36 protein-coding genes, 1 tRNA gene and 1 pseudogene (1 of these 38 running past the window's edge) are annotated in these 57,671 nt (G+C 35.9%); 22 read left to right on the plus strand and 16 right to left on the minus strand.

Annotated elements, in window-relative coordinates:
* The 7 genes from WBG07_RS04545 to WBG07_RS04575 all read left to right on the plus strand — a co-directional run.
* Positions 1-1,048 (plus strand): thioesterase domain-containing protein (locus WBG07_RS04545; protein ID WP_340199330.1); only part of this gene is annotated, 1,048 nt, incomplete at its 5' end.
* Between the two features lie 39 nt (positions 1,049-1,087).
* Complete coding sequence (locus WBG07_RS04550) at positions 1,088-4,165, plus strand: cyclic peptide export ABC transporter (protein WP_340199331.1); 3,078 nt, start codon at positions 1,088-1,090, stop codon at positions 4,163-4,165.
* Between the two features lie 28 nt (positions 4,166-4,193).
* Positions 4,194-5,975, plus strand: coding sequence for a serine hydrolase domain-containing protein (locus WBG07_RS04555; protein ID WP_340199332.1), 1,782 nt, complete (start codon positions 4,194-4,196; stop codon positions 5,973-5,975).
* 237 nt (positions 5,976-6,212) lie between these two features.
* Entirely contained in the window at positions 6,213-7,187 is a 975-nt protein-coding gene (locus WBG07_RS04560; RefSeq protein WP_340199333.1) for a pyridoxal-phosphate dependent enzyme, read from the plus strand.
* Positions 7,144-8,103, plus strand: coding sequence for a 2,3-diaminopropionate biosynthesis protein SbnB (locus tag WBG07_RS04565; RefSeq protein ID WP_340199334.1), 960 nt, complete (start codon positions 7,144-7,146; stop codon positions 8,101-8,103). The genes WBG07_RS04560 and WBG07_RS04565 overlap by 44 nt, the downstream gene beginning before the upstream one ends.
* 74 nt (positions 8,104-8,177) lie before the next feature.
* Positions 8,178-9,119, plus strand: a complete 942-nt coding sequence (locus tag WBG07_RS04570; protein ID WP_340199335.1) for a TauD/TfdA family dioxygenase — start codon at positions 8,178-8,180, stop codon at positions 9,117-9,119.
* A 63-nt stretch (positions 9,120-9,182) separates the two neighbouring features.
* Positions 9,183-9,950: an aspartate/glutamate racemase family protein gene (locus tag WBG07_RS04575; RefSeq protein ID WP_340199336.1), complete on the plus strand. Its 768-nt coding sequence runs from the start codon at positions 9,183-9,185 to the stop codon at positions 9,948-9,950.
* A gap of 47 nt (positions 9,951-9,997) precedes the next feature.
* On the opposite strand, the gene WBG07_RS04580 is transcribed toward WBG07_RS04575, so the two are convergent.
* Both WBG07_RS04580 and WBG07_RS04585 read right to left on the minus strand, forming a co-directional pair.
* Positions 9,998-11,371, minus strand: a complete 1,374-nt coding sequence (locus WBG07_RS04580) for a sensor histidine kinase (protein ID WP_340199337.1) — start codon at positions 11,369-11,371, stop codon at positions 9,998-10,000.
* Positions 11,361-12,749, minus strand: a complete 1,389-nt coding sequence (locus WBG07_RS04585) for a sigma-54-dependent transcriptional regulator (RefSeq protein ID WP_340199338.1) — start codon at positions 12,747-12,749, stop codon at positions 11,361-11,363. The genes WBG07_RS04580 and WBG07_RS04585 overlap by 11 nt, the downstream gene beginning before the upstream one ends.
* Positions 12,750-12,971: 222 nt before the next feature.
* Here WBG07_RS04585 and WBG07_RS04590 point away from each other — a divergent pair, with 222 nt between their 5' ends.
* The 4 genes and pseudogenes from WBG07_RS04590 to WBG07_RS04605 form a co-directional block, all read left to right on the plus strand.
* Positions 12,972-14,252, plus strand: a complete 1,281-nt coding sequence (locus WBG07_RS04590) for an efflux RND transporter periplasmic adaptor subunit (RefSeq protein ID WP_340199339.1) — start codon at positions 12,972-12,974, stop codon at positions 14,250-14,252.
* A 23-nt stretch (positions 14,253-14,275) separates the two neighbouring features.
* Positions 14,276-14,983, plus strand: a complete 708-nt coding sequence (locus WBG07_RS04595) for an ABC transporter ATP-binding protein (RefSeq protein WP_340199340.1) — start codon at positions 14,276-14,278, stop codon at positions 14,981-14,983.
* Positions 14,984-15,000: 17 nt separating this feature from the next.
* Positions 15,001-16,329 carry a TolC family protein gene (locus WBG07_RS04600; protein ID WP_340199341.1) on the plus strand — a complete coding sequence of 443 codons (1,329 nt, stop codon included), beginning with the start codon at positions 15,001-15,003 and terminating at the stop codon, positions 16,327-16,329.
* Between the two features lie 1,100 nt (positions 16,330-17,429).
* Positions 17,430-18,005 (plus strand): annotated as a pseudogene (locus WBG07_RS04605) (carbonic anhydrase); the annotation flags it as partial.
* Positions 18,006-18,165: 160 nt separating this feature from the next.
* Here WBG07_RS04605 and WBG07_RS04610 read toward each other — a convergent pair.
* Positions 18,166-19,002: a hypothetical protein gene (locus WBG07_RS04610; RefSeq protein ID WP_340199342.1), complete on the minus strand. Its 837-nt coding sequence runs from the start codon at positions 19,000-19,002 to the stop codon at positions 18,166-18,168.
* Positions 19,003-19,378: 376 nt separating this feature from the next.
* On the opposite strand from WBG07_RS04610, the gene WBG07_RS04615 reads away from it, so the two are divergent.
* The 4 genes from WBG07_RS04615 (at position 19,379) to WBG07_RS04630 (ending at position 28,994) form a co-directional block, all read left to right on the plus strand.
* Positions 19,379-20,479, plus strand: coding sequence for a T9SS type A sorting domain-containing protein (locus WBG07_RS04615; protein WP_340199343.1), 1,101 nt, complete (start codon positions 19,379-19,381; stop codon positions 20,477-20,479).
* A gap of 296 nt (positions 20,480-20,775) precedes the next feature.
* Positions 20,776-21,888 (plus strand): T9SS type A sorting domain-containing protein, encoded by a 1,113-nt coding sequence (locus WBG07_RS04620; protein ID WP_340199344.1) that lies wholly within the window; start codon positions 20,776-20,778, stop codon positions 21,886-21,888.
* Positions 21,889-21,900: 12 nt separating this feature from the next.
* A complete protein-coding gene (locus tag WBG07_RS04625) occupies positions 21,901-28,359 on the plus strand; it encodes an FG-GAP-like repeat-containing protein (protein WP_340199345.1) in 6,459 nt (2,152 codons plus the stop codon).
* Positions 28,360-28,361: 2 nt separating this feature from the next.
* The gene (locus tag WBG07_RS04630; RefSeq protein WP_340199346.1) at positions 28,362-28,994 is read left to right on the plus strand and encodes a hypothetical protein; all 633 of its coding nucleotides are present in this window, start codon (positions 28,362-28,364) and stop codon (positions 28,992-28,994) included.
* A gap of 41 nt (positions 28,995-29,035) precedes the next feature.
* Here the strand turns inward: WBG07_RS04630 and WBG07_RS04635 are convergent, their stop codons facing one another.
* From WBG07_RS04635 to WBG07_RS04650, 4 genes are all read right to left on the minus strand, one after another.
* Complete coding sequence (locus WBG07_RS04635; RefSeq protein ID WP_340199347.1) at positions 29,036-29,269, minus strand: hypothetical protein; 234 nt, start codon at positions 29,267-29,269, stop codon at positions 29,036-29,038.
* An 81-nt stretch (positions 29,270-29,350) separates the two neighbouring features.
* Complete coding sequence (locus WBG07_RS04640) at positions 29,351-30,484, minus strand: helix-turn-helix domain-containing protein (RefSeq protein WP_340199349.1); 1,134 nt, start codon at positions 30,482-30,484, stop codon at positions 29,351-29,353.
* A 307-nt stretch (positions 30,485-30,791) separates the two neighbouring features.
* The gene (locus WBG07_RS04645; RefSeq protein WP_340199350.1) at positions 30,792-32,018 is read right to left on the minus strand and encodes a DUF3999 family protein; all 1,227 of its coding nucleotides are present in this window, start codon (positions 32,016-32,018) and stop codon (positions 30,792-30,794) included.
* On the minus strand, positions 32,002-34,368 hold the full coding sequence (locus WBG07_RS04650; RefSeq protein WP_340199351.1) for a DUF2339 domain-containing protein: 2,367 nt from the start codon (positions 34,366-34,368) through the stop codon (positions 32,002-32,004). Before WBG07_RS04650 ends, WBG07_RS04645 begins: the two co-directional genes overlap by 17 nt.
* Before the next feature lie 386 nt (positions 34,369-34,754).
* Between WBG07_RS04650 and WBG07_RS04655 the strand changes: the two genes are divergently transcribed.
* Positions 34,755-35,051, plus strand: a complete 297-nt coding sequence (locus WBG07_RS04655) for a GIY-YIG nuclease family protein (protein ID WP_340199352.1) — start codon at positions 34,755-34,757, stop codon at positions 35,049-35,051.
* Positions 35,052-35,487: 436 nt separating this feature from the next.
* Here the strand turns inward: WBG07_RS04655 and WBG07_RS04660 are convergent, their stop codons facing one another.
* The 3 genes from WBG07_RS04660 to WBG07_RS04670 all read right to left on the minus strand — a co-directional run bounded on the left by WBG07_RS04660 (position 35,488) and on the right by WBG07_RS04670 (position 39,617).
* Complete coding sequence (locus WBG07_RS04660; RefSeq protein WP_340199353.1) at positions 35,488-38,022, minus strand: TonB-dependent receptor; 2,535 nt, start codon at positions 38,020-38,022, stop codon at positions 35,488-35,490.
* Positions 38,012-38,917 (minus strand): FecR family protein, encoded by a 906-nt coding sequence (locus WBG07_RS04665; protein WP_340199354.1) that lies wholly within the window; start codon positions 38,915-38,917, stop codon positions 38,012-38,014. The genes WBG07_RS04660 and WBG07_RS04665 overlap by 11 nt, the downstream gene beginning before the upstream one ends.
* A 175-nt stretch (positions 38,918-39,092) precedes the next feature.
* Positions 39,093-39,617, minus strand: a complete 525-nt coding sequence (locus WBG07_RS04670) for an RNA polymerase sigma factor (protein ID WP_340199355.1) — start codon at positions 39,615-39,617, stop codon at positions 39,093-39,095.
* Positions 39,618-39,732: 115 nt separating this feature from the next.
* On the opposite strand from WBG07_RS04670, the gene WBG07_RS04675 reads away from it, so the two are divergent.
* Together WBG07_RS04675 and WBG07_RS04680 are read left to right on the plus strand one after the other, a co-directional pair.
* A complete protein-coding gene (locus WBG07_RS04675) occupies positions 39,733-41,154 on the plus strand; it encodes a hypothetical protein (RefSeq protein WP_340199356.1) in 1,422 nt (473 codons plus the stop codon).
* A 10-nt stretch (positions 41,155-41,164) separates the two neighbouring features.
* Positions 41,165-41,614, plus strand: a complete 450-nt coding sequence (locus WBG07_RS04680; protein WP_340199357.1) for a hypothetical protein — start codon at positions 41,165-41,167, stop codon at positions 41,612-41,614.
* Positions 41,615-41,758: 144 nt separating this feature from the next.
* Here WBG07_RS04680 and WBG07_RS04685 read toward each other — a convergent pair whose 3' ends face one another.
* Complete coding sequence (locus WBG07_RS04685; RefSeq protein ID WP_340199358.1) at positions 41,759-42,853, minus strand: slipin family protein; 1,095 nt, start codon at positions 42,851-42,853, stop codon at positions 41,759-41,761.
* Positions 42,854-43,429: 576 nt separating this feature from the next.
* A tRNA-OTHER gene (locus WBG07_RS04690) sits at positions 43,430-43,485 on the minus strand.
* 799 nt (positions 43,486-44,284) lie between these two features.
* Between WBG07_RS04690 and WBG07_RS04695 the strand changes: the two genes are divergently transcribed.
* Both WBG07_RS04695 and WBG07_RS04700 read left to right on the plus strand, forming a co-directional pair.
* Positions 44,285-46,153, plus strand: coding sequence for a hypothetical protein (locus WBG07_RS04695; RefSeq protein WP_340199359.1), 1,869 nt, complete (start codon positions 44,285-44,287; stop codon positions 46,151-46,153).
* A gap of 145 nt (positions 46,154-46,298) precedes the next feature.
* Positions 46,299-48,371 carry a hypothetical protein gene (locus tag WBG07_RS04700; protein WP_340199360.1) on the plus strand — a complete coding sequence of 691 codons (2,073 nt, stop codon included), beginning with the start codon at positions 46,299-46,301 and terminating at the stop codon, positions 48,369-48,371.
* A gap of 87 nt (positions 48,372-48,458) precedes the next feature.
* On the opposite strand, the gene WBG07_RS04705 is transcribed toward WBG07_RS04700, so the two are convergent.
* Positions 48,459-48,647 carry a hypothetical protein gene (locus tag WBG07_RS04705; protein ID WP_340199361.1) on the minus strand — a complete coding sequence of 63 codons (189 nt, stop codon included), beginning with the start codon at positions 48,645-48,647 and terminating at the stop codon, positions 48,459-48,461.
* 312 nt (positions 48,648-48,959) lie between these two features.
* Here WBG07_RS04705 and WBG07_RS04710 point away from each other — a divergent pair, with 312 nt between their 5' ends.
* Entirely contained in the window at positions 48,960-50,489 is a 1,530-nt protein-coding gene (locus WBG07_RS04710; protein WP_340199362.1) for a hypothetical protein, read from the plus strand.
* Between the two features lie 304 nt (positions 50,490-50,793).
* Complete coding sequence (locus WBG07_RS04715; protein WP_340199363.1) at positions 50,794-53,076, plus strand: hypothetical protein; 2,283 nt, start codon at positions 50,794-50,796, stop codon at positions 53,074-53,076.
* A 208-nt stretch (positions 53,077-53,284) separates the two neighbouring features.
* Here WBG07_RS04715 and WBG07_RS04720 read toward each other — a convergent pair whose 3' ends face one another.
* The 3 genes from WBG07_RS04720 to gndA all read right to left on the minus strand — a co-directional run.
* Positions 53,285-55,408, minus strand: a complete 2,124-nt coding sequence (locus WBG07_RS04720; protein WP_340199364.1) for a glycoside hydrolase family 97 protein — start codon at positions 55,406-55,408, stop codon at positions 53,285-53,287.
* Between the two features lie 47 nt (positions 55,409-55,455).
* On the minus strand, positions 55,456-56,526 hold the full coding sequence (locus WBG07_RS04725) for an L-dopachrome tautomerase-related protein (protein ID WP_340199365.1): 1,071 nt from the start codon (positions 56,524-56,526) through the stop codon (positions 55,456-55,458).
* 263 nt (positions 56,527-56,789) lie between these two features.
* Positions 56,790-57,671: the 3' portion of an NADP-dependent phosphogluconate dehydrogenase gene (gndA, locus tag WBG07_RS04730; protein ID WP_340199366.1), read on the minus strand. Its footprint extends 528 nt past the window's final position; only the last 882 of its 1,410 coding nucleotides appear in the window; its start codon lies beyond the right edge, outside the window; it ends in the stop codon at positions 56,790-56,792.

Raw genomic sequence — 57,671 nt, forward strand, 5'->3', positions numbered from 1 at the left:
TCTCAATTTAGCCCCTGAGTTAATAAGTGCTACCAGCAGTTTCTTTGAATTAGGAGGACATTCAATACTCGCCTCAAAGCTCATGCATAGAATTAAGGGGGTATTTGATGTGACCATTCCATTAGCAAACATTTTTAAAGGCCCAACTCTTAAAAATTTAGCGAGTAAAATTGAAGAATCAGTACATTCTGGTTCTAAATATAAAGACAATGTTATTTGGCTTCAGGAGGGAAATTCAAATCATGAAACAATCTTTTTTGTACATGACGGATCAGGGAAGGTTGAAGGCTATGTTGCGCTTGTTAAAGAAATGCATCAATACAATTGTATTGGTTTAAAATTCGAAGAAGAAAAGTATGATCCGGAAACACTCAAAATTGAAGAAATTGCTCAGGATTATGTAGAAAAAATAAAAGCGATTCAATCTAAAGGGCCTTATTATATTGCCGGATGGAGTATAGGTGGAGTTATCACATTTGAGATCGCAAAACAATTAGAAGCCATAGGCGAACAGGTAGATACATTCTTTATAGACACCTACTTTAATGAAGAGGCTGATGAAGTATCAGAATCAATTTCTGTAGATGGAGAGATTGCGTTAATAAAAACACTTTTTGAAAGCAGTTTTATGGATTCTTACAATTTCATAGATGTGCGTTCACTTTGGGATCATTATTTACAAACACCTGAATTCGCTCAAATTCCACACCAAAAATTAGTTGACATGATACCTCCGGAACTAAAGGTGATGATACCGGAAATTCAAAATCATACCAAAAAAGAATTAATAAAAATAACCAACACATTACGGATGTTAAGAATGGCGGCAGACAATTATCAAATGAACTGCTTTCTAAAGGGATCATCTATTTTTATTAAGGCCTCTGCTTCCAATACCCAAACTATAATTCTGCAAAAACACATTGATAAATTAGAAATACAAATAGTTCAGGGAGATCATTTTTCCATAATGAAGCAACCTACGGTTAAACAACTTTCTGAGTTTATTATGGATAGATTTAAATATACCTTAATTCCTAACGAGTAACTTCTAATGAAAATTAACGAAACTAAAATACTTTCACACATGGCATCTAATTTTACAAAAAATATCTTTTATCTGGGTGTCCTGTTTTTTCTTGGGATGGTTAGTGTCTGGTCACAAAAGCTAGAAGTTACTTCAATTCCTGATGAAAAGATAGATCATTTAGTACATCAGTTTCAGGAAGAAGGCAGTATTCCTGGAATAAGCCTGGTAGTAATTAATAATGGCAAAGTAAACTTCAAAAACTACGGTGTAGCGAATGTTGATACTGGAGTAAAAGTTAATAGCGAACATCCTTTCCAGTTAGGTGATAATAGTTTTGCGTTCACTTCATTGGCTGTATTAGCATTAGCTGAAAAGAATCTAATTTCTTTAGAAGCCCCCGTTTCTGATTATCTAGCTGGGTTTCAAATGGATTTTGATGGAGTACCTTATGAAATCACCATCCGGCAATTGCTGCAGCACACTAGTGGAATAAAACCCAAGATTCATTTTCAGGTGCTTGCTGGTATAGATAGCGATAAAGATGCTCAAATGGATGATCTTATTAAAAGCACCAGATTAATCTCAGTTCCAGGGGAGCACTATTCTTATGCCCCTGCAAACTATATGCTTCTTCATACTATTTTACAAGAAGTAACCAAAAAGTCTGCTGAAACCGTTATAGAGGAACAGGTTCTTTTACCCCTTGGCCTCGAAAAAATCGTGACTAGCAGTAAAAGTAAAAAATCGGAAATAACAGGGCATAAGATCAATTTTTATGCTCCGAAAGCTTTCAAGAGTACTAATTTAAAAGAGGATCAAAATTTTGTTCAGTTTGCTGCGGATGCTGAAACGGTTGCTAAATGGATACAATACAATTTAAATAGTGGCACATCAGAAATTAGTAATCTTATAGAACAGACTCATACGCGTAATGAAGATGTTCCACTTCATGGTGACATGATCTCTTATGCGATAGGATGGCAGATTTCCTTAAAGGGAAACAAAAATATTTTTGAAAAAGGAAGTACACCTAACTACTCTTCTTTTATCGCTTTTAATAAAACGAATAATAGTGGAGTCGCAGTTCTGGCTAATATTAATTCACCTCATACTGCTGTCATAGGTAAGTCTGTAATGCAACTAATAGCTGGGGGGCAACTTACAGATAACATTCAGGTCAATAAAAAGGATAAGCTCTATGCCTTTTTATCAATTATTTTGTTTGTGTACAGCGCAATTGTACTTATTTATCTCTGTTGGGTGATGTTACGATATTATCAAAAGAAGCGCTTTTACGCAGGAGTAACATCAAAAAGGATAAAGCGATGGACAGTTATGTTCTTTGTATTAATGCCTTTTGTTTTTGGATTGTATCTGCTTCCGGATTATTTGGGTTATGGAAACTGGGAAATCTTACTGAACTGGTACCCCGGAAGCTTAGAATGGTTTTGTTATGCATTGCTAACAGCCTTAGGTCTTAGTTATATAACCTATATAATAAGCAGTTATTTTCCTGAAAAGAACAGATATTTTAGCAAAGCACCTCAAATTATTTTAATGAGTATTATATCTGGTCTTTCTGATGTAGTTATTATTTCAATGATTACTTCTTCCTTTAATCCGGAATTAGATCTAAAATATCAGATCTTTTATTATCTGTTGGTTTTAGGCGTTTATCTTATCGGAAGACGTCAGGTACAGTATCATCTTATCAATATTTCGCTGGGTCTTGTATACGATTTGAGAATCAAACTAACAGAAAAGATTTTTGGAACCTCCTATCAAAATTTTGAGAGCATAGATAAAGGTAGAGTATACGCTACCTTAGATCAAGACGTGAGCGTAATAGGTAATGCAGCAGGTACTTTTACAGGTCTGGTAATATCTTCTATAGCAATTGCAGGCACGTTTGTTTATTTGGCAACTCTGGAAGTATGGACTACAGTTGTCTTATTTGTGGTTATTATGATACTTACCCTTATTTATTATTACGTAAGCAAAAAAACAGACATTTATTACGAAGAGGCTAGAGATGAAAGAGGACTTTTTATGAGGCTTCTTGATGGAATGATACATGGTTTCAAGGAAATAGATCTTCACAAAAAAAGCAAAGAAAAGTATAAAACTGATATTGAGACGAGTGCCAGAAGACTTAGGGATAAAATTATTCTTGCAGACATCAATTTTTTAAACGCACAGCTATTTGGTGAATCTATGCTTCTTCTTTTACTGGGGATTATTGTATATGGATTACCCTTATTTTATGGTGGGATGAATTTCTATCTGACTGCTAGTTTTGTAATTGTTTTGCTTTACATTCTTTCCCCGCTTCAAAGTCTTCTTAACTCTGGCCCTGAACTTATGCGGTTCAAGGTAGCCTGGAAAAGAATTACAGCCTTTATTGCCGACATACCAGTAGATGAGGCAGATAAAGAACTCATACATTCCTACACAAATGACATTTATTCTTTTGAGGCGAAAGGCATTACTTTCTCATATCCAAAAGTAGACGACACACAAGAAATTTTCGGGATAGGCCCAATAGATCTGGAGGCACATGGTGGAGAAATAATATTTATCATTGGAGCCAATGGCAGTGGTAAATCTACACTCGCTAAACTATTAATAGGGCTGTATGCACCTGAGGAAGGTGCTATTTTTATTAATAAAGATAGACAGAAGGCCGAAACTCTTGGAGAACACTTTTCTGTAGTTTTTAATCCACCATATTTATTTAAAAAGCTTTACAACATAGATGAAAAACAATATGATCAAGATAAGATAACAGAGCTCATAGAGATTTTAGGACTCGAGGGAAAAGTAACTATTCGTAATAACGAATATAGTACTACTGAGTTATCGTCTGGTCAAAGAAAACGCTTAGGATTATTACAGTGTTATCTTGAAGATGCCCCTTTATTTCTCTTTGATGAATGGGCAGCAGACCAAGATCCACATTACCGAAACTTCTTTTATAAGCAATTACTTCCAGAGATGAAGCGCAAGGGTAAAATTGTTATAGCGATCACCCACGATGATAATTATTTTCATGTGGCAGATCGTGTTTTTGAAATGAAGAATGGAAAACTTCTTCAAAGAAACTTTGAGGAAGCAACACCTAATATGTTTTTATAAAATACCAAATTTAATAGCTCAATAAAAAATGAAAAAGAAAATCAGACTTCGAAAACAGGAAAAAGAAAGAAGATTTAAAAGTAAATTGACTTCTTCCATAGTGTATCTAGTCCTTCTGGCAGTTCCCTTTATAGCATTTTCGCAACAGTATGACTTTACCAAGCAGGAAGATGTGAAAGAATTTGATCACGAAATTGAGCTTATACTTCAGGAGACGGGTATTCATGGAGTATCTCTGGCAGTTATAGAAGATGCAGAGGTTGTATATACCAATTTTTATGGTTATATGAATATGAGTAATATGTCTATGGTGACAAAGCATACGCTTTTTGAAGCCTGTTCTTTGTCTAAGATGTATTTTATTTTTGCCGCCATGCAACTTGTAGAGCAGAAGGTACTCGACTTAGATAAGCCATTGTATAAAATTCTTGAAAAGAAAGAATTGGCTCATGATGAACGCTATAAGCTCATCACTCCAAGGATGCTACTTAATCATACTTCGGGAATTGAAAATTGGATAGAATTTAATGATCCTTCTGTTCTTGAGATTGTTGCCAATCCTGGAACTGAGTTTGTATATTCTGGGGCAGGCTACAACTATCTGGCAGATGCCATAACCGTAATTCTTGGTGAGAGCTATGAAGAATACATGAGGCGCTTGGTATTAAAGCCCTTGAAAATAGAAGAAAAAACCTCTTTTTTCCTAAATAAAGAGAGAGCTAACGTTATTTATTCAAAAGGTCATGACTTCACAGGAAAAGAAACACCAACCGCATCAGACCATATTTCTCCGGCATCAAGTATGTTTACAGATGCTGCTTCTTATGTAAAACTCTTAACTGCGCTGTTTGATGAAAAATATCTTTCTAAAGAAAGTATTGACTATTTATTAAATCAACACATGTTATTTGCAGATTACAGTGACTTTAAAGCCTATTTAACCAATGGCTTCTTTGTTTTTGAGAATGGGGATGAAAGAGTACTTAATTTTAACGGGAGTAATTCCGGTTTTAAATCTCAGTTTGCTTATTCAATTGAAAATAAAAGAGGATATGTATATCTAACAAATAGCGATTATGGAGATTTATTTGGCAGAAGATTAAATAATTTGACTTCTAATTTTAAGTATTATAACATTGTGTATTTCTCTGATTCTTATAGCATAGAGTTGTTATCTTTTTTCAGATCTCTTTTTCAATTGAAAGGAGAAAAGCAACTGTATAATGAGTTAATTGAAAACTATTATAATTTTGATTGGACCCAGAAAAAAGAATCTAGAAATCCCTTATTTATAGTTTCTGAAGGTTTTTTGATGGCCATTGCATTTTTAATTTTCGTAATAAGTATTATTCGCTTGTTTGTTAGAAACAGACTTAAAAAGGTTTTAAAACATGCACTTGATACATGCGCAACCTTGCTGCGATGGAGTGGATTGATTTATCTTCTTGTTAGTCTAATATATATGATAAAAGCAGTTCACTTTTTTGATGAGATTCAAAAGTTTAGCCCTTTATTTTTATCGTTCACTTTTTTGATACTATTAACTCAAACGTTCTGGATCAAAAAGGTAAGAAACAGTTTTTTCTTGAGAATAGTAGTGTGTATTTTTTTATTACCAATCGTTTATATGTACACTGGAATACCCCTGGTATTTGTAGAAAAAACAATGATTAATTATGAAGCCAATAATCTACTTACACAATTTTCACAACCCCATTTAATCACCATTCTAATTGTATTATTGCTAGCAATCATTTTCTTCTGGTTGAAGTATGGATTGAAAAAAAAGCAATTTAAACTAGCACTCTGACTTAAGACATCTGCATAATATGGTTTTGAGCTAGAACTGAAAGCTACCCCTATTAATTTTGGAGTTAATTAAATTCTTAAAATAGAATCAACCCAGAACTTAAACTGCTTAACTGTTAATTCTTAAAGATATCTTCAAATAGGTTTCTACTGCTATTAGAAACTTTTTACAAGAGTTTTTGAAATATCAAAATGCTCATAGGGCACTCTATCTAATATTATTAATTTATAAGAACTTATGAAATTGATTGAAAAAATCAATAGGCTAGAGAAGCTTATTGGAAACACACCGAATTATCAACTGGATTTTCAAAAGGTAAATCTCTATGCCAAATTAGAGTTTAACAGTTTTATGGGTAGTATTAAAGATCGCCCTGCTGTTTATGCCTTTAAAAAGGCAATTGAAAGTGGAGAAATAAACGAAAGCACCACCATAGTTGAGTCCTCTTCAGGAAACTTTGCGACGGGTCTTGCCGGGGTTTGTAAATGCCTTGGTTTGAAATTTATTGCCGTAGTAGATCCATTTATAACTGAGGAAAAGGAAAAAAACCTTTCGTTTTTAGCTCATAAAATCATCAAAGTTGCCGAAAAGGATTATACAGGGGGCTATTTGCTTTCAAGAATAGAAACCGTTAAAAGATTGGTAGCAAAGAATGAAAATTACTTTTCTATTAATCAGTATTCAAATCCAAATAACTATGGTAGTTATTATAACACGTTGGCTATTGAGATCATAAGAGATTTTGATCGCTTAGACTACTTATTTGTCGCAGTGAGTACCGGTGGAACTGTTACCGGGCTGTCTTTGCGTCTCAAAGAGCAATTTCCAAATCTAAAAGTAATTGCAGTAGATATTGAAGGATCACTGGCCATGGGTGGTATCCCAAAACCAAGAAGTATATCTGGTATGGGATCCAGTAAAGAAAGTGAGTTTATAAAACTAGGGAGTATTGACCACCAATTGATTCTTTCACAACAAGAGATTATTAACGGTTGTAATGAACTTTTCTATGAGCAAATGATTTTTGCTGGAGGCTCTTCTGGAGCAGTTTATACAGCGGCAAAAATGATGTTGGAGTACGAACTTGATCCTAATTCTAAGGCCTTAATTATCTGTCCAGATCGCGGACACGCTTACATAAATAAAGTTTATAAAAATCAAGAAAAAAATGAAATATCTAGACCAAAAAAGTATTCAGAAATTGGGAGCTAACTGGGAACAGTTAACCAAAACAGCAGAAGACGCAGTTGTTTGTCTTTCAGAGGGGCAAACAGTGCAACCAATTAAACCTTATCTCAGGTTTAAAAACTTAACCAATCGTATTATCTCGATGCCCGCTTATCTAGGGAATAATTTTGATATAGCAGGGATCAAGTGGATTGCCAGTTTTCCCGATAATATTCATAAAGGAATTCCAAGAGCAAATAGTGTAACAATTTTAAATTCTGCAGATACCGGAGAGCCTATTTCAATCATAAATACTTCTTTAGTTAGTGTTATCAGAACGGTTGCAGTTAGCAGGTTGCTTTTAAAGCGTTATAACAACCATAAAAAATTAGTAAATCCAAAAATCGGAATTACTGGTTTTGGGCCTATCGGACAATACCATTTACAAATGGTTCAGGATTTTTTTAAAGATACCAATGCAGAAATTTTCATTTATGATCTTAAACCTATTCATCCTGAGCTTTTAAAAGATGCGTCTAATGTAACGGTAACAGACAGTTGGGAAAAGGCTTTTGAGGGAGCAGATGTGTTTATAACCTGTACGGTTTCAGATAAAAGATATATTAATGCTGTTCCCAAAGAGAATTCTCTCCATCTAAATGTATCATTAAGAGACTACTCACCTGAAATGCTTAAGTATTTCAAGAAGGGTATTGTGGTAGACAAATGGGAAGAAATCTGTAGAGAAAATACAGATATAGAAGCCATGCACAAAGAATGTGGATTGCAAAAGGAAGATACGTATTCAATTATAGACGTGGTTGTTAATGATTGTTTAGAGAAATTGGTCAACAAAACATCGGTTATGTTTAACCCTATGGGAATGTCCATTTTCGATATGGCGGTTGCCAAGGTGTTTTATACCAATTCCGTAGCTCAAAAAGTAGGAGTAGATCTTTAGAATTTCACTTCAAATAAAGAGTGTAAACTCTCTTAATTCGTTAATTATATAAGCAAATTTTAAAAACTTTAAGAATGATTACTAAAAATAGCATGCTGCCTCATATCATGGAAACAGATATGATGACAAAAGATCAGTTTGTTGCCTATTATAAAAGCAACCATAATGAAATTGAAAAACAATTAGAAGCTATTGGAGCTATTAAATTTCAAGGTGTTAGTATAAATAATCAGGAAGATTTTCAGTGGATTATAGATTCAATATCTGAAAAGTTTCTAAGCTATATTGATGGTAATAGTCCCAGAACCAAGCTTTCTGGGAATGTTTATACATCTACAGAATATGATAAGACACAAATTATCACAATGCATAATGAGCTGTCTTATTCTCATCAATGGCCAGGAAAGTTGTTTTTTTCCTGTTTAAAGGTAGCTGAAACTGGTGGCGAAACTTTGTTGGCAGATAGTAGAGAACTTTTAAATGTGATAGATAAGTCTATTGTGGAAGAAGTGGAGAAAAAAGGAGTTACTTATATAAGAAATCTTCACGGAGGCATGGGCATGGGACCTTCTTGGCAAAATACTTTTGAAACCGAAGAAAAGGCACAAGTTGAAGCGTACTGTAAAAAATTACAGATTGAATTTGAATGGAAAGCAGATGATAGCATCAGATTAATCCACAAAAGGGACGGTATTATTAAACACAGAAATACGGGTGTCAAGGTATGGTTTAATCAAATAGACCAGTTTCACCCTTCTCATCTTGGTGAAGAGTACTACGAAACCATTAAATTATTATTTGAAAATCCAAATGATTTCCCAATGTATGTTGAATACGGGGATGGGAGCCAAATAGAAGAGGCGGTAGTTAAAAATATTATCAACTCAATTGAAAGTGTTACGGTGGCTCCCAAGTGGGACAAAAATGAAATTCTTCTAGTAGATAACGAATTGGTAAGTCATGGACGAAACCCATATACCGGAGATCGTAGGGTGCTTGTATCTATGTCGCTCTAGTTGCAATGAAACTTTTGTAACACTTTGGGTATTTATTATCAATACTTTTAAAAACATTTTATCATGATCGAAAACGAGAAAATCATTGGAATTGTTGGAGGGATGGGACCAAGAGCGGGTCTGGCACTTCATGAATCTATTGTTAAGCATTCAGAAGCTAAAACCGATCAAGACCATATCTCTATTGCTCACCTCTCTTATTCTAAGGTGATAGAAGATCGCACAAAATTCTTAGAAGGATTTACTTTGGAGAATCCTGCGAATAAAATCGTAGAGATCATTCAATTATTATATAGATCAGGCGCAGGGATAATTGGAATACCATGCAACACAACCCATGTTCCTCGAATTTTTGATGTTATTACTAAAGAACTCAAAAACAAAGGCATAGAAGTTAGCTTAAAGCATATGGTACACGAAACTGTAAAACATACTAAATATATGTATCCCAATGCAAAAAAAATAGCAGTCATGTCTACTAACGGTACCTATAAATCTAATGTGTATACTACACCATTAGAAAACCAGAGATTTGAGGTATTTATACCTGAAAAGCATTTTCAGGATAAAGTAATTCATCGAATGATATATGACCCTGTCTTTGGATTAAAAGCTAATTTTGAGGTAACCCCTCCAGTATATGAGTTGCTTAACCAAGCCTTACAGTATTTTCTGGAGAACAAGGTGGAAGTAATTATTTTGGGTTGTACCGAGTTTTCGTTAATACCAAGGGAACGAATGACTCTAATACCAATAGTAGATTCTCTAGATGTATTGGCCCAATCACTTGTGACGGGTGTTAGATCTGAAATTAATGCGTTAGCTATTTAAAACGCAAACTGCCATTTTATACATGGATTTCTTTGTGAGTATTAGAATTACTCTTTATGGAATACCATCTTTAATGTGGTCATATCATCTTCAGATTGCCCAACAATTAAAGAACCATTATGCATTTCCATAATTTGTCTTGAGATACTTAATCCAATTCCAGATCCAGAAGACTTGGTTGTAAAAAACGGTATAAATATTTTTTCTAATGCCTGTTCTGAGATGCCTTTGCCATTATCTTTTACACTAATAAATACGTTTAAATTTTGATCGAGTCCGCTGTAAATTTTTATTTGAGGTGTATCTATATCGGTAACCGCATCAGTGGCATTTTTTAAAAGATTAATGAGCACCATTTCAAGAAGAGATGCGTCTCCTTTAACAGTAAGTCTTTCAGGTTCGTTTAGCGATTGTTCAAAATGAATCTGTTTTTGTTGGAAGTCAATTTTCATTAAGGCTCCTACCTTATTAATAATCTCAGGGATATACAAGTCTTCCATTTTTGGCTTTGGAAGGCTTGTATAGCTTTTATAGGCACTTACAAAATCAGTTAAAGAGTAGGTACGTTCATTAATAACAATAAGACCTTCTCGTATATCGTTTAAGCCGCTTTCACTAATGGTGTAATGCTCATTTTTAAATTCAAAGTCCTCATCAATGATATTCAAAAGTGTTTTGCTTATTGAAGTGATGGGAGTAATACTGTTCATAATTTCATGACGCAGAACAGAAGTCAATTTTTGCCAAGTCTCCATTTCTTTGGTTCTTAGCTCTCGATAAATGTTTTGAAGGGCAATAATTTTAATAGTTTTGTTAGAAAGCTTTAAGATGGTAGCAAATGCAGCAATATGTTTTTGTGCACTCAAGAAAAGGGTTCTGTTTTTTTTAGGAGAAATATTTTTAAAGAAATTATAAAGTTTGGCGTCAGTCTTTTGTAAGTCTTTCAGGTCTTTTACAGAATATTGATTCAAGAGAATCTTAGCATGATTGTTAAGAAATTCTATTTTATCATTTTCAATATTGAAAGCAATTAATCCCACATTAACATGCTTTATTATCGTATTAAGATATTGAAGATGTTCTTGCTTCTCAAAACGTTCTCTTTGAAAAGCTTCTAAGACAGAATTAAAACTGGAATTAAGATTATCAAAACTGTCATTTAATTCTGAATTGACTTTAAATTTAAGTGAAAAGTCAGAATGTGTAATAGACTCTAAAAAAAGGACTAATTTACGATTTGTATTAGTAATATATTCAAAAATATTTTTAATGAGATATATAATCAAAGCTGCTAACACCAGACAAATAAGCCAGTTATAAGGAGGAGTAACTACAATAAATATATAGACTTCCGCAAACAAGCATGCTAACAGTATTATGAACTTTTTAAGAACGGTTGTTTCAAATTTGTTAAAGGTCATATTTCTTGAGTCTTCTGTAAAGCGATTGTCTTGTAAGGCCTAATTCATCAGCTGTTTTTGCTATATTCCCGTCATTTTTGGTAAGCGATTTTTTAATAAGATTCTTCTCAGTATCTTGCAAGTTCATTTGAGAATTCTGGGTGGAGGAGTTTGCTTGACCCGATATAGTTTTTAGATCAAAATCAACGGGCTGTAGAATTTCACTATCACAAATAATGATAGCACGTTCTATAACATGCTGCAGTTCTCTAACGTTACCCGGCCAATGATAACTTTGAAGTAGGTTGATAGCTTCTTTGCTTATTCCTTTTATGTTCATCAGGTATTCTTTAGCATATTTTTTTAGAAAATGATAAGCCAATAATGAAATGTCATCTATGCGCTCACGGAGCGGTGGTAATTTAATTTCAATGGTATTAATTCTATAGAGTAAATCTTGTCTAAATGTTTGATCAGCAATCATCTCATCAATATTCATATTTGTTGCACAAATAAGTCTGATGTTAACAGGAATCTCTTTATTAGAGCCCACTGGGGTTATTCTACGATTTTGGAGTGCTTGTAAGAGTTTAGCTTGTAATGGTAGCGAAAGGTTTCCAATTTCATCTAAAAAGAGCGTACCATTATCAGCGGCTTCAAATCTACCCATTCTGTCTTCCTTTGCATCTGTAAAAGCCCCCTTTTTATGCCCAAAAAGTTCGCTTTCAAAAAGAGTTTCTGATATAGCCCCTAGATCTACACTAACAAAATTTTGGTCTTTTTGCTTTGAATTTCTGTGAATAGCCCTTGCAATCAATTCTTTACCTGTACCATTTTCGCCAAGAATCAAAACATTTGCATCTGTAACAGCAACCCGATCTATAAGTTTAAAAATTTTTAGAATAGCAGTACTATGTCCTATTATTTCCTTGTACCTGTTGTTAATTTGGCTATTAAGCTCTTGTTTTTGTTGTTGTAATTGCGCAATTTTTAATTTGTTATTGCGCATTTGAATAGATGAGTGGAGGGTGGCCAGTAGTTCGTCATTATCCCATGGCTTAATTATAAAGTTACTTGCACCTTCTTTGATAGCTTTAATAGCAGTTTTTACATTACCATAGGCAGTCATTAAAACAATAACCGCAGAAGGGTCTATTTCTAATATTTTCTTTAACCAAAAAAAACCCTCAACTCCACTGCTGGTGTCTTTGGTGAAATTCATGTCTAGTAAGATCAGATCATAACTCTTATCAGCAAGCATGATAGGAATAGAATCAGGAGAAATTAGAGTATCTATTTCTTTAAAATGCCTTTTTAAAAAGAGTTTGGCAGCCTGCAGGATACTCGCATGATCATCAACAATTAAGATAGTACCACTTTTTTCTTTACTATTGGGCATATATCAAGATTTTGTGAAGTTGATTAATACTAATTCTTAAATGATACTTTACCTTTTAAGAATATGCTAAAGTTACTATTATTTTAGTACACTGTCCGCAGATTGTCCGAAAATGTCCGATTTTGAAAATATAATCAATTAAAAATGTCCGATTAAGGACAATAATAAAACATAAAACACTATAAATCAATAACTTAATTTTTTGGCATACCAGTTGTATATATGAAGACAATAAAAGAAGAAAGTATCATGGATAGAAAAATTGTAAAAAAGAAATGGTATAAGACTGGCAAAGGAAAAATGATGCTTGCCAGTATAGGTGTTCTATTAATAGCTGTGGTGGTTTTCTACCAAGTTAGTTTTGGAAACCGAATGAAAATAGAAAAAGATAAGCTTACAATTGCAACCGTGGTGAAAGGGGATTTCCAAGAGTATATTCTTGAAACAGGAGAAGTGATCCCAAATCGCACTTATTTTCTGGATGCTGTTGAAGGAGGAAATATTGTTCAAGTTTTTAAAGAAAGCGGAACAATTGTAAAAAAAGGAGAACCAATACTCCAGTTAGAAAATGCAAACCTCAGATTGAGTGTTCTAAGTCAGGAAAATTCATTAAACGAGCAAATAAACAGAGTAAGAACTACCAGACTACAACTAGATCAAAATTATCTTTCTCAGAAAAAAGAATTAGCTGAGATAGAAAATTCTTTACAAGTACTTGCACCAAAGTTTCGAAGAGATAGTATTTTGTATAGTAAAGACATTATTGCAAAACAGGAGATTGAACAAACCAAAGCTGATTTTCTATTCAACCAGAAAAGAAAAAAGTTTACTAATGAATCATTTAAAAATGACTCTACCTCGAGAATTGTGCAATTACGGCAGTTGAGAACTTCAGAAATCCGAATGATTCAAAGTTTAGACGGAGTTAGGCAGATTCTTGACAATCTTATTATCAAAGCACCAATAGATGGTTTGCTTTCAACCGAACAATTTGGTGAAGGTGAAAATATTGAAAAAGGGCAGCGTATTGGTCAAGTTGATGTAATAGGTTCATACAAAGTAAGAGTTTCTATTGATGAATTATATCTCTCAAGAATTAAAAAAAATCTTAGGGCCACGGCTACTTTAGATAATAAAAAGTATTTACTAACTATTAGTTATATCTATCCAACTGTAAAAGATGGCGAATTTGATATAGACCTCAAATTTGATTCAAATGACATACCAGAAGATATTTTGAGTGGTCAATCAATTCGATTAAAGATTGAATTGGGAAATCCTTCAAAAGAATTATTGGTTCCTGTAGGGGGTTTTTATAATGACACTGGTGGTAACTGGGTATTTATTCTCAATGAATATGGAAACAAGGCTGTTAAACGAGATATTGTTCTCGGTAAAAAGAATGTAGAAAACTATCAAATATTAGAAGGTTTGTCTGAAGGAGATCAGGTGATTATTTCCTCTTATGACGAATTTATGGATAGTGATGAATTAAGATGGTAATAAACGATAAATAAGAAAAAATCATGATAAAGATTAAAAATTTAACCAAGGTATATGCGGGTGATGAAGTAGAAACCACCGCAGTAAATAATATAAGTTTAGAAATAGGAAATGGTGAGTTCCTAGCAATTATGGGGCCTTCAGGATGTGGGAAATCTACACTTCTAAACATTTTAGGTTTGCTTGACGGGGTAGACCAAGGCAACTACTGGTTTGATGGTATAGATGTCTCTAACTTTAGTGAAAAACAACGGTCTGATTTGCGAAAAGGAAATATAGGATTTGTTTTTCAAAGCTTTAACCTTATAGATGAAAATACCGTATATGAAAACGTAGAATTACCCCTTCTGTATATGAAAATCCCAAAAGCAGAACGCAAACAACGGGTTGAAGAAGTTTTAGATAAAATGAATATTCTACACCGTAGAAACCATTTTCCTAAACAACTATCGGGAGGACAGCAACAAAGAGTAGCCGTTGCAAGAGCATTGGTAATTAATCCTAAACTTATTTTAGCAGATGAGCCCACCGGTAACCTTGACTCTAAGAACGGTATTGAGGTGATGGATTTGCTAACAGAACTCAATGAATCAGGTGTAACTATAGTGATGGTAACCCATTCAGACAGAGACGCAAATTATGCCCATCGCTTAATTAATCTTATGGATGGAAGACTGGTTTCGGATGGGATGAGCGAAAAGGTAGCAGAATCATCAGCAGTTACATCATAACTAAAAAGTAAAGATTAATGAAAAAGAAAGGTTGGAATAAGAACGTATGGTGTATCCTGTTTTCTTTTTTCACGGTAGTTATATTTGGGCAGACACGTGAACTTTCACTAGAAGAATCAATTGCAATTGCACTAGAAGGCAATATTGATATAAAGAAAGGTAAAAACAATCTCAAGGAAGCAGCGCATAATACATTTACCTCTTATGCAGAACTCTTTCCAAAGGTAGAAATTTTTTCAAATGCCTTTGGCAGTAAGGGTAATACTTTTGACGAATTGACAGGTCAGCTGCGAACTACTTCAGGAGACTTTGTGAATGTAAGCCTAACGGCTACATGGGATATTTTGCAGGTATTAAGAAAATATTCCACTGTAAAATACGCTAAAAACAATAAAACGAATGTGAGTTTAGGATTAGAGAACACGAAGGATGAAACCGTTCTTAAAGTTGTACAGGCATATTTAGAGACTTTACAGAGCATAGATCAGGGTGTTATTCTACAAGAATTTATCAATACCCAGTCTGAAAATCTCGAGCAGGTTAATGAAATGGTTAAACTTGGTAGAATGGCTGGACAGGACTACCTTTTTCAGCGGGCAGAACTCAGCAGTCTTTCTTCGGCTTTAGTGGAAAATGAGAACATCATCAATCAGCGTAAAAACAGATTGCGATTATTGTTAGGCATAGACATGTCTATTCCGCTTGAACTAAAAAAAGTGATTTTACCCGAAGATCAATTGCGTCTGTATAGCAAAGCCTCTATTGATTCTCTATATGAAGAAGCAATTGATAAAAGAAATGACGTAAACTCCAGGAAGTATGAAGTAGCATCTTTGAAAAGTCAGCTACATTTAAAAAGAGCGGACTACTATCCTAACATTAATTTATTTTACAGATATGGTAGTGGTTATTCTTCCTTTCAGGAGCTGAGCTTTCAGGATCAGTTTTTCACCAATAACAAGTTTGAGGCTTATGGGGTTGAAGTTGTGATCCCAGTTCTCAATGGTAATAAATTTAGAAATGAGACCTATAAGTCTAAGATAGCATATGAAAATTCTAAACTTGACCTTAAACAATATAAGAACACCGTATATTCCCAAATATCAGATGGTCAGTACACTGTTGCAAAAGGAATTGAAGAAGTAGTACATCGTAAAGATCGATTAGTATTCACGAAACAAAATTACGATATGTCTAGAGAAAAGTATTTTCTTCAGGCTTCTTCTTCACAAGAACTAAGTATAGCCTATAGAGACTTTATTGAAGCAGAATTATTACTGAGTCAAGCTAGTTATGAGCTGCATTACAGTATTTATGAAATGAACTATTACATTGGCAATTTATAAAAAGCCATATAATTTTGACATTCTAGCCTATTTTTATCAAGTAATAGAAGCATTTGATTCATAAAACTGCGCAAAGATTATAGGGCTAAAAAAATCTAATGAGTTAAAATCTTTTTGGGATAACTCATTTTTCATCAAAAGTTTTACTATAATTTCTAAAAAGAAACTACCCAAATCATAAATCAAAATGTACTTCTAGAGAATAGCATAAACCCTATATCTAAATATCTAACTCAAGTTTATAAGTACTGCTCACGTAATTCATTTACATTTTGTTTTGGTTTAAAGCTTTTAATAAAGTGGTTCTATTCGTCTAATTCCAGAACCCAAATGAGGTCTCTTTTTTCTTCAATTTCTAGCAACCCTAATGCTAGACTAATTACTTCACTCGCTGAAATGTACCTGCACTATTTTACTTCACCATTTATAAATTGCTCAAAATAATTTCCAAGTAAAATGGATGTTTTTTCTATTTTAACTAAGGCTTATTTGAACCTAATGAGCCTTATTAACGTCAGTTCGACGTAAACAAGAATTAAAATCGATTTCGATTTTGTCTTTTTCCGCAGTATAACAAGGATTTCCGTTAAGAATTTTCGAAGCCTTGGAGAAAATTTAGGAAAGCTTTGTGGTTTTGTCGACTTTCTGGACAAAAATACCTTGGGAAAAGTGTCTTTTCTTTTGGTTCGTTTTCTTTGGACAAGCAAAGAAAATGAACGTAATGATCTAAAAATAAGATGGTTAGATTAAAATAGTGTAAAAAAATTTAAATTATATTTTATAGAGGTTATATCGAACACGTTAATTATAATCTATTAATTAATAAGCATTCATAAAAAAACAATAGCATTACTATTTAAACATAATAGTTTAATTATGAATACTATTAGTTAGAAATGTAAGCTTGTAATCTATTTTTGTTTTAGAATTTAAAGACAATAATTATAAGAAAAAGATTTTAGGCAATAATAGGTTTTATGACCTTTTCAATCATGATAAATGCCCAACAGTTCGAAGCGGGAACCGTGGTAATAGATAAGAGTCAAATTCTTATTGAAGCTGTACTTACCCAAGAGGAATAGGAAGTCCTAAGTCCTCTTGATGTATTGAATAGCCTTGCTGCGGGTAATGAAAGATTCGTAAGAAGTAATCTAACCGCAAGGCATCATTCTATGCAGATCAGGAAAAGTGCAGAAGCGCAACATCCTAAAGCAATCATACTTTCGTGTGTAGATAGTAGAGTTCCTGTGGAGGATGTTTTCGATAAGGGAATAGGTGATATTTTCGTGGCCAGAGTAGCTGGGAACTTTGTAAATAATGATATTCTTGATAGCATGGAATTTGCGACCAAGGTTGCAGGTGCAAAATTAATATTAGTGCTGGGTCACGAAAATTGTGGAGCAATACACGCTGCAATTGATGGAGCGGAAATAGGACATATAACAAAAATGCTAAAAAATATTAAACCTGCTATTAAACGTTCTACGGTGACAACAGGCCCTAGAAGTTCGCAGAATAGACTCTTGGTGCATGAGGTAAGCGAAAACAATGTGCGTATTGCCGTAGAAAAAATCACTAAGAAAAGTACATTACTAAGAAAAATGAAGGAAGACGGGGCAATTGATGTTAAAGGTGCAATATATGATATGGATACCGAGGTAGTGAATTTTCTTTAAACCGGGAGTTTTTATAAACCCTTTTTCAACATGAAAAAGGGCTTTGTTTTTGTAGGTACTCAAAAAAGTGATTGGCAACTACTATTAGCTAACGTTGTATTTATAAATCCTCTGCTTACAATTCAAATAAAGTTGAAAATAAACGGTTTAAACAAATTTTTTATTGCATGTTAGGTCCGCCATCTTGACCGCCACCGCCACCTCCACTAGAGCCGCCGCCAGAACTGGGATATCTGGGAGTTACAGAAACACCTCCAAACTTAACATCAATAGAAGAAGCTTTGTCTGCCCACTTATTGAAAAGTTTGAATGATATGTCTCTAAACCTAATGTGACCTCTGTAAACAATATTACTGGGCCCCATAGCGTATGGAAAATAGCCGTTTGGCCTGGGAACTAGTAGACATTTATTTGGTTTGTTATCATATTCACATAGAAAGGATATAGACTTACCACCAAAGTCTTTATGCTCGTAAAAGGTTACTTTGTCACCATCGTAAATATTTTGATAAGTACCGTTTATGGCAACAGAGCTAATGATATCATTAAACCCTGCGAGCGTTAAGTTTCTTAGATGATACCCACTTGTAATTCTCAATTTTCTACCTCCGTAATAGTCATGTTCATAAACATGCACATTATCATTAAAAACATTGGTGCTAAATGTTCTTCTTTGGGTAGTAGCTCCTCTGGCACCTGTAGGCTTCGTAAAACCTATAATTGCATCAAAGTAATCGTCTGCCTCCTGGCGGGTGTCAAAGTAGTAGGTTTGATCTCCTGTTACTACGGTAGCTAAGGTCTCTATACTTTCTAAAACTTCCAGTTCTTTAGGAAGCTCTAAAATATTTCCTTCTTCATCTATGGCAATAGAAAATGTCTTTCCTTTATAAAAGATACTCATTGAGTTTTCAAGAGTCTCATTTACCGCTTCCTCTTTGCTGCAAGAAACAAATAAAATGGCTAATGATAGCCCACAAATTAAATTTTTTAGTTTCATTGTTTATAGATTAGGTTTGTAATAAATTTAATGTAGGATAAAATAAAAAATAAATTCTATTTTTTCTTTAAAAAAATGTTGTTTTTACGTTATGTAAAATGTATAACAACAAAAACAGAGAATCAATACTTTTTTAATAAAGGGGATAAATTGATTGCTACAAAAATCATAATGGACTTTGTTGTCAAAATGATCCGAATTTTTTGAGACTGAAAATCTTTAAAAAAGAAAATAATGTTTATTAAATTTAAACAAAGGGTTAAACAAAACAGATAAATCTACCCTGAATTCATGAATTTAAGGTACTAAAACTTCCATTCCGTCATAATAATTCTTTTCTTTATAATGCAATCCTATCCTCATAAAATAACCAATTATGAAAAAATTAATACTTACTTCGTCTCTTCTCATACTCATTTTCACCTTTACAAGCACTCTTAGCGCTCAAAATTTATTAAATACCAATACATGGACTGTTGGAACCGGAAGTGTTTCAGGATTTTCTCAAAATGGAGCTACGGCAGAAAACAGTCGCGAATACGGTAGCAACCATGCAGGTCAAAATGTAATTTTATGGAAAGCTTCACCAGGATCTACCAGCGATGCAGATGGTGGGTGGAATTCAAGCTATCATAGCATAAACCATAATACCACCTATCGCTTTACCGTATGGATTAAGAAAACAAATTCTAATAGCGGTACTACCTACTTAGGTTGTAATAGTACCAACAATATTCTAACACTAAGCGGTTCTGTAAATAACAACCCCTATTTCTGGTATGGAGATTTACCATCGCTTAACAGATGGTATCTTATTGTAGGTTTTGTGCATAGAAGTAGTTATACCTCTGATGTACATTTAGGAAGAATTTACGATGGAGTAACAGGTCAGGTAGTGAAAACAATTACCGATTATAAATTCAAGAATACGGCAACTTCTGTAAGACATAGATCCTATCTTTATTACGACACTAATACTTCAGATCGTCAATATTTTTGGGGACCACGTTTAGAACCAGTTAATGGGTCTGAACCTACGATTACACAATTACTAGGAATCAATACACCAGATACGGTACTCTTTTCTTATGATAGCGCCGGAAATCAAACAGAGCGTTTCTTGTGTCCGGATTCTACTTGTAGCGTCGCCAATTCTTCTATTGAAGAGGTTACAGGAGATGATGTTACCGAAGAACTACCAGATGACCTAGATATTCTTGAAAAGGCAATGGTATTTTATCCAAACCCTACTAACGGATTAGTGACTATTACACTTTCAGGTGATGTAGATGCTCAAATGGTAGATAATATACACGTTTTTAATGCACAAGGTGCTATTGTTAAGACTGAAAACCTAGGTAAAGTGGGCAGCCGCAGAACTTCTGTTGATATGACTACCCTGCCTTCTGGAGTTTATCTGGTACACTTGCATCTTTCAGATGGACAAAATATAACCAAAAAGCTTATCAAAAACTAAAACAGATTCTTTAGACAAAAAAAGATTGCTAATTTATAAACCAACAAACCGTATTTATTTTCAAATAGAATAAAACATCTACATTATCATTTGAAAAGCTGTTCTGAAGACAAAGCAGTTTGATGAGGTATTAAGTGTTTTTTAGGACTAAAACAAGCAAAATTTTGTTTCTCAAATCATGAGAATCAAAGAAATTTTGTTTTGTTTACTTAAAATTTACTTAAAAAACGCTCATAATAAATAGTTTTATTCGCAATTAAAAGAAAGAAATAACCACTAAAAATAACCAATTAACTATGAAGATTAATCTACTTCTAAGGCAATCACTTTGCACAGTTCTATTTGTGTTTCTAATGCAGAGCGGGAGCAGTCAAAATTTACTAAACACAAATACATGGACGGTAGGTTCGGGAAGTGTATCCGGATTTACGCAAAACGGATCTACTTCAGAGAATAGCCGAGAATGGGGAAAAAATCATATTGGTGAAAATGTGATTCTTTGGAAAGCCTCACCAGAAGCAGATGTAGGCGCAGATGGCGGCTGGAACAGTAGTTACCATGCGGTAGACCATACCAAAACGTACAGGTTTTCTGTATGGATAAAAAAAACAAATTCCACCAATGGAACTACCTACCTTGGCTGCAATAGCACTAACAATATTTTAACACTAAGTGGAGCTGTAAATAATAATCCCTATTTCTGGTATGGAGACCTTCCTAAATTCAATAGGTGGTATCTAATTGTAGGTTTTGTGCATAAGAGTAGCTATACATCTTCTACCAATTTAGGCAGAATTTATGATGGAGTAACCGGGCAATCTGTAGCAACAATCACTGATTTTAAGTTTAAGAATACGGCCACTTCCGCTAGACATAGATCTTATCTTTATTATGATACTAATACTTCAGACCGCCAGTACTTCTGGGCGCCCAGAATGGAACAGATAAATGGAAATGAACCCAGCATAAACGAACTCTTGAGTATTCATAGCAATATGACCCTCATTTTTACGCTAGACTCCGCAGGAAATCAGAAACAACGTTTGTATTGTCCGGATTCTGCTTGCAGAGTAGCCACTACCACTAGTAAAGAAGATACCACTGACTCAGATGAAGAGTATGACGAAGCTTTGTTAGAAGATAAGGAATTAACAGAAGCAGCTATTGATTTTTATCCCAACCCTACCAAAGGAATGGTGAATATTAGCCTCTCCGGGAATCCAAATACTGAGATGGTAAATAATCTATATGTCTACAATGCACAAGGTGCAAGAGTAAAATCTATAAGATTAACAGAGGCACAACGCTCACTATCGCTTGACCTGAGAACGCTACCTGCAGGAGTGTATATAGTACATATTCATCTGTCTGATGAGCAAAGTATAACCAAAAAAATCATTAAGAATTAACGTATTTTCAGAATGAAAGCAATTAACTACTACCTAAGCCTTATATTTTTTCTTGTTGTTTCTTTTGGGTATGCACAAACACCTAACCATATACTTCAAGACCCTTCAAATAAAACAAAAATAGAATACACCAAAATAACTACAAAAAAGAAAGACAGTGTCTATGTAGAAGGTGTAAAGTCAAGCCAAGTATCTAAAACACCCGATGCAGCAGGGAAAGAAGATGTAAGATGTCTTATTGACTTAGAAACAGGAGAGTGTATAACCATAGATCCTATAGATCCACCTACGGGTGGTGGTGGAGTAACCTCATCTCCTTATGTAGGCTCAACCGAGGATGATTTTACGGTTTCTTTAGGAGGTGCTGCCACTTATAGAGTACCTTTTATGTTGCCTCCGGGCATTAAAGATGTTGCTCCCAATATTGGCTTGGCCTATAGCAGCCAGGCTTCTAACGGTCTAGCAGGCTGGGGATGGAATATTTCGGGATTATCCACTATCTCAAGGGTGCCCTCTACCAAATATCATGATAACTACGTAGATGGAGTAGACTTTGATAACAAAGACCGCTATGCATTAGACGGGCAGCGTTTACTGGTAAAAAGTGGTACTTATGGTGCGGCGAATTCTCAATATCAAACAGAAACCTATTCTAACCTTAAGATTGTAGCATACGGTACTTCTCCTTACGGGTCTTCTTATGGTCCCTCTTACTTTATTGTATACCATCCTAATGGGATGCGTGCCTATTATGGTAATGGAGGTAATTCAAGAGGTCGTTTAGAATGGGCTTTGTATAAAACTATAGATCCACAAGGTAATTATGTTCAATATGATTATCTCCAAAGCAACAATCTTTTAAGAATCAATACCATAAAGTACGGTTCTAGAGGAAGTACAGCCGCACCCAATGAAATAAGATTTTTCTACAAGACACGAACTCGAAGAGAATCTTCTTATATAGGAAGCTATACCTTTCTTCGCACAAACATACTGGATAGGGTAGAGATACGAGGCGGTGGCTCTCTTTTTCGTAAGTACACATTGTACCACTCTACCACTTCTTTAGGATATCAAAGGGTTTATTATATAAGAGAAACCAACATATCTAACCAGTCTTTTCCAAGCATTTATTTTACCTATGAATCTTCTTCTAGCGGACTCTCCAGAGAAGGAAATACCCTTAGTATTTACCCTGGGATAACATATAATACAGACAGATTGGTTTCTGGTGAATTTGATGGGGATGGTAAAATGGATTTTGTTACCTACAATAAAAACTCCAGAAATAAGCTAAATGTCTTTACCAATTTATTTGATTACTCCAGTATTTCTCTAGGAAGCTCTGTAACTACAGAGAAGTTTGATGACGTATTCGCGAGTACCATTCTATCTTGGAATAATAAGATCCTCCAGCAACAAGGTATTACCACCGCAAGGGAAACTGTAACCGGTAATTCAACGGTATCTCAGGTTAGATTTAGAACCTTTGCAATGGCTGCCTATGGTCCTGTTTTTCAATATGATAAAACAGTAAGTATGCCCATTGGTCCTGCTGGTATTTTTGAATGTGATCAAACCCCATCTAATAATTCCTATAGAAAAATCCCTAAAACATACGTAAGTGGAGATTTTAATGGAGATGGACTAACAGATGTTCTGGCAATTCCACAAAAGTACTACAGAGAAGTATGCGAATGGGAATATGACTACTATGATGACTACGACGAATGTGTTTGTGGAAATGAAAACGTGAGTCAGCCAAATTCTGAAGTTTATTTTATCAACCTAAAAAGAACTGCTTCTACTTCTGCTGTTAATATAGGCTCATTAGCCAATAGAATTACTAGCAGTTCAGACCGCTTATACGGCTTAGATTTTGATGGAGACGGTAAAACAGATCTAATGCACCTTAGAGATGGTTCTGTACGTGTTTATAGCATGAACCCGTCTAATCAATTGGTACAAATAGCTTCCTATACAAGCACTAATATTGATAAAGATAAGCCTATACTTTTAGGAGATTATAATGGCGATGGTAAAACAGATTTCACGCTTCCATCTGCTAATAATAGCACTACCTGGTATTTTTATTTATCAAGAGGAAGTTCATTTTACTACTACTCTAAAAATATTGGTGTTAAGTATGAAGAGAACTACTTACATCAAGGTACCCGTTATATAAACGGAACCTACATGAGTAATCCGTTATATGAATTTCACTTTATATCACAAGATTACAACGGCGATGGAAAGACAGACATTCTGAGGCATGAAGTCATATCACCTTGGTCTTCTATCACTCAGGTAAGTGATAGAATTCAATTATACACCAATAAACATACCAGTTCAGAAACCACCCCTTCCTTTTCATTAACCACTAATTCGGTAGTAATTAACAACGGACTCAGTAAATATGGGATGCCACTTTTTCTGGAGGCAAAGCAGTCTAACAGTAATCTGGAGTATGCCTATATTGTCGCTAATGATGTCTATACGTATGAATTTTTAAAAGATCATAAAAAAGAAAATACCCTTAAAAGGATTAGCAATAATGGGGTAGTCACAGATATTTTCTATGATCAATTGGATGATCAATACGGTTCTTCTACCTATTCTTTTGATTACGATGAAATTTATCCCTATTCCAATGTAAATGTATCCCCTTCCATGAAAGTTGTGAAGGAAGTGAAACACACTGCTTCTGGGCATGAACAAAGGCAATTATTTCAATACGTAGGCGCCGTAGCCCATGCAGAAGGCTTTGGTTTTATGGGCTTTAAATCAGTTAAAAAAACGAACCTCTTTGGCACAGGAGTGGGAGCCCTTTGGAATGTCTCTAAATTTGATATGCAAAAAAGAGGCGCACCTACCCAACAATGGGTCTCCAATTCCTCTTCCAGTACCCCCTACAATTATGTCAGTAAAACAGATTATACCTATTCTACCCAAATATTAAGTAATAAGGTATTTATCAATCTTCCTACGCAAATTTCAAGGGAAGACGGTTTACAGGGTATTACATTTACAGATGCCTATACCTATGATACGTACAAAAATCCGGCATCTCTGGTAACTACCTATCCTGGAGGGTCAAAAACAATTACCTATCAGTACAATAATAATATCAGTTCCAACAGCCAGTATTACCATGTAGGAAGACCATTTAGGAAGATTGAAACAACCGTTATTAATGGTAACTCTTTTATGGAAGAGATGATCTATAGCTATAGCAATAATCTGGTCACTCAAACACAAAAAAGAGGGAGCGGTACTTCCTGGGTATTTGAATACTTCCAGTACGATGCTTTTGGTAATATTACGCAAAAAGCAACCAGTGCTAACGGTCTTAGTTCGCGTGTTCAAAGAATGGAATACGATACCAGTGGGCGATACATGACTAAAGACATAAATGTCATGGGGTTGGCCATGACGTATGCTTATAATACAGCAAATGGTAACCTTACCTCAAAAACATCAGCCTATGGGCTTACCTCCACCTATGCTTATGATGGTTGGCAGCGCCTATTAACCGCTACAGATTATCTAGGGAATCAAACCAAATATGCCTATAATAAAGAGAACGTGCCTGGTATAGGGTGGTGTTTTATGCAGAGCATAGATTATCCAGAAGGCAGAGATGTAAAAACCTATCAAAATAATTTTGGCTGGCAAGTACAGAGTAACACACTAAGTTTAAATGGAAAATGGATTTCCAAACGCTATGAATACGATGTTGCTGGCAGGGAAACAAGAGAAAGTGAACCTTTCTTTAGCACTGCAAGTCCTACGCAGTGGAATCAAGTTACTTATGATCTCTACGGAAGGCCCATAACACATCAATTGTATACAGGTCGTACCATTAGCACCTCGTATAGCGGACTCTCTTCAACGGTAAATGATGGAGTAAAAACCGTAACCACCACTAAAGATGCCTTGGGTAATGTAGCCTCGGTTATAGACCCAGGCGGAACGGTGAACTATCAATATCACGGAAATGGTGAAATGAAATCTGCCAATTACGGGAGTCATATTGTAAGCACCACCATAGACGGTAGAGGGAGAAAAACATCGGTAAATGATCCATCAGCAGGGAACTATACCTTTAGCTATAATGATTTAGGTGAAATTACACAAGAAACTACGCCCACAGGGTCTACCTCATTTACCTACGATTCTTATGGCAGAATAACTGGTAAGACGGTTACAGGAGATAACACCAATCTTTCTTTGTCTTATGTGTATAATGGAACCACCAAACTACTAACCAATATAAGTGGTACCGATGGGATTAATAATAGATCTTATCAATATGCCTATGGTTACGATAGTTACAAACGAATCAATAGCAGCTCAGAGCAACTAGACAATGCCCGTTTCAAAAAAGATATTACCTATGATTCGTTTGGAAGAATTTTTTCTGAATTTTACACTACTGAGAAAGCTTCCTCTGGAATTAACCATATTGTTAGGGTAAAGAATACCTATGATGATTCGGGAATTCTAACAGACATACTTGATTATTATTCTGGGATACCGCTTTGGAGAGTAGAAGAAGAAAATGCAAGAGGGCAATCTACTAAAATAAGATTAGCGAATGGAATCGTTAAAAATAAGACCTATGATTCTTATGGGTTTCTAACAAATATTACTGATAAAAAAGAAACTACCGGAGGTGCACAAGCACTTAAAATGGATTATTCCTTTAACGCACAACGAGGAATCTTAAACAGCCGGAAGAATTACGGATTCACCAATTGGAATGAAACCTTTACGCATGATAATCTAGATAGATTAACCCAAATAAGTGGCCCAGAAAGTCATAGCAAGCAGTATGATACCCGAGGTAGAATTACGCAGAACTCATGGGTAGGTAATTACAATTATTCAAGCTCAAATAGGTATCGGTTAACTAGTACTAGCTTAAACAGCCAGGGAGATATCTATTACCAGAATCACAACCTTCAAAATGTTACTTACAATGCATTTAAAAAGCCAGTTGAAGTTTACGAACAAAATAACGGCAGAGTAAGTTTTGAGTATGGTCCTTTAATGAATCGTACCCGTGCATATTACGGAGGTTTGCAGACAGATAGAATGCAGCGCCGTTACCACAAACAATACTCAAGTATTACACCGGTAGAGATAGTAGAAGATGAGGTAGAAGGTACTACCAAAGTAATCACTTTTATTGGAGGAGATGCCTACGGAGCACCTATTGCACAAATTAAACGTACTGGCGCTAATGCCATCAATCAGTTTCATTACCTTCACAGAGATTATCTGGGAAGTATTTTAGCCATTTCTAATGGATCTGCTCAAATTGTAGAAGAACGGCAGTTTGGTGCCTGGGGAAATGCAGACCAGTTTAAAAATACCGTTGGAATTGCAGAATTTGGTCACGACTCTTTACTAGACAGAGGTTTTACAGGGCATGAGCACTTCTTTGAGGTAGCTTTAATACATATGAATGGCCGCATGTATGATGCCAATCTGGGGCGTTTTCTTTCTACAGATAATTACATTCAAGATCCCTATAATACCCAAAGTTTTAATAGGTATGGTTATGTTTGGAATAACCCATTAGTAAACGTAGATCCGAGTGGAGAATTTTGGTTTGTCGTCATTGGGGCTATTATTGGAGCCTACCTAGGGGCTAGTTTACATCAAGGCTCATTTAATCCCGGTAAATGGGGCAAAGACTGGTGGAAAGGAGCTATTGTAGGCGCAGTACTTGGAGCCTACGGAGCACAATTATTGGCCGTTGGGCCCCTCTCAGGGACTATGTTTGCCAGTGGAGGTATAAGTAAAGGCACGGTCTTTGCCAAAGCCCTTACAGCCGCCGGCAAGGGCATGTGGAAATCCTATAAGAAAAGTATTTTCTCTTTTGATCTGGACTCAGGATTTAAATTTGATTTTAGCCTCAATAAAGAGAAGTTTGATAAAATGTTGAAAGGAGGTGCGCTGGCTGCTGTAGGTAGCCTGTTAGATCAAGGGATGGATTTACTCTATAAAGCAGGTAAAGAAGGTGCCGCCGCAACCGGAGTACTGTCTAAAAAAGAATGGATAGGGAAATTAACCAGAAACTTTTTAGGAAACACTACAAAGGGTATTGCATCTAACCTTATTAACGGAGAAAAAGGAGCCTTTGAAGATCTCACCTACCTCAAGTTTGCAGGAGGTCTTGTAGAATTTGGAGAAGGCAAGAAGATTGTCAACCTCAAAAAACTAGGCAAACATGCACAGGGTTGGGCACTTTATGGACTCGCCGCCAGCGCAGGAGGAGGAGAAATGCCTAAATTTGATTTGTTTAATCTTAATTTTAATTATAAAGCCAATAGTAAATTCTGGACTTCAAGACTTAAAGAATGGTGGAAGAATAAACCTAAAGACGAAAAATATGTTTTTGGAGTTATGATAGCCACCATGGGAGGAATTGTAAGCACCCTAGGAGTTACGGTTGAATTCTAACAATGAAAACGTTAAGAGGTACAGGTGTTTTTTTACTAGGGATTCTGTTAAGTGCTTGTAATATAGTAAGCACAAAGAATATTTCTAATGAGTTTAGATGGAAAAAGCAAAAGTTTAAAGAACCTGTACCCCTTAATTTAGTGTATAATCCGGTAGTTATAAAAAAGGTTGAAAAAGACGCCATGTTCTTTTACAAGCTAGATACTGCTACCTTACAAACGCACTTTAAAATAGAACAGAAGATTGCAGAAACGTTTAGAAAAAGAAATATGTTGTTGGTACCAGAAGCGCCCCTAGAATTAGTGATAGACACCATTCTATTTAGAGGCTATGAAGAAGAGGTTGCCGTACATACAGACGATGAATATTTTGAATTTTTAGAACTATCAGAGAAAGATCATTTTGTTTTTAAGATTTCAGGACATTTAAAAAAAGATACCCTGAAGTCTAAAACTATTCGCACGGTTAATAGACATGCTACAGAACCTAGAGAATCTTATACTTTTCACGGTGTTATTGTAAAAGACGGTATTCATGCCAATAGCGATAAAATGATTCAAAATGCCATAAACGAGTTTAGTTTTAGAGTGTATGAGGAAATAAAGGATCAATCTATGGTAACACACCAAGATTGATCCTTTTCTTTTAAAAACTAAAGCACTCTAAAGACTAACCGTTAGCAAGCAACTTGAAAGCTAAAACACCTATACCTTGTATAGTTACTACACTCATAAGTATAGTCATTGCACCCTTGCGTGGGTTCTTCCATACATTCTTGGCAATCAGAAACACCCGTAGGCACTATTCCACAACCAGGACTGTTAGTTTCTCCACCCTTAATGGAATTGGCATGTAAATTAGAAACGGTTTTCTTGTTAAGGGCTAATGATACTTTTCTTTGTTTTTTCATAATGAATATAATTTAAAGATTAAGTACCAAAAATGAGGTGAAAACAGGAGCAAATCGACTCACTTTATAAAGTGTGACTAGTTAACGGTACTTTTTTATATATTGTGAGGGAGAGACGCCTTCAAACTTTTTGAAAATCCTATTAAAAGCCCCCTTGCTGTTAAATCCGCATTCAAAAGCAATTCCCAAAATAGACAAATGCTTGCATGCTGGTGAGAGTAGTTTCTTCTTGGTTTCTTCAATGCGATACCCATTGATGAAATCAAAAAAGTTCATTCCCAACTCCTGATTAATTACTTGCGAAAGTTGATGAGGTTTCAAAGAAACTTCTGCTGCAAGTTGTTGTAAACTTAATTTAGGGTCTAGATAATACTTTTCTTGTTCCATACACTGTTTCAAGTAGTGTGCGTGATCTTTGGCAATATCCTTTTCTAAGGTAGAACTTTTATATTTTGAAAAATCTTGAACCGAAACATGTTCTGGAATAAAAACACCGTAATTTCTAATAAAATGATACCCAAAAGTCAACACAAACAAACTTAGCACCAATTGCAAATACGCTTCTATTTGGGTAGTGTAGCTAGATTGAACAGACCATGAGAGGTATACAGAAAGGTAGACCAACAAATAGATCATAAAAGCAACCAGTATGATTTTAATAAAACGAAGTTTAATTAATGAGGTATTAGATTCTTTTTGCATTACCTGATGAACTCCTTTAAAAGCTAATTGCGCTGTAATGATAAGGTAACTGCCTAAATGCAAGAGAATAACACCCAAATAAATAAAAGTGACCCATTTAAAACCCAATTGTCCAGAGTAATAGTACTCAATAAGTCTAATTTTATACTCTTTTGTGGTGATAAACCAACTATAATCCAAGATAAAAAAAAGAAGAACGGGTATAAAGTGAATAAAGCTAATAAAAGTACTTTTTGAGTCTTTAAAAAGCGCCTTGCAATACAAGAATATGGCGGGTCCTATGCCGAACAATAGAGGACCAGAAATACCTACTAAATAAGGGAAATACCTATAGACTCCAGATAAATACGTAAAATACCCTAATAAAATAAAAAAGGAAAAAAAAAGCAGTAAAATCAACCATCGGTTCACATGATTTTTCCATCCCGAACTACTTAAAATCACCATTTGATAAACCGCCTGAAGCATCCCTAACAAAATAAGTATACTAATAAAGTCGAGACGTAAATCCATGCCTTATAAAAAATATCTTACCTATTTAACCATTTCAATATATAAATAGTATAACACAAGAAGAAAATTTTAGAAAAAACGAAGCATTACTGATTAGACTTTTTATTGGTTTATTTTAAATAAAATAGACGGTATACTTGATGCGTGTTATAACTGAGATGTAGATGTTGCTAACAATCTAAAAACTACTCTTTACCTACTTTTGGAAGTCTTATAAAAAACGTGATTTCCTAAGGATATTAAACAACATATAATAAGGCAAGCACAAAATGACCAAGAACATTCTTTTTTTATAGAAGAACGTTTCTTAAGCCTTTTTAATCATCTTAAAAGTAAACCACCCCAGCACTGCAATAATTACAGCCATAAGCAACCAAAGCCATGCTTCATTTTCAAAAAGTGGAGTTTTTACTTTGGCAGGTTTTCTTTCAATAAACTGCTCTTGCCCTAAATTTAAAGTAGTTAGTGCATTCGGAATCTTATCTGTAAATTGTTGAATATCATAGCGGGGTCTAGATGCATTTTTATCACCATACACCAAAAAATAGGTAGCTGGAGTTGTAAACCTGGCAACCATTTCATGTTGGTATCCTTTTGCCTCAAGAGGACCAAAAGATAGCGGTTGGTTGTTTTGATTTGTAATGCTAATTTTTAGCTTCTTCAAGGTAGTACTAGGAAACTTAAATTCGTTTCCGCCTATAGAATGTAAAGTGCCAGAGGTAAGCGTATTGTAATTATAGTACCAACCTTTTTCAGTTTGTACACTATCAGAAACATATTGAATAGTGATAGGTCTATAATAATCAAAAGCATCGGTTACCGGAATCTTGATATAACTAACAGGAACCGCCAACGGTAATTCTACTTCCAGTTCTGTTGTATTAGATTTTTTGAGAGATACCGAAGTCTTAGCAAGCCTATACCCTTTATAAACACCGTGGGTAACTTCTTTTTGAGTAATCACAGAAGTCTTTAGTTGCGGGTCTGTAGTATTCTTCACCAACAACCTAAAATAGCGATAGGCTGAAGACGGAAAAGAAAGTGTAGTAAAGCTAAAATTAGTAAGCTCATTTTTAATAGAAACAATTCGGTAATCCTCTAAAACGGTAAACCATTCTTTTTGATCCTGACTACCTTCTAACCTTACTTTCCAATCAAAGTTGGGGGTTGTAAAATCCAGTTTTAACTCATTAATAGCCTGTGAGGTGGGGATTTCAAACGTATAGTAATATCCGTTTTGATTGTAGGAAGTATTAAGTCTCTTAAACTCAATAGGTCTATTCACTATTTTTTCCTTCTTTAGTTTTAGCAAATAAGGTGCCTCAATGGTATCATTATCCGCAGTAATCCCTAGAATTCTAAGGTCAGACAGATTGGAAGAGGCCTTTTCAAAAACAGCATCAGGTAAAACAACCGAGTGCCAGACTTCATTAATTCCAATAAGTTCTCTTTGGTATTGATAGCCTTGCTGACTAAAAACAGTGAAGGATACCAATAGCATTAGGCAGGTAAATAGGTTATTCTTTAGCTTCATCAGATATAATATGCTTGTATTTGTTGTATAAAAATGAAATAATAAGAAGTAGTACACCCAAGGATACAAAGACCACTGTTTTTGCAATCGTATTGAGGTGTGAAATATCATAGAAGAACAGTTTAATTAGGGTAATACCAAATAAAATAATGGCTCCTATTCTCAGGTGTTTTTTCTTTTTCCAGATTCCCAAGGCAATCAGCCAGAGCGCATAGATACCCCATAAAATACTTAACCCAAGTTTGTAAGATTGCTCAGAATTTCCAAGATCCATCCAGTTAATCAATTCACTACTAGCAATCCACAATACCGTAATATGCAGTAGCAAATCAAATCCCATTTTAAAATCCCATTTCATAAAACTGGCACGGGTATGTTTGTAGCAGGTAAATAAAACCAGCGCTACCAATGCAAAAGACGCATACCTAATGGTAACATTAGAGAACCCTATTTTGTAGTATTCAGCCAGCGTTTGATCTAAATAATTTTCACGCAATTGTCCAAGCACATAAAGCCCCTGAGTTAAGAATGTAAAAAGTGTAAAAATGCTAAGGCTTACCGCTACAAAACCAAAAAAGCGATCCTTTAGTTTCACCAAGCTGAAAACAGATAAAAGAGCCATAAATAGCAAGGAATAATTGAGAATCCAGATTGAACTAAACTTTCTTAAGTCGTAATTATTATAATTAATAGGGTAGTCATAATCCTCCGGTTTTACCTCCAAAGCCGAGTCTACATAAAGCTGATTCCAGTAATTAAAAATTTCTAATCTAAACGTCCAATAAAGACTTACGATTAATAAGCCCGCCAAAAAGAAAGAAGCTGCTTTAGCAAAAAACTTTCCGGGCGTAAAAGGAGGAGTATAGTTCTTATGATGATGTATATAATTGATCAAAGCAAAAGCCGCTACAAAGATAATAGAAGTAAGAAACTGAATATTTAGTAGTGGTGTAAGCTTTTTATCTAATGGAATATAGTAATCATAATAAGCAGCTTCCCAGTCGTGCACAATACTAAAGAAAGCCAAGATCATTAATGGGTAGGATAGCTTTTCATACACCGGAATCTTTTTAGTGCGTCCTAACCAGAACAACAAGGCGGCTTCTGCTACCCATAATAAGGTAACCCAATTACCATCTAATTGCACCGGGAAGGTAATCGTAATAAAAGTGAGCACCAATGCAGAGATGAGATAAAAGAGATTTTTGTTCGCTAGCTTTTTCTTGTAAATCACCATACTTACTATAAAATGCACTATCGCATTTCCCAAAGTAAAAAGACCTAATAATTCCTTACCTGTTTCATGATCATTAAGCAAGGCATAACCTATCCCGTAAAAGATAAAAGCATTAAAAAGCAGGACGATCACACTCCCAACGCTTAACTTCTCCTTTTTAATCAGTTTGTAGGCAAGAAAAGTCATATAAAAAGTAATGAAGAAAATAGAAAGAAACAGCAGTGCCAATCCAAAATGTTCACTTTGTTTATAAGAGATTGCAAACCATGAAAAATAGATAATCCAGGTAAAACCAAAAGCCGTATAATACAAGGGTTTCCAATATTTTCTAAAGGAAATAATAAGAATCCCCACGTTAATAATCGCCATATACGAAAATAGCACCCCTACCTTACCAGAGCCATCACTTAAAAGAAACGGAATAGCATAGGCACCTACCAAACCAATGAGCGCAATAACTTGGCGATTATAATTAAGAGCCGCTACCACACTAAAGGCGGTAAAAATTACCATCATTGCAAAAGCAAAAGCCTGCGGAATCAAGCTATAGAAATCATAGGCCGCAAAGGTTATAAAATAGAGAATAGCAATAGCACCACTTACTAGTACCGCACTGTAATTCTCATATTTCTTCTTGAGTTTCATACCAAACCCCAGCAAGCCTATTCCAGCTAAATACCCTAAAATTATTCTGGTTAACGGACTTATTAAATCGTTTTCAATAGAATACTTAGCCCCAATAACCACCCCAATAACTGTGATAATAATACCAATTTTACTAATAAGGTTCTCCCCAATAAACTTCTCCAAATCTCCTTTCACTTTAGGAACCGCAGGTTTCTTCTGTTCTGGAATTGGTTTGCGTTGCTGTGGAATAGGAGGAGGAGAAAAAGAAGGTGGGCTAATAACTTCTTCTTTGGCTGTTTCCTTTACCAATTTGGTTATAGGCGCTGGTTTGGCAGCCTCTCCAGCGGTCTCTAGGCTGCCTGTTTCCTTAAGTTGGGTGATTTGATTTTTAAGAGAGTTAATCTCCCTTGAAAAGTCTTCTTGCCGTTTTAAAAGCAGATTCAGCTTTTTAAGCAACAGCTCAATATTCTCTTCTTGTTGGTTCATTATGGGTGGTATAGGTTGGTTTAGGGTCTCTTACAAAGAGCGTAAAAAGATACGTTTTTTTGGGGAATTAATATAGGCTGTAATATTTTGGGCGGTTTAAATCTAATTTTAGTACCCGTCATATCGAATCCGCCTCTGGCGGAGAGATATCTGCTTACTTTTAGTTCTTATGCTAAATCGTGACTTGTTTTTTTAAAAGAGTTAGGTGTTTGAGGGGTGTTGAGGTTTTTCAGGCAGATTTCTCACGCACTTCTCCTTCGGGAAGTGGTTCGAAATGACCGTTTTTTTGAAAGGCAGATTTCTCCTCGTCGTCTTCGCCAGTCTCGTCGAAATGACCGTTTTGAGGAAATTTCCTATATTTCAATATCCTAATAAATGATGAAACCATGTACCATGCCTTTGTGTATATAGTAACCAATAAAAATAAAACCGTCTTATATACGGGAGTTACCAACAACCTTTCAAGGCGATTGGAGGAGCATTATAAGTATAGCGAGCATGGTAGTAAATCATTTACAGGGCGTTACAATTGTTATTACCTTCTTTATTACGAAGCCTTTGAGGGAATGGAAGAAGCTATTAAACGAGAAAAAGAGATAAAAAAGTGGAGAAGAGATAAGAAAATAAGACTCATTGAAAGTATAAATCCACAATGGGAGTTTTTGAATAATACGATTTTTTGAGTGCCTATGTTTGAAAGACATTGTGATGGTTTAGGCACTCCTAACTTTCGGGCTCAGTCGCGGTGCCAATGCATTTGCGGTTATGATAAGGCAGATTTCTCACGCACTTCTCCTTCGGGAAGTGGTTCGAAATGACCGTTTTTTTGAAAGGCAGATTTCTTCTCGCCGTCTTCGCTAGTCTCGTCGAAATGACGTGGATTATTCCGCTAGCGCACCCCGTCATATCGAACCCCTTGTGTAACGGGGTGAGATATCTTTTTATCTGTTTGCACAAAGCCAGATCGTGACTTGTTTGTTTTTAAAGAGCTAGGTGTTTGAGGGGTGTTGAGGATGTTCAGGCACTCCTAACTTTCGGGCTCAGTCGCGGTGCCAATGCATTTGCGGTTATCATAAGGCAGATTTCTCAGTCGCTGCGCTCCTTCGAAATGACGTGTAATTAAAAATAAACCCGCAAAGAAACATTGGGGGTTAAACCCAACGAACGCTGGGTAAATTCTTGTGCTTCGTCTTGATCGTTTACCCTATAAAAATTATTGATGATGTTTTGTTTATCTAATACATTCCAGATAGAGATACTTAGCTGCATGGGGATGTCTTTGGTAAGTAATAAACTATAGGCAGCAGAGAGATCTAGCCGCGAGAATTCTGGGAGGCGTTCGCTGTTTGCCGTGTCAAAATTAAGAGTACCATTTACCACTTCATTACCAGGAACTAAGCGAGTAGCAGGCTTCCCGCTCCGCCAGTTATAGCCCGCAGAGATGCTCAGGTCTTTCCATGAAAAAGTAGTGCCCGCCGTAAAAGAATGGGTAATGTCAAAATTATTAGGAAAGCTAACCTCTGGGAGTGCTTCAAAAGTATAATCGCTACTCAAATAAGAATAGCTTATCCAGGTATTTAGGTTGCTTCCTTTTGGCAAGGCAGAAAAATTATATTGCTTTCTGATGAGCACATCGGCTCCAATAGCGTCATAACTTCCTGCGGATTTGGTAAATTCATACTGATTTTGGAATCCCTGACTTTGGGTAGTGATGCCGTCTACTTTTTTATAGTACACATCTGTGCTAACCAACCACCCTTTGCGGCTGTAGTTAAGCCCTACGGAGGCTTGTTTACTGGTGATTACGGGAATGGAATCGTTATCAGACAATTGCCAGCGTCGTCTTTCAATCCCTAAAAAGTCGTTCTGAAAGTTAATCACTTTAGAAATAGATTGGTGTTTTAATTCGCCTAACACTTCTACGGTAAAGAAAGAAAGAAACCGCTGATTGAAACTCAGGCGAGGTTCTATTCGCACTCTATCAAACTTGGCAAGGTAGTTTGCTCTTGCACCCAGGCTCAAATTGGTAAAACGGTCTTTAGAACGGTAACGCGCTTCAGAAAACACAGCATGGGTACGCAAGACCTCTCCAATAAGTGATCTAAATCGCGGACTATCCACATCGTTGAGGTTAGTGACCTTAGTTTCTGCAAACTGATACCCGTTTGCCCATTGTATGTTATCCGTAAGTTGGTAATAGGTATCAAGCCGGACGCCTGTTTCTGATACAATATTTTCTTGGAGAAATCGCAATGAATTTTGAATATCGGCATTGATACCCCTCAGTTTATAATCGCTTTCATAAAGATGTAAAACACTTTGAAAACGGTCATTCCATCGTCGTTTATACTCAATACCCCCTGCGATACTCGTTTGTTGCAAGCTGCTTTCCCGGGTTTGTATTTCATTATTGAAGCTGGCATTTTCATTAAAGACCAGATCGTTGCCAGCGATCATAAAATTTACTCGGATTTCATTTTCATCGTTAGGCTGATAAAGCCATCGTAAAGAACCATCATAAAAATCAAAACTAAGCGCATCATTCACAGACCTACCCGGCGTATTTTCAATTTCGGTATCTTGAGAAATTCGTTCAAAATAATTGGTGTAAGTAGGTGTTTCTACAAGTCCGTTATAAGAACTTCTACCCGCTATTTGAATAGATGAATTGCTTCCGGTAGGGAGATCCACAAAAGCATTTACATCGGTGAGGTTTACACCAACGGTACCCTTAAATTTGGTAGCGATCATTTTATCGGTTTCCATAGAAATAGTGCCCGAAACCCCATCGGTAGCAGAGGCGGTAGTGCCATTTTTATACAAACTTACCTTTTGAGTGATTTGCGGATGAAACATAGAAATGAGCCCAAAAAAGTGTCCGGATTGATACATTTTAATCCGATCCCATTCAATCAGGTTTTGATCATGCGTACCCCCTCTAATATTAATATTAGAAACGGTTTCATTCACACTTTGAATGCCCGGAAATGCCTGAACCGATTGCAACACATCGGCATCAATTAATCCCGGAAGCGTAGTAAACTGCTCAAAATCAATTTCAAAAGAACCATCGTTTACCTTAGAAATTCCTTTGGCAAGGTAACTGGAAAGTACTACTTCTGATAGTGCCTGTACTTGCGGAATGAGATACACCTCAGAACAGCGTTTCGTATTAAAATTGGTAAGGTTACGTGAGAGTGTTTTAAATCCGACATGCCTAATGCGAACCATGCTATTTCTCGGAGGCATTTCCAGTTCAAAATAACCCGCAGAATTGGTAATGGCAGAAATCTTTTCAACTTGTATGGTAGCGCCAGAGACAGCTTGTAAATTGTCTTTATTTTTAAGGTAACCGCAAAAAAGCAAAGAGCGTATTTTACGAACCGAAACGATATTCCCAGAAAGTATTTCAAATTGAAGTCCCGTTTCTTTTTCTAGGAGCTGAAGTATTTCTTCCAAAGAAGTATTAAGATTGGGTAAAGCAACGCTTACATCTAACACCACATCTTGTACATAATTAAACCGATGTTGGTAGCGTTCCTGCAAAAGCACAAAAAGATCCGTTAACGGGATCTTATCTTGTTTGTTTTGCGCAGTGGCATTGGGAAGTACCAGTAGCAGCAAGAAAGCGACTAAAAAAAGTTTATTCTGCACGTATAAATAGGCTTACCTGTTTTTTGTTAATGCTATAAGATAATCCTAGAGGTTCTGAAACAGATTTCACCGCTGCTTCCAGATTATCATGTACAAAGCTTCCAGTAAAGATGCGTTGCGTATCTATGTTTTTAACGTTTACTTTTACATCGTATTGTCTTTCCAGTTCTGCTAATACTTCTGCATACGGCATCTGGTCAAAATGTGTTTGGTTGTCTAACCAAGAAGGTTGTGAAGCCGGAATGGTATGTAAAGAGACGGTTCCATTTACAGATCTAAATGTTTTCCCTGGTGGGAGTTTCTCTGTTCTTTCTCCTGAAATTACCTGCACCAATCCTTCATAACAAATTACCTCAAAAAAAGATCCCCGTTGCTTTACGGTAAACTGCGTACCCAAAACACTTACCACTCCTTCTTGAGTAACCACATCAAAACGAGAACCTTTCGCTACTTTAAAATACGCTTCTCCTTTAAGAGCTACGCTGCGTTTGTTCTCCCAGGTATCAGGATTATAAGTAAGCGTGGAGGCCGCATTCAATACTACTTGAGAAGTATCTGGCAAGGCTATAGTTGCTTTTTCGGCAGCAAGTGATTGTACTTTTAATTCACTGGTATTAAAAAAGATAAAAAATAAAGCAAAGCCAATAACCAGTACACTGGCTATTTTCATCAGCGAACGCCAAGGCACTAATTTTCGTACTTTGGTGTCTTGTTCAGGATAAAGGCGTTTACGAAATTCATCAAAAGAAGTTGTAGAAGTAGGTGCTTTAAATTGGGGAGCACTTGCTACAATTTTCCGGTCTAGGGCAAAGCTTTCATCTGCTTCAAAAGCCTTTGCTTCTGCTTCAGACAGCTCTCCAGACAGCCATTTTTGTATGATTTCTTCTCTTTTCATGATTTACACCTTATTTATAAAACAACTAACTCCTTATTTCTCCTGAAATTTTTTTATTTTTTTCATAAAGCAAAAAAACTGCCCGTCCTATTTTTTATGCGCTGCTAAGCATGTATTCATTTTTAATTATGGGGGATTTAAGCGTCAGACAAGCAAAAGAAATAAAAAGAAGGGATCACTTCAACTTAAAATCTCCCAACTGTTCCTTTAATTGTTTGAATGCGCTGTAAATTCTATATTCTACCACTTTTTGTGTTACGCCTAGCATTTCTGCAATTTCACTATGTTTTTTTCCTTCCGCTTTGTTTAACATAAAGGCTACTCTTTGCTCTTCGGTTAAATTCGCAAGGGCTTGCTGATATTGTTTTAAGAATTCTTCCTGTAGTAGTATAAACTCAGGAGATTCATTGGTATAGCTCTTAGCACCTTCTTTTTCATACTTCAACACTACTTTTTGATGTTTTACTTCATTTAACATCATATTATTAGCCGTTTTAAATAAGAATGCCTTTGCCGTTTGCAGCGTTACCTTTTTACAATGCTCCCAAAGTTTAATAAAAGCCTCCTGTGCTTTATCATTTGGGTTAAGCCTTTCACCATATTTATAATACAGAAAACTAGAAAGGTCTTTTAGGTACTTATTATAAATACCAGAAAAGATGTGTTCCTTGCAAATATTCTCGTGTAAGTCTTTTGGCAAAATGGTTGCTTTTGGTTGCTTAAAGGTAGAAATTAAATTTTTTTAAAAAAGTTTTCAGGAGTTTTTGCTTTAAAGTTGTTTTAGTATTAAAGACGAAAACCAAATTAATTATCTCATGAAAAAAACATATAAAATACTCGTGTTTGTAATCTTCACCCTGGCATTGCTTCTAATGTCTTGTAGAAATGAAGAGTTAGAGTTAGTGCAACCAGATACTGAAGAAGTATTGGCAGCCAATTCAACGGCTGCAACGCTTATAGAGCGAACTAGTATGAAAGATGGTTCTAATGATAATATTATTGACAGAGCCAGTTGTTTTGAAGTACAGCTTCCGGTAACGGTAATTGTGAATGGAATAGAATTCACGGTAAATACGGAAGATGATTTTGATGAGATAGAAGCTATTTTTGATGAGTTGGAAGACGATGAGGATACGCTGGAAATTATTTTTCCAATCATAGTAATTCTGAATGACTTTACGGAAGAGACTATCAATTCTATAGATGAATTTGAACGCCTCTCTATGGAATGTGGAGATGAAGGAGAAGAAGATGATGATATAGAATGTGTAGATTTTAAATATCCGTTTCGAATATCGGTCTTCAACCCTAATAATGAAGTTATAGAAACTGTCGTCATTGAAAGTGACAGACAGTTATACCGTTTCGTAAAGCGCATAGAAGAAAATGATATTGTACGTGTTCAATTTCCTATTACCTTAATTTTGGCTGATGGAACAGAGCTCGTAATTAATTCGTTAAGAGCCTTGGAAGAAGCTATTGAAAGTGCTATTGACGATTGTGATGAAGATGATGATTACGATTACAATGATGATGATTGTGACGATTGTTCTACAGACAGACTTACTGAAATACTAACGGGTTGTGAGAAATGGGAAGTTGATAAATTGATTCGTAATAATACAGATCAGGCAGAGCAGTATATAGGATACTATTTTAGTTTTTCGGCAGACGGATCAGTAACCGTATTTACGAATGGAGATCCCCTGGCTTCCGGTACTTGGGAAAGTAGTGGAGAACGAAATAACATTTCCTTTGTACTGAATATTCCAGATTTTGTTGATTTTAATGATACCTGGAGATTACATGAAGTGGAGCAGGAAAATGGAGAAAAAGAAGTAGACCTACGTAAAGGTGATGACCGTTTACGTTTTGAAAGTGGTTGTAACAATGATAATTCTGGAAACGAAAGCTTAGCAACTATTCTAACTGTGGGTGCCTGGGAAGTAGCTCAATATACAGATAGTGGTGTCAACGAGACTGCTGATTATGATGGTTATGAAATTGTTTTTAACGAAAATGGGAGTGTAATTGCCTCCAGAGATCAAAGCCCCATAGAAGGAGGTTGGAATATAGGAGACGGAGGAAACAAACTCTTCCTTAACTTCAATGAAGTTCCCTTTGATGAGTTTACAGATGATTGGGATGTAATATCGGTTACGGAAACCCGAATAGAGCTGAAGGATATAAGCGGTGGTGATGGCAGTATAGATATATTGGTATTTGAAAAACTTTAATCCATATAAAATGAAATGTAGCTTAAAAAATAGAATACTACTCTTAACATTGGTGTTAATATTTGCTTCGTGCAGCAGTAGTGATGATTCTGACGTGACAGCCCCAATAGACTCGCAGGAAGTAATTACAACCGTACAATCAGGTAGTTGGAGAATTACAAGCTTCATAGATTCTGGTGTAGATGAAACAGATGATTTTAGCGGATATATTTTTACTTTCAATTCAGACGGTTCTTTATCTGCAGTAAATGGAGCAATTACCATTAATGGAACCTGGTCTGTAGAAGACGATGATAGTACCAGTGATATTGACTTTAACATCTTTTTTGCCTCGCCACCAGATTTTGAAGAACTAACAGAAGATTGGGATATTATTTCCAGAAGCACTACTCAAATTCAGCTTACTGATGTGAGTGGTGGAAATGGGGATACTGATTTCCTAACCTTTCAGAAAAATTAATGAAAAAGAAATAAATAATTAGTGTTTTGGGTTTCCAAAAAAGGGGGATTTTTTTGGATTGAATGCTATGTGTTGAAGCACCCTCATGCTATAGGAGGGTGCTTTTTTATACCAAAAATGCGCTGGCCGCAACCAACGCATTTTTTACTTACGTACAGAAAAAATTTCTTGAAGTTGATGCACCACGCCTCCGTTTCCATTCACCGTAATTTCTCCAATCTTTTCGGCAATTTTTTCTACATACTCCATTTCCTTCAACTTAAAGAGCATTTCATTTTCTTCCATTAGTTTTGCAGTGTTTAGCAAGCTTCTGGTAGAAGCCGTCTCTTCACGTCTGGTAATTGTATTAGCCTGTGCACGTTTCTGCGCTACCAATACCTGGTTCATAATCTCCTTCATTTCACCGGTAAGAATTACATCTCTAATACCGCAATTTAAAACAGTAACTCCCAGCTTTTCAGCTTCCGCACGTACATCTTCAAAAACCACTTCGGCAATGCTTTCCTTGCCTTCCAGCATTTCATCTAGTGTATAAGAACCTACATAGGCACGCAATACCAGTTGCATAGCAATGTACAATTGCTTTTCGTAGTCTTTACTCCCTAGCAATGCCTTTTCCACATCAGTAACCTTATACTGGGTATAAAAGTTAATACGTATGGCAGCCTTGTCTTTGGTAAGCAATTCCTGTCCGGCAATTTCCAGTTGCAATTGACGCATATCTGCCTTGGCAATCTTTATGGTAGTTTCATTTCTCCAGTAGCGGTAGGTACCACCTTCCAGAATTCCTTGGTAAACATCATCAATTAAAAGCACTGCTTTCTCATAAACCGCTACTTCAAACAACCTAATATATCCACCAAGTTTAGTAAGCACGGCTTTTTCCAGAGGTTCAGTAATATTAATCTTACTAAGGTCTACCGTAATAAATTCATAGGTAATTAAGGCATTCCAGAACAAGTGTCGCCCAGGTTGTAATACCTGTTTAAAATTACCATTCTCTATAACTACTGTTATTTCTCCATCTGCTACCACTACCTCATGTAGCATAGCCCTCAAGTTTTCATCTTCTAACAAAAGTTCTTGCGCTACAGTGGCATAGAATGGTTTAGATAGATCGTATACCAGCACTTTTTGGTAAGGTATCAACCAATGCGTACCAGTGGTAAGCACTTTTTCGTATGCACCTCTTTTAAAAACCAATCCCACATAACCCGCATTAATTCTTACACGTTTCATTTTTACTACATTTTAATTAAACATTCTATTTGTTGGTAATTCTGGTAACGGAGGAATTACCTGCATCAGCCTTTTTACAATTGATACGTATTTTGGGCGTGCCCCTTCCAATTTCTTTTCAGGGTCGGGCTTTCGGTCGTCGCTTTTGTAACTGTCTCGCAGTTACAAAGAGCTTCACAAGACCTCAATCCCTCACGCAACTTTTTCTTTATTAAAACAACAGCTATACATCATCTTATTCCTACGGAAAACTCATGTTTGCTATGCGCTGCCATTGGTTTTCAAGCAAATATTTGCTTTTGGTTCTTTGAGTATACTCCCAGAACGGCTGGCAAATTCTTTACAATAAAAGCAAAGGGGTAACATCACTAAAGATGTGCTTTCAAGGTAGGTGTTAGATTGTCATCCTTCTTAGCAGAAAGACTCCAGATCTATACCTGTTGTTTTTGTCCATTTTACAGCGTGACAGGCTGGGGGTTAGTTTTAAAAGATAACCAGCTTTTTAGAAATGGATGTTACTCCATATCCCACATTATGAGTGTGGTGCTCTACCAATTGAGCTACAGGGCCATTGGCCGCTGACGGGATTCGAACCCGCGACAACCGAAACTGCTGTTCTAACCAACTGAACTATCCGCTAAAAACGGAGTAGGATTCGAACCTACGACTCACAGTACTTGGTGATCATTTTTTGGAAAATAATCAGAAACCTTCAGGTCAGGTTGAATAGAAATGTCTCATACCCAACGGCAAGACATGCTACAATAGTGCTATACAGAAACACCCAACAAGACCTACCCGATATCTTAAAGTGCAAATTTTAGCCTAAATTTTTAATATAGTACACTTCTATTAGCACCCCTTACCGGATTCGAACCGGTACTTTTACTGGTGTAAACAGACAGGCTCTAAATGCGCTTCCCTACTCCAGAACTTTCTGTTTCGGTGCTTCTGCAAAGTCTATTCATTAGCAGGCTTGCCGCTAACAACATCATCCTGTCACTCCATGGCTACGATCCAAAGTCTTTTTCCACAGCTCTTCCTTTTAAGCTAAAGGGGTATACATAATAGTTGCAATACTGCTTGGCTATAGAGCCGTTGTAAGTACATTTTAGTACCACAGTCTCATTTGGTTCTAAGCAGTTTATTTCTAGTTTTAAACCCTATTGTAGCTTGCTCTAGCAATAGGGTTGTATTTTTCATTTTGTTTTTCAAAGAACGATAGGGCAAAGCTATTTTTAAACTACGCAATCATTGTGCGTAGTTATTTTAAAATAGTTTTATTCTTTTCTTTTTAAGAAATTAATTGGTAAGTACCATCAAATCTCGCTTCTTGTTTTCATTAAATAAAATAGATATATCATAGCATTCTGGGGGTTTTCTCGTATTTATAATACTTCTTTAAACAGTGTTTGAGTTTAAAAGAAAGTTATGGAAGATCAAAATCAAGAAATCAATTTAGATGAACTCAATGAAGTTCAGAGAGAAGGAATTACTCGTTATGAACTCACCAGAGAGCAAGTTACCGGTCGTAATTTTGGGCAGCATATTTTAAACGGGATGCGTACGCTACAGAGACAAGACAGAACGCTCGCTAACCAAGATGCGTTTAGGATGTTAAACGGCCTGAATACTGTTCAGGTGAATGGTATTACCCAATATAATCTTACCCGTAACCAAGTAGAAACCCGCAATTTTGGTAACCATACCTTAAACGGGATTCTTAATTTACGCCTGCAGAACGTACCTGTGAATCAAGCTTTTGATAGGGTTAGTGGTTTAGAAAATATTGTTCAAGTAAGAGGAGTAACCGAATATAACCTTACCCAGCAAGATGTTCAATCAGAGAATTTTGGTGAACATACTTTAACAGGATTAGACGCTATTCAGGCACAGAACCAAGGAGCAAATATTAATCAGGCTCAGGCTTTTGCCATGTTACGTGGTTTAAACCAACCTCAAGTATTAGGGATTACCACTTATGGACTTACTCCAGCTCAAATACAAACTGAAAACTTTGGGATGCACACCTTAATGGGTATGGATACTTTAATGCAGCAAGATCAACAACTTTTAGCTCCCCATGCTTTTAACAGAGTTCGTAATTTAAATCCTGCTCAGGCAATAGGAGTTAGTCATTTAGGCCTAACAAGTGAACAAGTTAACACCCCAAATTTTGGAAACCATACTATTGACACCATCAATAGCCTTATGGCTCGCCGGAGGGTGGCAAATGTGCAGGAAGGTTTTGAAATGGTATCGGGTTTAAATAATAGACAAACTACCGGGATTAGGCGGGGTCTAGAACGGGAAGATGTTACTGTTCCTAATTTTGATATTCACACACTGTTTGGTATAGAGTACTTACAAACAAATGCAGCTCAAAATGGCAACGAAGATCTTCCATATCGGGATGCATTTCAAACGGTTAGCGGCTTAAATGCCGTGCAGGTAAGAGGTATTACAGATCTTGAACTAAGTAGAGATCAAGTGCTAAACCCGAGATTTGGAAATGACACCATAAAAACCATCAATAGACTTCAAATGATTAATCCTGAAGCGAATAATCAATATTTATATGAAGCAGCCATGGGGTTGCCAGAATATCAAGTACGTGGACTCACAAAACTGGGTCTTTCGGCGGAACAGGTAGGGTTAACTGTAGTTGATACTGAATTTGTACAATTAAACCCTGAAGATCAAACAGTAGCTTCCGGAAGAACAATTGATGCAATTGATCATTTAACATCAACAGAATTTATGTCTGTTCAAGAAGCTTATGAAACTGCAATGCTTCTTAATAGAAATCAGATAATCGCAATGACCGAGTTTGGACTTAGTCTGCAGCAGGTAGAAGGTTCTTATTTTGAAGAAACAGCAGATGTTTTGAATGAATTGACGGCTCCTCTTCTCCGCAGCGGCAGTGAGTTAACTATTCCGCTTAGTGAAGAAGAGAAACAAAGTTTAAGAGATGAAATTTCTCGTTCAGGTTCTGTACAAAGTTTATCCCAATCATATCAAGAAGCATCTGTAGAAGAAGAGAAACAAGAAGCATCGGTAAGAAGTGACATTTCGGCCACAGAAGCTACGATTCTTCCTTACGCTGCGGCAGCCTCTTTACCACAGCAAAATGAAACGCGTAACAGTCCTTTAGATTTAAATGCTTTTACCAGAATTATGTCATTAAACTCAATTACAGAAAGAAGTAGTGAAAGTTCAAATGGATACCCTAGTGATGAAGAAAGAAAAAAGCCTGCCGTCAAAAAAGGGAAAGATTTTAAAAAAGGACCTAAACGATAGTTGAAAAATTTACCAGCACTTTTATACAAAAAGGGCTCTTTTAATCTTATTTCTAAATTACGGAACCTTCAATAGAATAAATTAAAATAAGAGAGATTACGTACTTCTAATAAACATCATCAACCTAGAATCTAAGGTTTTAATTATGAATAGTGAAAATCACCAAGATATTGAGCATGCAAACCTCAATAACATAAGGGTTGTGGGAGTTCAAAACTTCGGATTAACTTCAGAGCAGGTTCAGGCACCTAATTTTGGAGAACAAATGCTTAATCATATTACCCTATTAATGGCTTCAAATAGAATCTTTAATGGGCAGGAAGGCTTCCAGTTACTATCAGGCTTGGATAATACGCAAGGCCGAGGTATTGCTTTTTACAATCTTACACCAGAACAAGTAAGCAATCCTAATTTTGGAAACCATACATTAATTGGGATTAATAATTTACAATATCAAAACAATCAACTCAGTAATGGTGAAGCTTTTGATATCGTAGACGGCCTAGATGAATCACAGGTAATAGGAATTGTTAACTACTATCTAAATAGAAGAGAAGTTCAAATTTCAAATTTTGGAATACACACCTTAAACGGTATTAATACATTACAACTTCAAAACCCCAATCTAAGTGATCAACAGGCTTTTCAAATAGTACATGGTTTGGATGATTTTCAAACTAGAGGACTTGCAAATTTTAACCTCACAAGGGAACAAGTGAATACTCCTAATTTTGGAATGCACACCTTAAGCGGTATTCTGAGTTTACAAGAGCAAAACCAAAATCTATCTAATCAACAAGCATTTACTATGCTAAGTAGTTTAAACCAGATCCAGGTATCTGGCATAGTAGCATATTCACTTACGAGAGCAAACGTTCAAACAGCTAACTTTGGCTTACATATACTAAGAGGTATTGATAAACTAATACTCCAAAACGAAAATATCTCAACTGAAGAGGCTTTTAACAGGGTAAGTGAATTAGATTACATACAAGTCAGAGGTGTTACGAATTACAATTTAAACAGAGCCCAAGTAAATACGCCTAACTTTGGGAACCATACTTTAGAAAGCATGACAAACCTTAATAATCAGCAAAGAGTTGATAATTGGGAGGAGGCTTTCAATATGGTAAGAGAGCTAAATAACAGGCAGACTAGTGGAATCATAAGGTTTGGTCTTGAAAGAGGGCAAGTGGAGACTCCAAATTTTGATATGCATACTTTGTTTGGTATTGAATTTCTTTACGCAAATGCTTTACAACGTGGTGTTGAAAATTATTCGTTTCAAGATGCCTTTAATATTGTAGAGGGCTTAGATCCAACTCAAGTAAGAGGAATTACCGATTTTGGATTAGAACGGGAACAGGTGCTTCATCCAGATTTTGGAAATAAAATCTTAAAAACCATAGAAAAACTTCAAAAGAGTAATCCAGAAGCCAATAATCAATACCTTTTTGACGTTGCCATAAAACTTCCAGAATATCAAATTCGCGCACTTACAAAGCTGGGATTATCTCCAGAACAAATTGGATTATCACTTGTAGGGGAGCAATTTATTCAAGTACAGCATGAAAATGAAAGAATAGCTTCGGGAAGCACAGTAGATGCAATAGACCATTTAATAACAAATGAGTATATGGACATACAAGAAGCATTTGAAAATGCTTTACAGTTAGACAATACTCAAATTATTGCCATGATAGAGTATGGCCTAAGCCTTCATCAAGTACAGCATGAAAGTTTTCACCAAACTAATAATATTTTATATGAATTAATTCTTCCAATGTCTTACACCAATAGTGAATTAACATTTCCTTTGAGTAATGAAGAACAGGAAAGCACTAGAGAATATATGACAAGTATTATTTCAAGATCAACTTCTAGGGATAGTTTTTGGGGGTATTCAGAAACCTCCGGAGAAGATTCAATTACTAATTTAACGGAGAGAGAGACACCACAACAATTGGAAACAGGGATTGGAGAAATTACAGCTATTGAAAGCTACCCAGCAGTAGCCTCACTACCAATAGACACAGAAGACAATTCAGGAGGTATTGAAATGGATTTGAGTGCTTTAACAAGAGCACTTACATTAAATTCAATTATAGAAAGAAGTATTGAAAATTCAAATGGGTATCTTAGTGATGAAGAGAGAAAACCTGCTGCTAAAAAAAATACAGATACTAAAAAATCATCAAAAAATAAGCCTACACCATAAAATTATAAAATAGTATAATAAGTATAGGTTTACTGTACTAACAAAAAAGACTGCCTAAGCAGCCTCTTTTATTTCGTATAATTTATTTTACTTATCGTTACAAGCAGGACGTCCTGAGGGTACAGGTCCTCCTGTTCCGCAACCACCTTGTAGTGATTGGCAAGTGTAAAAACCAGTTCCCCCTTTTAGCAATTCTTTTTCAGAATAGTTAAGTACCTTTAAATTTGAAATAATTTTCTTGTTAAGTGTTAAATTGGTGTTTTTTGTTTTTTTCATAACGGTATTATTTTAAGATTTATTTACATTAAAATAAAGAATAATCTTTCTTTTTTGATTGCTAATTAAGCTAATATTAACCTTTTTAACGAATGTTAACTTTTAAGAAAATATACACTTATATCAACATAACTTCTATGTCAGAAAATTATCTTAGTTTTATTTTAAAATACCTATGCGCTTCCATGTAGAGCTGCGTATGCCGGTTCTGCAACTCTCTATGATATAACTTTATGATCAGCACACTTATAAAACCAGTGTTTTGTAAGTGTTTTATATATATTTGTAATACCCTGTTTTAGACATAATTCAATGGAACATCAAAATCAAGAAGACGTTAACAGACCTTTGCTCAATAGGGCTCAGATTACAGGGATTCAGGAATTTGGATTGACCATAGAACAAGTTCAAGTGTCTAATTTTGGGCAGCAGATGCTAAGCAATATTAGAGCTTTGCAAGCATCTGGCCGAACGAATACTGGAAGCCAGGCCTTTCAATTACTGGCAGAATTTAATACTATTCAAGGAAATGGCATTGCTGTATATGAACTCACCAGAGCAGATGTTAATGCACCCACTTTTGGAATACATACGTTAGACGGCATAGATAGTTTGCAATTTCAAAACCCACATTTGAATGAGCAGGAAGCATTTAATCAAGTAAATGGTTTAAATGCAACTCAGGTAAGAGGTGTGACAGAGTTTAATCTTACCCCCGATCAAGTGAATACCAATAACTTTGGTCAGCATACGCTGTCTGCCATGACAGCGCTCCACACCCAAAATAGAGCAGGAAATATGCAGGAGGCATTTACCATGGTTCGAGAATTAAACAATATACAGGCAGGCGGTATGGGACGCTTTGGTCTTGAAAGAGAACAGGTGTTTTCTCCTAATTTTGATATGCATACGCTCATGGGTATGGCGTATCTTCTTAGGAATGCGCTACAAAATGGGGTAAACAATTATACTAATCAAGATGCTTTTGAAACGGTACGAGCACTAAATGCAGTGCAGGTTAGAGGAGTTACAGATTTCCAACTAATTAGGGATCAAGTGTTAAACCCCAGATTTGGGAATGACATTCTAAAAACAATTCAGGCGCTTCAAACAATAAATCCAGAAGCTACTAATCAATACTTGTTAGAAACAGCCATGGAACTGCCAGAGTATCAAATTAGAGGCTTCGCAAAGCTTGGTTTATTACCAGAACAACTAGGCTTGACAGCAGAAGAGAATAGAATTATTCAACTAGATAACAAAAGTGGAAAAATTGCTTCAGGAAGCACCATTGACGCCATTGATCATCTAATGTCATCAGAATATATGAACCGGGAACAGGCTTTTGAAACCGCTTTTCAATTGGAGACAGTTCAGGTATTAGCAATGACAGATTTTGGTCTTAGCCTAGAACAGGTGCAGCATCCTTGCTTTCAAGAAACGGCAAGTTTTTTGGAAGAATTAGTAACTCCTATTACAAACAATGGTAATGAATTAAGCTTTCCTCTTAGTGAAGAACAACAACAAAATACCAGAGAAGTAATGGAAGAAATTATATCTACTTCAAATTCAGTAGAAAGTACACGGCAGGTCTTGGAAGCTTCTAAAGAAGGAAACACTGGTTTAACAGATATCAAGGATACCTCATTTTTTGCGGAGGATAAGAAAAGAACAGATAGCCCTATAGATTTAAATGCTTTTGCCAAGGCTATTTCATTAAAATCAGTTACAGAAAAGAATTTGAAACGATCAAGAAGTGATGAGAGTATAGAAGATCTTAAGCCAGCCGCTAAGAATAATAATGAAGATAAAAAGTCTACTCGAAAAATGCGTAAACCCTAATACAGATATGGCAATAGTATTGGCCATATTCTTGTATTTATTGCGAGAGCTATAAAAAGAGACTTCTTTTTTCACTATAGTCTTGTAATTTTTTGTTTGTATAAACAACAGTTTCGTACTTTTAAGAGTTGCTTTTAAAAAGGCCAGTATTTTTGGGTTTAAGTGATCTTTCTTAATTTAAAGAAAAACCTGTCTCCATAATATATTGTTCCAGTAGACTAATTTTAGAAAAAATACACTTTTAGAGGAGCATTTGGAATTGCGTATGATACTTTTTAAAAGAAAATTTTAGTTTACAAAGTACATGGATAATCAAAATCAAGAAGACGATACAAATAGAGCGCTTAGCGATGTCCAGATTGAAGGAATTCAGGAATATGGGTTAAGTATAGCACAAGTTACTACCCCTAATTTTGGGTTACATACACTAGATGGTATAGATAGTTTGAATACTGGGGAAGAAAACCCAAGTATTGACCAAGCCTTTGAAAAACTAAGTGGTTTAGATGAAGATCAGGTACAAGGTATCACAAGATTTGATCTTCTCCCAGATCAAGTGTCTACCCCTAATTTTGGAGCCCACACCTTGGCAGCGATAACCAATTTAAAAGCTGGAGCTAGCGACAAGGGTCAAGAATTAAGCAATCAAGAAGCGTTTGCAGAGGTTAGCGGATTAAATGCAGTTCAAGTAAGAGGCCTTACGGCATTTGATCTTAGCCGAGACGATGTTCAAACCAATAATTTTGGGATGCATACCTTGGTACTCATGAACGATTTACAGCAAGAAAACCAAGACTTAAGCAATCAGGAAATTTTTGATGTAATTAATGGAATAGATGCGGTTCTGGCAAAAGATTTTACAAGCCTTCAATTTGAAGGAATTTATGAATATGGGTTAAGTGTAGCACAAGTTACTACCCCTAATTTTGGGTTACATACACTAGATGGTATTGATAGTTTGAATATTGGAGAAGAAAACCCAAGTGTTGACCAAGCCTTTGAAAAACTAAGTGGTTTAGATGAAGATCAGGTACAAGGTATCACAAGATTTGATCTTCTCCCAGATCAAGTGTCTACCCCTAATTTTGGAGCCCACACCTTGGCAGCGATAACCAATTTAAAAGCTGGAGCTAGCGACGAGGGTCAAGAATTGAGCAATCAAGAAGCGTTTGCAGAGGTAAGCGGATTAAATGCAGTTGAGGTTAGAGGAATTACAGAATTTCAATTAAACAGAGAACAGGTTCTTGACCCAAGATTTTCAGAGCATACTTTAAGAAACATTCAAATACTTCAGGTTATTAACCCAGAAGCCACTAAACAACATTTATTTGATAGTGCAATGGAATTGCCTGAATATCAGATTAGAGGACTCAGTAAACTTAACTTATTACCAGAACAAGTAGGTTTGGGAGTTGAAGGTAATCAATTTGTTCAACTAGAAAATGAACTATCAATTTCAGGTAAAACCATTGATGCAATAGACCATTTAGTGTCATCTGAGGGTATGAACCAAGAGGAAGCTTTGGAAACAGCATTACAGTTAGATTCTACTCAAATAATAGGAATGATAGAGCTTGGTCTTATTTTAGAACAGGTACAACATCCTTCTTTTCAAGAAAGAGAGAACATAATTGAAGAATTAATAGCCTTTATAGATATTGATGCGGATAGTATTGCCGCTGATGGATTTGATTTTCCTCTTAGTAAAGAACAACAACAAGATATCAGAGAGGTAATGACAGGTATAATTTTGACTTCTGATACAGTTGACCATTTAGTCTCATCAAAGGGTATGGATCAAGAACAAGCGGTGGAGGCTGCTATGGAACTTGACACTATTCAAATGAATGGAATAATGAACCTTGGTCTTAGTTTAGAACAGGTGCAACATACGTATTTTCAAGAAACAGAAGATATTATTGAACGGTTAATGAGTTTTATAGGTATTGATGCTGATGAATTTGACATACTTCTTAATGAAGAGCAACAACAAGAGATAAGAGAAGTTATGACAGGAACAATGTTGGCTTCAGATACAGCAAGCCATTTGATGTCATCAAAGGGTATTAATCAAGAACAAGCGCTGGAAACCGCCATGGAGTTAGACACTACTCAAATGGCTGGAATAGTAAATATGGGTCTTAGTCTACAACAAGTGCAACACACTTCTTTTCAAGATAAAGATACTATTATTGAAGAATTAAAGAATGCTATTGGTATTGCTGCTGATAAATTTGACCTCCCTCTTAATGAAGAACAACAACAAAATGTAAGAGAAGTCATGACAGGAATTATTTCTACAGCTAATACATCGCAAAGTATACAACAACAGGAAACGGTTACAGGTGAGAACCAAGCTAAGGTTCCCTTGAATGAGAACACAAACCTTTATCAGACGCTCGAATCTGAGAATGGATCAGGAACAGAAATAGATTTAACTGCTTTTACTAAAACTATTTCAAAAGAAAACGCTAGAGAAAAGAGCCTGAAACGATCAAGAAGCGATGATAGCGCAGAAAACCTTAAGCCTGCTGCTAAGAAAAATGATCAAGATAAAAAGTCTGTGCGAAAAATACGTAAACCTTAAAAAGAGGAATTTAGTCGCTTAAGCTTGCCAAAGTATTGTTATAAACACCAACGCTTCTACTTATCGGATTGTGAAAGATTTAAAAGAGAGTATCCCACAAACTGTGCAAGTTAAAAAAACCTCTATCAATTCTAATAGAGGTTTTTTTTAAATACAAGTTTTAGCTTGCACTTCTTATTAAGATGAGGTCTATTAAATTTTAAAATTCTTACTTCTTTACTTTTAAACTAATAGCAAACCCACCGCCGGCTGCTAATTTAAACGTTTGGGAATCACCCTTTTTAATTTCTGCACTTTCTATACTAATGGATGTTGGGTTGTCTTTATAGTGTGCGCCTTCACCATCTGTATAAATAGCTGCTTCAAAGGTTTTTCCTTCTGGTAGAAAAGAGAAATCAATAGTAAGTTCTCTTTCATTTTCATCAGTAATACCACCTACAAACCAATTCCCTGTTTCTTTTTCTTCTCTTGCAATGGTTACAAAATCACCAATTTCTCCATTGAGAACTATTGTTTGTTCCCAATCTACGCCTACATCTCTTATGAATTGAAGTGCAGGTTGGTTTTCATAGTTTTCTGGTAAGTCGCATGCCATTTGAATAGGACTATAAATCACAACATAAAGCGCTAGTTGGTGGGCAATAGTGGTATTGATCTGGTTATTTTCTTTAGTAGGGAGAGAAATTTCAAATACCCCTGGTGTGAAATCAATAGGACCCGCTAACATTCTAGTAAAGGCTACAATGGGTAGATGCTCTGGCGGGTTGCCTCCATCTGCTGCCCATGCATTAAACTCTTGCCCTCGCAATCCTTCTCTTGAAATAGCATTAGGGTAGGTACGTCTTAATCCGGTTGCTTTAATAGGCTCGTGTGCATTAATACCTGCCTCATTGGCTGCTCCAATTTCTAATACTTTTCTGTAATGGTTTACCATCCATTGACCATGATGGTGCTCTCCAGCCGGAATAATAGGCCCTACATATCCTGTTTTTACAGAATGTATTCCGTATTTCTTCATTACACTAAAGGCTGTATCTAACTGTTTTTCATAGGTACGTGGCGTGGCAGAAGTTTCGTGGTGCATAATAATTTCTACTCCTTTTTCTCTTCCATAATTTACTACTTCTTCTAGATCATAATCCGGGTAAGGTGTTACAAAGTCAAAAACCCCTTCCCGGTCATCAAAACCAATCCAGCGTTCCCAACCAGTATTCCATCCTTCTACTAAAACTCCTTTGAAACCATTTGCGGCTGCAAAATCTATATAACGTTTGGTGTTTTCTGTAGTTGCACCATGCTTACCATGCGCTTTCCCGGTATCTTCCCATTTTCCCTCTTCATTCATCGTCATCCCATAATCCCAAGTAGCTTTGTCTGTATGCATTTCCCACCAGATTCCTACATATTTCATAGGAGTAAACCAGCTTACGTCGCCTAGTTTGTTGGGTTCATTTAAATTAACAATAAGTTTAGAGTCTATAAGCGCTGTAGCCTTATCTGCAATTTGAATAGTTCTCCATGGAGTTTTAAAAGGAAGCGCACGTTTTACTTTGTAGCCCGTTATTTCAGATCCCACTAACGCACTAGTAAGCTTAAGTGTAGTGGTATCTACTTTTAGCGTCATCCCTGCATAATCCGTTAGGTTGGCTTCGTGAAAACTCAAATGGACTCCGTTAGCTGCCCTCATAGTTACCGGAGTGTTAACTGCATTTTCTGGAATGTAGGTAGCTGATAAGTTGGAATGGTTCCTTAGGGCTAGTGCATCAATTTCTGATACTTTAGTGGTTTGGTACAAATGCTCATAGATATCCCAATCGCCAGGAATCCACCATGTTGTATGGTCTTCTGTAAGCTGAAACTCTGTATGCTCATCTGTAATTATAAGGCTGTCTACTCCTTGTTGAGGTAAAAATTCATATCTAAATCCAATACCATCATCATACGTTTTAAAGTAAATGTTGAATTTTCGTTTAGGTGCTTCTGCTTCCTCTAATTCCAACACCAATTCGTTATAGTTGTTTTTTACGTCTCTTTGTTCACCCCAAGGCATTTCCCAGGTTTCATCTACGGTATTTATATGGTAACCAATTAGCTTTAAGCCCTTCTTAAGCGGCGGTTGGTCTTTAAAATCAAAACTCATGGCAGAAGTATCAATCACAATTTCATTACCGTGTTTTACCAGATAATTAGGAGCACCTTCATCAGACAAATAAAACTCAATTTGATTGGATTCATTTGGAGAGGCAATAGTAGTGACAAATTTTTCTTCTGAGGTACAAGACATCAATAGGGTAAGAATTACCCCAAAGGTGATTAAGGTTTTTTTTAGCATATAATATGGTTTTAAACGGTATGTTTTTATGAAGCTTTTTAAAGGTACTAATTTATATTCACTTTGTAAATAGTAAACGTAAGGTCACTCACATTTGCCTTTGCTTCATGAATACGAGAATTGGTATAGTACAATTCTCCATTGTAGATGCTAAAGGTATCTACCCAACGCACATTCTCACCTGATGCAATAACATTAAGATTCCCAGAAGTATCTAAGGATAGAATTTTATGCTGCTCTAAATCTGCAAGGTAAAGGTTGCCCTTAGCATCAAAGATCATCCCGTCTGGTGCAGGTGTTTTTTGAATCAATTGCACACTTTTTTCAATTTCTTGGTCTGTTCCTTCCAATAAGGTTTTTACAGGCACGGCATATAGATTATATCCGGTTAATGCATGGTAATATAGTAAGCCATTTTCTGTATCTAAGGCAATTCCATCAGAGTGAACGGTATTTTTCCATGGTTTTCCGTCAATTATCAATTGGTTGGTTTCTGCCAATGTAGAAGTATGGTTGTCCAGTACTCTTTTGGTTTTGCCAGATTCAAGGTCTAAAATAACTAGCCCTGCATGGCCAGAATCTGTGAAATAGGCGTGTTTATGGGCAACATCAATACGTAAATCATTGATATAAGAATCTGAGTGAAAACTTTCTTCTGAAAATACATAAGTACGTTCTAAGGTATTAGTATACAAGTCAAAGGTAAATACCCTTGGTGCACCTTGCACCCCTTGAAATAGTGGGTTACGGGTATCTAACACATATAATTTATGGTTAGAAGCAACTACAGATTGCACGGCTACAAATACAGAATCTTGAAGGGTATCTCCTAGTTTCCAGTTGTTCCAGGATTCATTAGGGTATGGCCTAGTCTCACCTGCTCCCACTTCAACAACAGAATGTCTAACACCTTCTCGCCATCTAGGGAAATTAGCAAAGAGCTGCCCTTCTTTGGTTACAGTGACTCCGGTTACCTGTTGCCCTTCAAAAGAAGCTACTAATATAGGTTCTGTTTCTTTGATGGCCGCTGGAAGATTTTCTTGAATCTCTTTTTTTAGATCTTTGTTCTTACAGCTTATCAATAGGATGAAAAATAGTAAAATACTGAGTTTTTTCATGAGATTAGATATGATTTACTAGCATTAGAGAAATGGATTGTTTTAAATGCCTTATAAAAATACGTCTAATATGAATATGGAAACAGAACAAATTCATGAGTGCCGTCTGATGAAAGATGGATTCTTTCTGTAGAAAAAACACAAATATTGTAAAGTATAGTTTATATTTAAGCGTATATAATGTATAGGGTTCTCTTATTTATTTTAGACCATTTCTCTATTTCTTTATCAAAAATAATTTCTAAAATAATTTTTCTAATACTTTATCCCTCCCACTCCGTATGAAAAGTACCTTCTTTATCTAGTCTTTCATAGGTATGTGAACCAAAGTAATCTCGCTGTGCTTGAATAAGATTTAGCGGGAGTCTACTAGAAATATATGCATCAAAGTATTGTAAAGAATTAGAAAGACCTGGTAAAGGGATGCCATTGGTAACGCCGTATGCTACTAGTTGCCTTGCCGCACCAACAGTGCTTTGTACTTTTTCTACAAAAGCAGGAGCTAACAAGAGGTTGGGTAGTTTTTTGTCGGTATTAAAAGCATCTGTAATGTCTGCCAATAATCCTGCACGAATAATGCAACCCGCACGCCAAATTTTAGCAATAACGGCTAAATCTAATTCATACCCATATTCATTGGAAGCATCTGCTAATTGATGCAAGCCTTGTGCATAGGTAATAATAAAGGAGAAATATAATGCTTCTTCTGCCAGTGCGGAGATTTTGCCTTTTTCCATTGCTTTCACTTTGGGCCTGCCATACAAGGCATCTGCTTGTACCCGCTCGTCTTTGAGTGCGGAGATTTCCCGCATGCTTACAGCAATATCAATACTAGGAACTGGAATGCCCAGATCCATTGCGTTTTGAGACGTCCATTTTCCGGTGCCTTTTTGTTTGGCTTTATCTAATATTTTATCTATTAACCTACCGTCACCCAGCTCGTCTTCCTGTTTAAAGATCTCAGAGGTGATTTCTACCAGAAAGGATTGCAGTCTGCCTTCATTCCATGTTTTATAGGTTTGATGCAGCTCATCATTGGTAAGTTGTCCGCCTTTTTTTAGTACATCATAAATTTCAGAAGTGAGCTGCATAAGTCCGTACTCAATACCATTATGTACCATCTTTACATAGTTACCAGAAGATTT

Origin of the sequence: Ascidiimonas meishanensis (assembly GCF_037782385.1) — a bacterium.
Lineage (GTDB): Bacteria > Bacteroidota > Bacteroidia > Flavobacteriales > Flavobacteriaceae > Ascidiimonas > Ascidiimonas meishanensis.

Excerpts from the sequence above, each read along its gene's own strand:
- WBG07_RS04705 (WP_340199361.1), bottom strand. The coding sequence starts at position 48,647 with ATGAAAAAAACAAAAAACACCAATTTAACACTTAACAAGAAAATTATT.
- WBG07_RS04610 (WP_340199342.1), bottom strand. The coding sequence starts at position 19,002 with ATGAAACTAAAAAATTTAATTTGTGGGCTATCATTAGCCATTTTATTT.
- WBG07_RS04555 (WP_340199332.1), top strand. The coding sequence starts at position 4,194 with ATGAAAAAGAAAATCAGACTTCGAAAACAGGAAAAAGAAAGAAGATTT.
- WBG07_RS04665 (WP_340199354.1), bottom strand. The coding sequence starts at position 38,917 with ATGAAAAGAGAAGAAATCATACAAAAATGGCTGTCTGGAGAGCTGTCT.
- WBG07_RS04590 (WP_340199339.1), top strand. The coding sequence starts at position 12,972 with ATGAAGACAATAAAAGAAGAAAGTATCATGGATAGAAAAATTGTAAAA.
- WBG07_RS04655 (WP_340199352.1), top strand. The coding sequence starts at position 34,755 with ATGTACCATGCCTTTGTGTATATAGTAACCAATAAAAATAAAACCGTC.
- WBG07_RS04565 (WP_340199334.1), top strand. The coding sequence starts at position 7,144 with ATGAAATATCTAGACCAAAAAAGTATTCAGAAATTGGGAGCTAACTGG.
- WBG07_RS04620 (WP_340199344.1), top strand. The coding sequence starts at position 20,776 with ATGAAGATTAATCTACTTCTAAGGCAATCACTTTGCACAGTTCTATTT.
- WBG07_RS04645 (WP_340199350.1), bottom strand. The coding sequence starts at position 32,018 with ATGAAGCTAAAGAATAACCTATTTACCTGCCTAATGCTATTGGTATCC.
- WBG07_RS04650 (WP_340199351.1), bottom strand. The coding sequence starts at position 34,368 with ATGAACCAACAAGAAGAGAATATTGAGCTGTTGCTTAAAAAGCTGAAT.
- WBG07_RS04630 (WP_340199346.1), top strand. The coding sequence starts at position 28,362 with ATGAAAACGTTAAGAGGTACAGGTGTTTTTTTACTAGGGATTCTGTTA.
- WBG07_RS04675 (WP_340199356.1), top strand. The coding sequence starts at position 39,733 with ATGAAAAAAACATATAAAATACTCGTGTTTGTAATCTTCACCCTGGCA.
- WBG07_RS04720 (WP_340199364.1), bottom strand. The coding sequence starts at position 55,408 with ATGCTAAAAAAAACCTTAATCACCTTTGGGGTAATTCTTACCCTATTG.
- WBG07_RS04640 (WP_340199349.1), bottom strand. The coding sequence starts at position 30,484 with ATGGATTTACGTCTCGACTTTATTAGTATACTTATTTTGTTAGGGATG.
- WBG07_RS04695 (WP_340199359.1), top strand. The coding sequence starts at position 44,285 with ATGGAAGATCAAAATCAAGAAATCAATTTAGATGAACTCAATGAAGTT.
- WBG07_RS04700 (WP_340199360.1), top strand. The coding sequence starts at position 46,299 with ATGAATAGTGAAAATCACCAAGATATTGAGCATGCAAACCTCAATAAC.
- WBG07_RS04600 (WP_340199341.1), top strand. The coding sequence starts at position 15,001 with ATGAAAAAGAAAGGTTGGAATAAGAACGTATGGTGTATCCTGTTTTCT.
- WBG07_RS04625 (WP_340199345.1), top strand. The coding sequence starts at position 21,901 with ATGAAAGCAATTAACTACTACCTAAGCCTTATATTTTTTCTTGTTGTT.
- WBG07_RS04560 (WP_340199333.1), top strand. The coding sequence starts at position 6,213 with ATGAAATTGATTGAAAAAATCAATAGGCTAGAGAAGCTTATTGGAAAC.
- WBG07_RS04710 (WP_340199362.1), top strand. The coding sequence starts at position 48,960 with ATGGAACATCAAAATCAAGAAGACGTTAACAGACCTTTGCTCAATAGG.
- WBG07_RS04550 (WP_340199331.1), top strand. The coding sequence starts at position 1,088 with ATGGCATCTAATTTTACAAAAAATATCTTTTATCTGGGTGTCCTGTTT.
- WBG07_RS04715 (WP_340199363.1), top strand. The coding sequence starts at position 50,794 with ATGGATAATCAAAATCAAGAAGACGATACAAATAGAGCGCTTAGCGAT.
- WBG07_RS04635 (WP_340199347.1), bottom strand. The coding sequence starts at position 29,269 with ATGAAAAAACAAAGAAAAGTATCATTAGCCCTTAACAAGAAAACCGTT.
- WBG07_RS04575 (WP_340199336.1), top strand. The coding sequence starts at position 9,183 with ATGATCGAAAACGAGAAAATCATTGGAATTGTTGGAGGGATGGGACCA.
- WBG07_RS04570 (WP_340199335.1), top strand. The coding sequence starts at position 8,178 with ATGATTACTAAAAATAGCATGCTGCCTCATATCATGGAAACAGATATG.
- WBG07_RS04595 (WP_340199340.1), top strand. The coding sequence starts at position 14,276 with ATGATAAAGATTAAAAATTTAACCAAGGTATATGCGGGTGATGAAGTA.
- WBG07_RS04680 (WP_340199357.1), top strand. The coding sequence starts at position 41,165 with ATGAAATGTAGCTTAAAAAATAGAATACTACTCTTAACATTGGTGTTA.
- WBG07_RS04580 (WP_340199337.1), bottom strand. The coding sequence starts at position 11,371 with ATGACCTTTAACAAATTTGAAACAACCGTTCTTAAAAAGTTCATAATA.
- WBG07_RS04725 (WP_340199365.1), bottom strand. The coding sequence starts at position 56,526 with ATGAAAAAACTCAGTATTTTACTATTTTTCATCCTATTGATAAGCTGT.
- WBG07_RS04685 (WP_340199358.1), bottom strand. The coding sequence starts at position 42,853 with ATGAAACGTGTAAGAATTAATGCGGGTTATGTGGGATTGGTTTTTAAA.
- WBG07_RS04615 (WP_340199343.1), top strand. The coding sequence starts at position 19,379 with ATGAAAAAATTAATACTTACTTCGTCTCTTCTCATACTCATTTTCACC.
- WBG07_RS04585 (WP_340199338.1), bottom strand. The coding sequence starts at position 12,749 with ATGCCCAATAGTAAAGAAAAAAGTGGTACTATCTTAATTGTTGATGAT.